Origin of the sequence: Burkholderia puraquae, assembly GCF_002099195.1 — a bacterium.
Lineage (GTDB): Bacteria > Pseudomonadota > Gammaproteobacteria > Burkholderiales > Burkholderiaceae > Burkholderia > Burkholderia puraquae.
This window is the reverse complement of sequence record NZ_NBYX01000025.1, coordinates 1-56328: the sequence shown is the minus strand read 5'-3', so window position 1 is coordinate 56328 and position 56328 is coordinate 1. Positions and strand designations below refer to the sequence as shown.

Below are 56328 nucleotides of genomic sequence, written 5' to 3'. Positions count from 1 at the left end.
GAGCCGCTTGCGAGCCGGACGTTCGCGCTGCATTACTCGCGCGCACAGGACGTGCAACGGCTGCTGGCCGGCGCGACCGGTCAGCGCCTGCTGTCGAAGCGCGGCGCCGCGGCGGCCGATCCGCGCACGAACCTGCTGTTCGTCACCGATCTCGCGCCGCGTCTCGACCAGATCGCGAGCCTGATCGATGCGATCGACCGGCCGTCGCGGCAGGTCCGGATCGAGGCCCGCATCGTCGAAGGCGAGCAGGGTTTTTCGCGTAATCTCGGTGCACGCGTTGCACTTCGGGCACAGGAGCGGCCACCGTCGGGCGAGAGCGCCACGTTCACGGCCGGCGCGCGCAACGCGCTCGACCTTGCTGCGCGGCCGCTCGGCGGCTTCGAAGCGGCGACCGCCGGCTTCACGCTGTTCGCCGCACCGCTCAGCCGTGTGCTCGACGTCGAACTGAGCGCGCTCGAGGCGCAGGGGCGGGGCCAGATCGTTTCGAGTCCGCGCGTGGTGACCGCCGATCGCGTCAAGGCCATCGTCGAACAGGGTTCGGAGCTGCCGTACCAGGCGAAGGTCGGCAACGGCGTGAGCGGCGTGCAGTTCCGCCGGGCGACGCTCAAGCTCGAGGTCGAGCCGCAGATCACGCCGGACGGGCGCGTGGTGCTCGACCTCGACGTGACGAAGGACAGCATCGGCGAGCCGACGGCGGCCGGCCCGGCGATCCATACGAAGCACGTACAGACACGCGTCGAGGTCGAGAACGGCGGGACGGTCGCGATCGGCGGGATCTATGAGCAACTGAAGCGGAACGATGTGACGCGCGTGCCGCTCTTGGGCAAAATACCAATTCTGGGCGCGCTTTTCCGGCACCGCGCGCAACGCGACCAGCGCAGCGAACTGGTCGTATTCATCACGCCGACCGTCGTCGATGCACGCTGCACGGGCAGCGCGGATGCCAAAAAAACGGGGCCGGAAGCCGCCGGCGCAGGCTCGACAAGGCAGCCGCTTTGCCAGTAAGCTGCGCCACACACCAGCAAGATTGAAGCAGAGGAAGCCGTTGCAAGCGCGGGACCCACATGCAAACGTATTTTTCGTCGGCCTTATGGGAGCGGGTAAGACCACCGTGGGCCGTGCGGTCGCGCGTCGTCTTGACAGGACGTTCTTCGACTCCGACCACGAAATCGAGGCCCGCACGGGCGCGCGCATTCCGGTGATCTTCGAGCTGGAGGGCGAGGCCGGGTTTCGCGATCGCGAAACGCAGGTGATCGCCGATCTCACGCAGCGCGAGAACATCGTGCTCGCAACGGGCGGCGGCGCGGTGCTGCGCCCGGAAAATCGCGACTGCCTGAAAAGCGGCGGCATCGTTGTCTACCTGCGTGCCAATCCGCACGATCTGTGGCTGCGCACGCGCAAGGACAAGAACCGCCCGCTGCTGCAGACCGAAGATCCGAAGGGGCGTCTCGAAGCGCTGTACGAAGTGCGCGACCCGCTGTACCGCGAATGCGCGGATTTCGTCATCGAGACCGGCCGCCCGTCGGTCAACGGTCTCGTCAACATGGTGCTGATGCAACTCGAACTGGCGGGCGTCGTCGCCAAGCCGCTACAAGCATGATTACTGTCAACGTCGACCTGGGCGACCGCGCCTATCCGATTCACATTGGCGCCGGCCTGATCGGCCGCGCCGAGCTGTTCGCGCCTCACATCAAGGGATCGTCCGTCACGATCGTCACGAACACCACCGTCGATCCGCTCTACGGCGACGCGCTGCGCGCGGCGCTTGCACCGCTCGGCAAGCGCGTGTCGACGGTCGTGCTGCCGGACGGCGAGGCGTACAAGAACTGGGAAACGCTGAACCTGATCTTCGATGGCCTGCTGACCGACCGCGCGGACCGCAAGACGACGCTCGTCGCGCTCGGCGGCGGCGTGATCGGCGACATGACCGGCTTCGCGGCCGCGTGCTACATGCGCGGCGTGCCGTTCATCCAGGTGCCGACGACGCTGCTGTCGCAGGTCGACTCGTCGGTCGGCGGCAAGACGGGCATCAACCATCCGCTCGGCAAGAACATGATCGGCGCGTTCTACCAGCCGCAGGCCGTGATCGCGGACATCGGCGCGCTGGCGACCCTGCCCGACCGCGAACTGGCAGCCGGTGTCGCCGAGATCATCAAGACCGGCGCGATCGCCGATGCGGAATTCTTCGACTGGATCGAGGCGAACGTCGACGCGCTGAACCGTCGCGACCCGGCTGCGCTCGCGCACGCGGTGAAGCGCTCGTGCGAGATCAAGGCGAGCGTGGTGGCGGCCGACGAACGCGAAGGCGGCCTGCGCGCGATCCTGAACTTCGGCCACACGTTCGGCCATGCGATCGAGGCCGGGCTCGGCTACGGCGAGTGGCTGCACGGCGAGGCGGTCGGCTGCGGGATGGTGATGGCGGGCGACCTGTCGGTGCGGCTCGGCCTGCTCGACGAAGCGTCGCGGCAGCGCCTCGACGCGGTGATCGCAGCCGCGCGCCTGCCGACCCGCGGGCCCGCGCTCGGCGACGCGCGCTATATGGACCTGATGCGCGTCGACAAGAAGGCCGAAGCCGGCGCGATCAAGTTCATCCTGCTGAAGCGATTCGGCGATACGTTGATCACGCAGGCGCCGGACGAAGCCGTGTTCGCTACACTGGCACAGACGACCCGCTAACGGCGGCCCGGATGCCCCGGCGCCCCTGACATGGAGGAGACGTGAGCGAGACATCCAGCAGCACCCTGCCCGAAGCCGGCCGCGCATCCGCTGCGCCGGTGGCCGAGCCGCCGACGCTGGCGGCGCTGGAAGCCCATCTCGCTCCGTATGCCGCACACGCGTCGCAGTCACGCGGCCGCCGCCATCCGGAAACACCGCCGGCGGCGCGCACCGAATTCCAGCGCGACCGCGACCGCATCGTCCATTCCACAGCGTTTCGCCGGCTCGAATACAAGACGCAAGTCTTCGTCAATCACGAAGGCGACCTGTTCCGCACGCGTCTCACGCACAGCCTCGAAGTCGCGCAGATCGCGCGCTCGGTCGCGCGCAACCTGCGCCTGAACGAGGATCTCGTCGAGGCGATCTCGCTCGCGCACGATCTCGGCCATACGCCGTTCGGCCATGCCGGGCAGGATGCGTTGAATGCCTGCATGCGCGAGCATGGCGGCTTCGAGCACAACCTGCAGAGCCTGGCGGTTGTCGACGAGCTCGAGGAGCACTACGGCGCGTTCAACGGGCTGAACCTGTGCTTCGAGACACGCGAAGGCATCCTGAAGCATTGCTCGCGCGAGAATGCGCGCAAGCTCGGCGCGCTCGGCGAGCGCTTCCTGCAGGGCCGCCAGCCGTCGCTCGAAGCGCAGCTTGCCAACATCGCGGACGAGATCGCCTACAACAACCACGACGTCGACGACGGCCTGCGTTCCGGCCTGATCACGATCGAACAGCTCGCGGAAGTCGAGCTGTGGCAGCGCCACTACGAGGCGGCGCTCGCCGAATTCCCGCATCTCGAAGGCCGCCGCCTCGTGCACGAGACGGTGCGCCGCATCATCAACACGCTGATCGTCGACCTGATCGACGAGACGACACGCAATCTCGCGCGCGTCGCGCCCGCGTCGCTCGACGACGTGCGCGCCGCACCGCCGCTCGTGTCGCACAGCGAATCTGTCGCCGCCCAGGCGGCCGCCCTCAAGCGTTTCCTCTTCAAGAACCTCTATCGCCACTACAAGGTGATGCGCATGGCGAGCAAGGCGCAGCGCGTCGTCACCGGGCTGTTCGATGCGTTCATCGACGATCCGCGCCTGCTGCCGCCGCCGTACCAGTCCGACGACACCGCGCAGCAGCCGCGCCTCGTCGCGCACTACATCGCCGGCATGACCGACCGCTTCGCGCTGAAGGAGTATCAGCGCCTGTTCGTCGTCAACGACAACTGACTGTCACAAACGATCACTAGACTTCGCCGGTTCAATGGCGGCGGGAATGTTGCATACGCTGTTGGTAACGTTTTCATAGGAGAGAGGTCGATGAAGAAGAAGCCTGCGGGGACACTGGTTCGTTCGATCGCGCTCGGCGGCGCGCTGATGTTCGGGGTGCAGCACGTGGCGCTCGCCGCGACGGAAATTCAGTTCTGGCATGCGATGGAGGCCGCGCTCGGCGAGCGGGTCAACGCAATCGCCGACCAGTTCAACGCGTCGCAAAGCGACTACAAGATCGTGCCGGTCTTCAAGGGCACCTACGACCAGGCGCTCGCGGCCGGCATCGCCGCCTATCGCAGCGGCAATGCGCCGGCGATCCTCCAGGTCTATGAAGTCGGCACGGCCACGATGATGCAGGCGAAGAAGGCCGTCGTGCCCGTCTACGACGTGTTCAAGCAGGCCGGCGTGCCGCTCGACGAAAAGGCGTTCGTGCCGACCATCGCGAGCTACTACAGCGACGCGAAGACGGGCCACCTCGTATCGATGCCGTTCAACAGCTCGACGCCGGTGCTGTACTACAACAAGGATGCGTTCAAGAAGGCCGGCCTCGATCCGAACCAGCCGCCGAAGACGTGGGCCGACGTGCAGGCCGATGCGGAGAAGCTGCGCAAGTCGGGGATGGCTTGCGGCTTCACGACCGGCTGGCAGGGCTGGATCCAGCTCGAGAACTACAGCGCCTGGCACGGGCTGCCGTTCGCGAGCCGCAACAACGGCTTCGACGGTACCGACGCGGTGCTCGAATTCAACAAGCCGCAGCAGATCGCGCACATCTCGTTCCTGCAGCAGATGGCGAAGGACGGCACGTTCACGTACGCGGGCCGCAAGGATGAAGCATCGGCGAAGTTCTACAGCGGCGACTGCGGGATCATGACGACGTCGTCGGGCGCGCTCGCGAACGTGCAGAAGTTCGCGAAGTTCAGCTACGGCACGGGCATGATGCCGTACGACGCGAACGTGAAGGGCGCACCGCAGAACGCGATCATCGGCGGCGCGAGCCTGTGGGTGCTGGCCGGCAAGGATCCGGCGACCTACAAGGGCGTCGCGAAATTCCTCGCGTACCTGGCCTCGCCGGCCGTCGCCGCGAAGTGGCACCAGGACACGGGCTACCTGCCGGTCACGACCGCTGCTTACGACCTCACGCGCCAGCAGGGCTTCTATGCGAAGAACCCGAGCGCCGAAACTGCGATCAAGCAGATGCTGAACAAGCCGCCGCTGCCATACACGAAGGGGCTGCGCCTGGGCAACATGCCGCAGATCCGCACGGTGGTCGACGAGGAGTTCGAACAGGTCTGGGCGCAGAAGAAATCGCCGAAGGACGCGCTCGATTCGGCCGCATCGCGCGGCGACGAACTGCTGCGCCGCTTCGAGAAGTCGGGCGGCTGAGCCCGCATCGCACCGTGCCGCCGGCCGCGTTGCATCCTGTCCGGATGCACGCGCCGGCCGGCGGCATGACCACCTTTCCGTTGCGCCTGACCGGATATCCGCGATGCAATCCCGTTCCCGTTTCGGTACGAGCCTGTTGCCGTACCTGTTGATCGCGCCGCAGCTCGCGATCACCGCCGTGTTCTTCCTGTGGCCGGCCGGCGTCGCGCTGTGGCAGTCGACGCAGATGCAGGACGCGTTCGGCACGTCGAGCGAATTCGTCGGCCTCGCGAATTTCACGCACCTGTTCGCCGATCCGCTGTATCTCGATTCGTTCCGCACGACACTCGTGTTCAGTTCGCTCGTCACGGTGAGCGGGCTTGTCGTGTCGCTGGTGCTCGCCGCGTGCGCCGATCGCGTGATGCGCGGCGCGCGTGTGTACCGCACGCTGCTGATCTGGCCGTACGCGGTCGCACCGACGATCGCCGCCGTGCTGTGGGCGTTCCTGTTCAACCCGAGCATCGGCCTGATCACCTATGCGCTCGCGAAGAGCGGCATCGTGTGGAACCACGCGCTGAACGGCGGCCAGGCGATGTTCCTCGTCGTGCTGGCGTCGGTGTGGAAGCAGGTGAGCTACAACTTCCTGTTCTTCTATGCGGGCCTGCAGGCGATCCCGCGCTCGCTGATCGAGGCGGCGGCGATCGACGGCGCCGGGCCGGTGCGGCGCTTCTTCAACATCGTGCTGCCGCTGCTGTCGCCCACCAGTTTCTTCCTGCTGGTCGTGAACCTCGTCTACGCGTTCTTCGACACGTTCCCGGTGATCGACGCGGCCACCGGCGGCGGCCCGGCGCAGAGCACGAAGACGCTGATCTACAAGATCTTCGCGGAGGGCTTCCAGGGGCTCGATATCGGCAGCTCGGGCGCGCAGTCGGTCGTGCTGATGATCATCGTCGTCGGGCTTACGGTGATCCAGTTCCGCTTCGTCGAACGCAGGGTGCAATACGCATGATCGAAAATCGCAAGGGCTTCGACCTGTTCTGCCACGCGGTGCTGATCGTGGGCGTCGTGCTGATCGTATTCCCCGTCTACGTCGCGTTTTGCGCGGCGACGATGAACGCGCAGGAAGTGTTCACGGTGCCGCTGTCGCTCGTGCCTAGCACGCACCTGTTCGAGAACGTCGCGTACATCTGGGGGCACGGCAGCGGCGGCACGACGGCGCCGTTCGGCCGCCTGCTCGTGAACAGTTTCGCGATGGCGCTCGGCATCGCGGTCGGCAAGATCGCGGTGTCGATCCTGTCCGCGTACGCGATCGTCTATTTCCGCTTCCCGTTCCGCAACACGGCGTTCTGGCTGATCTTCATCACGCTGATGCTGCCGGTGGAAGTACGGATCTTTCCGACCGTGCAGGTCGTGTCGACGCTGCACCTGACGAACACGTACGCCGGGCTCACGATGCCGCTGATCGCTTCGGCGACCGCGACCTTCCTGTTCCGCCAGTTCTTCATGACGCTGCCCGACGAGCTGATGGATGCCGCGCGCATCGATGGCGCCGGGGCGCTGCGTTTCTTCTGGGACGTCGTGCTGCCGCTGTCGAAAACGAGCATCGCGGCGCTGTTCGTGATCACGTTCATCTACGGCTGGAACCAGTATCTGTGGCCGATCCTGATCACGACGGAGGCGTCGCTGTCGACGGCGGTGGTGGGCATCAAGACGATGATCGCGAGCGGCGACGCCGCGACCGAATGGCAATACGTGATGGCGGCGACGCTGCTGGGGATGATCCCGCCGCTCGTCGTCGTGCTGGCGATGCAGCGCTGGTTCGTGCGCGGCCTCGTCGACTCCGAGAAATGAATGACGGACGGCAACCGGGAGAAAGACCAAGAATGGCTGCGCTGAGCTTGAAGGGCGTCAGGAAATCCTACGACGGCAAGCAGCACGTGCTGCATGGCATCGACGTGGAGATCGCCGATGGCGAATTCATCGTGCTGGTCGGCCCGTCGGGCTGCGGCAAGTCGACGTTGCTGCGGATGATCGCGGGGCTCGAATCCGTGACGGACGGCGAGATCGCGATCGGCGAGCGTGTCGTCAACACGCTGGAGCCGAAGGATCGCGACATCGCGATGGTGTTCCAGAACTATGCGCTGTACCCGCACATGACGGTCGCGCAGAACATGGGCTACGGGCTGAAGATCCGCGGGATCGAGCGCGCGACGATCGATTCGCGGGTGGCTGCGGCCGCGAAGATCCTCGAGCTCGAGCCGTTGCTCGCGCGGCGGCCGCGCGAGCTGTCGGGCGGCCAGCGGCAACGCGTCGCGATGGGGCGTGCGATCGTGCGCGAGCCGTCGGTGTTCCTGTTCGACGAGCCGTTGTCGAACCTCGACGCGAAATTGCGCGTGCAGATGCGGCTCGAGATCCAGCGGCTGCATGCGCGGCTCGCGACGACGAGCGTCTACGTGACGCACGACCAGATCGAGGCGATGACGCTCGCGCAGCGCGTGATCGTGATGAACCGCGGCTACGCGGAGCAGATCGGCGCGCCGGTCGACGTGTACGAGAAGCCGGCAACGGTATTCGTCGCGGGCTTCATTGGCTCGCCGGCGATGAACCTGATGCATGGCCGGCTGTCGGACGACGGCGCGACGTTTACGGTCGCGGGCGGCGGCCCCGCGCTGCCGGTCGCCGGCGCGCCCGGCATCGGCGCGGAGATCGCCACCGGGCGCGACTGGGTGCTCGGTGTGCGCCCCGAACACATGACGCCGCAGCCGGGCGTCGCGCAGGCGACGCTGCCGGTCGACTCGTGCGAACTGCTCGGCGCGGACAATCTTGCGCACGGCCGCTGGGGCAATCACGATGTCGCGGTGCGCCTGCCGCACGCAGACCGTCCCGCGCGCGGCACGGCGCTGGCGGCTGCGCTGCCTGCGCACCGGCTGCATTTCTTCGATCCCGAGACCGGCAAGCGTGCCGGCTGAACCCGCTGCACCTGCCGAGAGACCGACGATGACGACCCGTACCGACTGGCCCTATCCGCGCGTCGTCGCCCATCGCGGCGGCGGCACGCTCGCGCCGGAGAACACGCTCGCGGCGCTCGACGAGGGCGCGCGCCGAGGCCACCGGATGGTCGAGTTCGACGCGAAGCTGTCGGCCGACGACGTGACGTTCCTGCTGCACGACGACACGGTCGACCGGACATCGAACGGGCAGGGTGCGGCGGCGGGCATGCGTTATGCGGCGCTCGCCGCGCTCGACGCGGGCGCGTGGCTCAACGCACGCTTCGCGGGCGAGCGGATGCCGACGCTCGAGGGGGCGGCGGCGCGCTGCCTCGCCTACGGGCTGGCCGCCAATGTCGAGATCAAGCCGTGCCCGGGGCGCGAGCGCGAGACGGGGCAGCGCGTGGCGGCCGACGCAGCCGAGTACTGGCGTAATGCCGCAGTCCCGCCGCTTTTGTCCTCGTTCTCGTTCGATGCGCTGCAACAGGCGCGCGCGACGGCGCCTGCGCTGCCACGCGGGATGCTCTACGAGGCCGTGCCGGACGACTGGCATGCGCAAGTCGTCGGCGCGCTCGGCTGCGTTTCGTTGCATGCAGACCACAAACGGCTCGACGAACCGCTCGTGCGCGCGATCAAGGCGGCCGGGCTGCGCATCCTGGCTTATACGGTGAACGACCTCGAACGGGCTCGCGAACTCGCCCGCTGGGGCGTCGACGCAGTCTGCACCGACCGGATCGACCTGATCGGTCCCGCTGCGCTGGACGACATCGACATCGTCTGACGGCTGCGACCGCGTCCGGCGAATCCTTCGTCGGGAACGTGCCTGACGCGAAAAAACGACGCCCCGACGGGATTCCCGCCGGGGCGTTTTGCATCGTGGAGACGTTACGTCAGGAAAAATCCGCTACAAATTGCAGCAGGATTAACCATTCCCCAAATATTCGACTACGCTTAGAAGCGGTAGCCGACGTTCAGGTACGTGACGATCGGGTTCAGCGAGATCTTCGCTTTCGACGTTTCGGTCAGGGTGCCGACCGGTGTTCGGCGGGCCGTCGTGAAGGTTGCGGTCACGCTGACCGGGATGTACGAGATCGACAGGCCCCCGAACCAGTGTTTCGTGAAGTTGTACGTGAAGCCGGCGTTGAGCACGGGCGCCCACTGGTTGCTGGTCGTAGCGCTGGTCGGGCCGCCGAGCACGCCGTTCTCGAAGCTGCTGTTCGTGATCTTTGCGCCGGTGAACCAGACATACGTCGCGCCGACGCCGACATACGGACGGAACTTCGCGTTGGCGTCGTTGAAGTGGTAGCGAAGCAATACGGCGGGGCTCCACTGGTACGCACGGCCGAGTACGCCGAACTTTTCGAACTGACCCTTGCCGGTAATGTCGAACTTCGGCGGTATCCCCATGACGAGCTCGGTGGAGATGTGGTCGGTGACGAAGTAGCCAGCTGCGAGCCCAAGTGTATCGGCGTCGTTGATGCCGGCGCCCGTGTTGGGAATCGATTGGTTGATGGGCGTGCCGCCAACGCGGTAGAGGAACAGCGGGTCGCTGCTGTCCTGCGGCGCAAGGTGCAGCCAGCCGGTGCTGACGTAGAAATCACCTGCGGATTGTGCATGTGCCGTAGCGCCCGCCAACGAGAATGCGAGTGCCGCGGCCCCCGTAATGGCCAGTTTTCGTTTCATTGTGTCTCCTCCGATCAAAGGCGTGCTCATTATGACGACTGCGTTTAAAACCAAACAAGCTCGTAAGTTAGAGTTTTCTCCCTAGGTTGCGTACGACCGTACGCTTTCGCGCGCCGCTGGGACGGGCATTCCATGCAGGTGCGCACTTTCGGACCCCCGGGTATTTCCTAACGCGTTCAAACGGACATTCAGCATGGCACGGTTAGCACGACTCTACGTTCCCGACCAGCCGCAGCACGTGATATTGCGCGGCCTGGATCAGCAACCCGCGTTCGTCGACGACCAGGACTACGAACTCTTCATCGATTGCCTGAAGGCCGCCGCGCGCGATCATCACCTGTCGGTGCATGCCTACGTGCTGCTGCCGCGCCAGGTGCAACTGCTCGTGACGCCGAGCGACGAGGCGAGCCTGCCGAAAGCGATGCAGGCAGTCGGCCGTCGCTACGTCGCGCATTTCAACCGGCGCTATTCGCGCCGCGGCACCCTGTGGGAAGGCCGCTATCGCGCGACCGTGATCGAAGGCGAGCGCTACTTCCTGCTCGCGAGCCGCGTGGTCGAGATGAGCCCGGTGCGCGCGCAGCTCGTCGCGACGCCCGAGGCCTATCGCTGGTCGAGCTACCGGCACCACGTCGGGCTCACCGTCGACAGCCTGATCACCGACCATCCGCTCTACTGGGCGCTCGGCAATACGCCGTTCGACCGCCAGCGCGCGTACAAGGAGCTGTGCGAGCAGCCGCTCGACGAGCGTCAGGCCGACCAGCTGCAGCAAGCGACGTTGAAGGGCTGGGTGCTCGGCGGCGAGAATTATCGCGAGTGGGCGGCGCGCACCGCGAACCGGCGCGTATCGCCGCTGCCGCGCGGACGCCCCAGAAAGGTGCGTGAAAATACGCCGCCGATCCAGCAGTAATGCAGGAGCGGCGGTTCAGGAGGCGGCGCTGCGGGCGTCGCTTCTTTTTGCACCAAAATGATACGGCCCCAATAAAACGGCACCAGATCAAGGCATTCATTTAAATGGGGATCGATCAAACGGTTTTTGTTGCTATTCCTTTGATTCGTCGCGTATATTCCGAATTCCGGTGGCCCGGGCGAAGCATGCCCATCCACGGTCGGCCGCGCCGTCTCCCGTCGGGAGCGGGATCGACGGCAACAAGAAAATGGTTCAACGGCCTCCAGGCCCCCTTTACGACGGTGTCCCCATGAACGACCACCAGCAGCCGCTCGCCGCGGTGCCCGCCGCACAAGGTCTGTATGACCCGCAAAACGAACACGACGCCTGCGGCGTCGGCTTCGTCGCTCACATCAAGGGCAAGAAGAGCCACGAGATCATTCAGCAGGGTCTGAAGATCCTCGAGAACCTCGATCACCGTGGCGCGGTTGGCGCCGATCCGCTGATGGGCGACGGCGCGGGCATCCTGATCCAGATTCCGGACGCGTTCTATCGCGAGGAAATGGCGAAGCAGGGCGTGAATCTGCCGCCGGCCGGCGAATATGGGGTCGGCATGATCTTCCTGCCGAAGGAAAACGCATCGCGTCTCGCGTGCGAGCAGGAGCTCGAGCGGACGGTGAAGGCCGAGGGCCAGGTCGTGCTCGGCTGGCGCGACGTGCCGGTCGACCATGCCATGCCGATTTCGCCGACCGTGAAGGCGAGCGAGCCGCTGATCCGCCAGATCTTCATCGGCCGCGGCAAGGACATCATGGTGACGGACGCGCTCGAGCGGAAGCTGTATGTGATCCGCAAGACGGCGAGCCACCGCATCCAGGCGCTGAAGCTCAAGCACGGCAAGGAATACTTCGTGCCGTCGATGTCGGCGCGCACCATCGTCTACAAGGGGCTGCTGCTGGCCGGCCAGGTCGGCGTGTACTACCGCGACCTGCAGGACGCACGCGTCGTGTCGGCGCTCGCGCTCGTGCACCAGCGCTTCTCGACCAACACGTTCCCGGCGTGGGAGCTGGCTCACCCGTACCGGATGATCGCGCACAACGGCGAGATCAACACCGTGAAGGGCAACGTGAACTGGCTGAACGCCCGTACCGGCGCGATCGCGTCGCACGTGCTCGCCGATGATCTTCCGAAGCTGTGGCCGCTGATCTACCCGGGCCAGTCGGATACGGCTTCGTTCGACAACTGTCTCGAGCTGCTGGTGATGGCCGGCTACCCGCTCGTGCACGCGGTAATGATGATGATCCCGGAAGCGTGGGAACAGCACACGCTGATGGACGAGAACCGCCGCGCGTTCTACGAATACCACGCCGCGATGATGGAGCCGTGGGACGGCCCGGCCGCGATTGCGTTCACCGACGGCCGCCAGATCGGCGCGACGCTCGACCGGAACGGCCTGCGCCCCGCGCGCTACATCGTCACCGACGACGACCTCGTCATCATGGCGTCGGAAGCCGGCACGCTGCCGATCCCCGAATCGAAGATCGTCAAGAAGTGGCGCCTGCAGCCGGGCAAGATGTTCCTGATCGACATGGAACACGGCCGCATCATCGACGACAAGGAGCTGAAGGACAACCTCGCGAACGCGAAGCCGTACAAGAGCTGGATCGACGCCGTGCGCATCAAGCTCGACGAGATCGAGCCGAAGGCCGAGGACGTCGCGGCCGGCCGCACGCAGGGCGCCGCGCTGCTCGACCGCCAGCAGGCGTTCGGCTATACGCAGGAAGACCTGAAGTTCCTGATGGCGCCGATGGCGCAGCAGGGTGAGGAGGCCGTCGGCTCGATGGGCAACGACTCGCCGCTCGCGGTGATGTCGAACAAGAACAAGACGCTCTATCACTACTTCAAGCAGCTGTTCGCGCAGGTCACGAACCCGCCGATCGATCCGATCCGCGAGAACATGGTCATGTCGCTCGTGTCGTTCATCGGCCCGAAGCCGAACCTGCTCGACACGAACAACATCAACCCGCCGATGCGTCTCGAAGTGTCGCAGCCGGTGCTCGACTTCAAGGACATCGCGAAGATCCGCGCGATCGACCAGTACACGGGCGGCAAGTTCAGCGCATACGAGTTGAACATCTGCTACCCGGTCGCATGGGGCAAGGAAGGCATCGAGGCACGCCTCGCGTCGCTGTGCGCGGAAGCCGTCGACGCGGTCAAGTCGGGCTACAACATGCTGATCGTGTCGGACCGCAAGACGGACGCCGAGCATGTCGCGATTCCGGCGCTGCTCGCCACGTCGGCGATCCATACGCACCTCGTCCAGCAAGGGCTGCGCACGAGCACGGGCCTCGTCGTCGAGACGGGCTCCGCGCGTGAAACGCACCACTTCGCGCTGCTCGCGGGCTACGGCGCGGAAGCCGTGCACCCGTACCTCGCGATGGAAACGCTCGCGAAGATGGCCGAAGGGCTGCCGGGCGACCTGTCGCCGGAGAAGGCCGTCTACAACTTCACGAAGGCGGTCGGCAAGGGCCTGCAGAAGGTGATGTCGAAGATGGGCATCTCGACATACATGTCGTACACGGGCGCGCAGATCTTCGAAGCGCTCGGCCTGTCGAGCGACCTCGTCGAGAAGTATTTCAAGGGTACGGCGTCGAAGGTCGGCGGCATCGGCCTGTTCGAAGTGGCGGAAGAAGCGATCCGCCTGCACCGCGACGCGTTCGGCGACAACCCGGTGCTGCGCGACATGCTCGACGCGGGCGGCGAGTACGCGTACCGCGTGCGCGGCGAAGACCACATGTGGACGCCGGATTCGATCGCGAAGCTGCAGCACGCGACGCGCAGCAACTCGTACCAGACGTACAAGGAATACGCGCACCTGATCAACGACCAGACCAAGCGTCACATGACGTTCCGTGGCCTGTTCGAATTCAAGGTCGAGCCGACCAAGGCGATCCCGATCGACGACGTCGAATCGGCGAAGGACATCGTCAAGCGCTTTGCGACGGGCGCGATGTCGCTCGGTTCGATCAGCACCGAAGCGCATGCGACGCTCGCGGTCGCGATGAACCGGATCGGTGGCAAGTCGAACACCGGCGAAGGCGGCGAGGACGAGAAGCGTTATCGCAACGAACTGCGCGGCATTCCGATCAAGTCGGGTGAGACGCTGAAGTCGGTGATCGGCGACGAGATCGTCAGCGACATTCCGTTGAAGGACGGCGATTCGCTGCGCTCGAAGATCAAGCAGGTCGCGTCGGGCCGCTTCGGCGTCACCGCCGAGTACCTCGCGTCGGCCGACCAGATCCAGATCAAGATGGCGCAGGGCGCGAAGCCGGGCGAAGGCGGCCAGCTGCCGGGCCACAAGGTGTCCGAATACATCGGCAAGCTGCGTTACTCGGTGCCGGGCGTCGGCCTGATCTCGCCGCCGCCGCACCACGACATCTACTCGATCGAGGATCTGGCACAGCTGATCCACGACCTGAAGAACGTGAACCCGAGCGCGAGCATCTCCGTGAAGCTCGTGTCGGAAGTGGGCGTGGGCACGGTCGCGGCCGGTGTCGCGAAGGCGAAGGCCGATCACGTCGTGATCGCGGGCCACGACGGCGGCACGGGCGCATCGCCGCTGTCGTCGGTCAAGCACGCCGGCACGCCGTGGGAACTGGGTCTTGCCGAAACGCAGCAGACGCTGGTGCTGAACCGCCTGCGCGGCCGCATCCGCGTGCAGGCCGACGGCCAGATGAAGACGGGCCGCGACGTCGTGATCGGCGCGCTGCTCGGCGCGGACGAATTCGGCTTCGCGACGGCACCGCTCGTCGTCGAAGGCTGCATCATGATGCGCAAGTGCCACCTGAACACGTGCCCGGTCGGCGTCGCGACGCAGGATCCGGTGCTGCGTGCGAAGTTCAAGGGCCAGCCCGAGCATGTCGTGAACTACTTCTTCTTCGTCGCCGAGGAAGTGCGCGAGATCATGGCGCAGCTCGGCGTCGCGAAGTTCGACGACCTGATCGGCCGCGCCGACCTGCTCGACACCCGCAAGGGCATCGAGCACTGGAAGGCGAAGGGCCTCGACTTCTCGCGCGTGTTCTACCAGCCGGAAGAATGCGAAGAAGTCGCACCGCGTCACGTCGACGTGCAGGATCACGGCCTCGAGCGCGCGCTCGACCATGTGCTGATCGAGAAGGCGAAGGCCGCGATCGAGAACGGCGAGCATGTGTCGTTCATCCAGCCGGTGCGCAACGTGAACCGGACGGTCGGTGCGATGCTGTCGGGCGTGATCGCGAAGAAGCACGGCCATGACGGCCTCGCCGACGACGCGGTGCACATCCAGCTGAAGGGCACGGCGGGCCAGAGCTTCGGCGCGTTCCTCGCGAAGGGCGTGACGCTCGACCTCGTCGGCGACGGCAACGACTACGTCGGCAAGGGCCTGTCGGGCGGCCGGATCATCATCCGCCCGACCAACGACTTCCGCGGCAAGTCCGAGGAAAACATCATCTGCGGCAACACGGTGATGTACGGCGCGATCGAAGGCGAAGCCTTCTTCCGCGGCGTGGCGGGCGAGCGCTTCTGCGTGCGCAACTCGGGCGCGACGGCGGTCGTCGAAGGCACGGGCGACCACGGTTGCGAATACATGACGGGCGGCACGGTCGTCGTGCTCGGCGAGACCGGGCGCAACTTCGCGGCCGGCATGTCGGGCGGTCTCGCGTACATCTACGATCCGGAAGGCACGTTCGCGGCGAAGTGCAACAAGTCGATGGTCGCGCTCGAGCCGGTGCTGCAGCAGGCCGAGCAGGAGCGCACGGTCGACCGCGCGCTCTGGCACGCAGGCACGACGGACGAAGCGCTGCTCAAGGGGCTCGTCGAGCGTCATTTCCAGTTCACGGGTTCGCCGCGCGCGAAGTCGCTGCTGGAAAACTGGGACGCGGCGCGCCGCCAGTTCGTGAAGGTGTTCCCGCACGAATACAAGCGCGCGCTGGGCGAGATCGGTGCGAAGAAGGCGGCGAAGGAAGTGCTGGCCGCCTGAGCGACGAACGACATAGCGAGAATGCCGCGCGCGCAGGACTGCTGCGCGCGGCTCCCCCACCCGATACACCGAACAGAAGAGCACCTTATGGGCAAGGCAACCGGTTTTCTGGAGTTCGAACGCCGCCACGAGGCGTACGAAGCACCGCTCACGCGCGTGAAGCACTACAAGGAATTCGTCGCGGCACTGACCGACGCGGACGCGAAGGTCCAGGGCGCGCGCTGCATGGATTGCGGCATCCCGTTCTGCAACAACGGCTGCCCGGTCAACAACGTCATCCCGGACTTCAACGATCTCGTTTACCGCCAGGACTGGCAGCAGGCGATCGAAGTCCTGCATTCGACCAACAACTTCCCGGAATTCACGGGCCGTATCTGCCCGGCGCCGTGTGAAGCGGCGTGCACGCTCGGGATCAACGACGATCCGGTCGGCATCAAGTCGATCGAGCACGCGATCATCGACAAGGCCTGGGCGGAAGGCTGGGTGAAGCCGCTGCCGCCCGAGCACAAGACGGGCAAGAAGGTCGCAGTCGTCGGTTCGGGCCCTGCAGGCCTCGCCGCCGCGCAGCAACTTGCGCGCGCGGGCCACGACGTGACGGTGTTCGAGAAGAACGACCGCGTCGGCGGCCTGCTGCGTTACGGGATCCCCGACTTCAAGCTCGAGAAGTGGCTGATCGACCGCCGCATGCGCCAGATGGAAGCGGAAGGCGTGACGTTCCGCACCAGCGTGTTCATCGGCAAGGATCCGCTGCCCGAGTCGATCGGCAGCCTCGCGAAGGAAACCATTTCGCCGGAGCAGCTGAAGGAAGAATTCGACGCGGTCGTGATCGCGGGCGGTTCGGAAACGCCGCGCGACCTGCCGGTGCCGGGCCGCGAACTCGCGGGCGTTCATTACGCGATGGATTTCCTGCCGCAGCAAAACCGCGTGAACGCGGGCGACAAGCTCGTCGACCAGCTGCTCGCGAAGGGCAAGCACGTGATCGTGATCGGCGGCGGTGACACGGGTTCGGACTGCGTCGGCACGTCGAACCGTCACGGCGCGAAGCAGGTCACGCAGTTCGAGCTGCTGCCGCAGCCGCCGGAAGAAGAGAACAAGCCGCTCGTGTGGCCGTACTGGCCGATCAAGCTGCGCACGTCGTCGTCGCACGAGGAAGGCTGCGAGCGCGACTGGGCCGTGGCGACGAAGCGTCTCGAAGGCAAGAACGGCAAGGTCGAGAAGCTGATCGCGGTGCGCGTCGAGTGGAAGGACGGCAAGATGCAGGAAGTGCCGGGCTCCGAATTCGAGATGAAGGCCGACCTCGTGCTGCTCGCGATGGGCTTCACGCAGCCGGCAGCGCCCGTGCTCGACGCATTCGGCGTCGCGAAGGATGCGCGCGGCAATGCGCGCGCGGCGACCGAAGGCGATCGTTCGTACTACACGTCGGTCGACAAGGTGTTCGCGGCGGGCGACATGCGCCGCGGCCAGTCGCTCGTGGTGTGGGCGATCCGCGAAGGCCGCCAGTGCGCGCGCTCGGTCGATGCGTACCTGATGGGGCACTCGAACCTGCCGCGATAAGCGCGGTTCGCGGGCCACTGCTGTATCAGCCGGGCGTCCGAAAGGGCGCCCGGTTTTTTTTATGGCCGGCGCCCGCAGGTGCCGCCGGCGTCGGCCTCCAATATCGGCCGCGCGAGTTCGCGACGGCCTCCAACCCTCATCATCTCCCCGAAGCGTCGCCTAACCTGATCACATCGGACGTCGATTTTCCGCGATCCCGTTTCCTTTCATTTTGTAATGATGCTTGGAAAATGTCATATCATGTCGCTCCTCCAGCCGCGTCCGCGTGGCAGCCGAATATGACTTACCCCATTTACAAGGACTCTGGATGGAAGCACTCGTGCAAGGGCTGATCGACGCCGTCAACGGCGTGTTGTGGAACTACGTGCTGATCGCGCTGCTGCTCGGCGTGGGCGCGTGGTTCACGCTGCGGTTCCGGATGATCCAGCTGAAGGCGCTGTTCCTCAGCGTGAAGCTGGTCGGCAGCAAGGGCGAGCCGGGCAGCATCTCGTCGTTCCAGGCGTTCGCGACCGGGCTCGCGAGCCGCGTCGGCACCGGCAACATCGCTGGCGTCGCGGTCGCGCTGACGGTCGGTGGGCCGGGCGCGATCTTCTGGATGTGGATGACGGCGCTGGTCGGGATGTCGTCCGCGTTCGTCGAGGCGACGCTCGCGCAGATCTTCAAGGTGTCGCACCCGGACGGCAGCTATCGCGGCGGCCCCGCGTACTACATCCAGACGGGCCTGCGCTCGCGCGGCTTCGGCGTGCTGTTCTCGCTGTCGCTGATCCTCGCGTTCGGCTTCGTGTTCAATGCGGTGCAGGCCAACGCGATCGCGGATGCGTTCGACACGTCGTTCGGCTGGAGCCGAGCGAGCGTCGGTCTCGGGCTCGTGCTGCTGACCGCACCGATCATCTTCGGCGGGATCCGCCGGATCGCGGCGGTCGCGCAGGTGATCGTGCCGCTGATGGCAATCGGCTACCTCGCGCTCGCGGTCTATGCGGTCGCGACGCATATCGCGCTGGTGCCGGGTGTGATCGCGCTGATCGTGAAGAGCGCGTTCGGGCTGGAGCAGGCGGCGGGCGGCCTGACCGGCTATGCGGTCAGCCAGGCGGTCGCGATGGGCGTGAAGCGCGGGCTGTTCTCGAACGAGGCCGGCATGGGCAGCGCGCCGAATGCGGCGGCGACCGCCAGCACGCGGCATCCGGTCGTGCAGGGGCTGATCCAGATGCTCGGCGTGTTCGTCGACACGATCGTGATCTGCAGCGCGACCGCTTTCGTGATCCTGCTGTCGGGCCAGTACGAGCTGGGCACCGGCATGGAAGGCGCGGCACTCACGCAGCGCTCGATCGCGAGCCACGTCGGCGACTGGGGCGGCATCTACATGGCGTTCGCGATCTTCTTCTTCGCGTACTCGTCGGTGATCGGCAACTACGCGTATGCGGAAGGCAACGTCGAATTCATCACGAAGCGGCGCGGCGTGCTGCCGTTGTTTCGCGTCGCGGTGCTCGGGATGGTGATGTTCGGCAGCGTCGGGCAACTGCCGCTCGTGTGGGCGATGGCCGATACGAGCATGGGGCTGATGGCGATCATCAACCTGATCGCGATCCTCGCGCTCGGCAAGTACGCACACGCGGCATGGCGCGACTATCGCCGCCAGCGCGCGCAAGGCATTGCCGATCCGGTGTTCACGCGCAACACGATTCCGGCACTCGCGAACGTGCTGCCGACCGACGTGTGGGGCGAGCACGGCCCGCTGCCGCAGCGTCCGGCAGCGGCCGATGCCGCAAGCGTGCCGCGTGCGGTGGTGCGCGAGTCATGAACGGCGACCGGCTGCGAGTGTTCGTCGCGCTGATGCCCGATGCGGCATCGCGCGACGCGCTGCACGCGTTGCCGGTTACCCGGGGCGCGCGGCGTCCGCTGCCCGCGCAACTGCATGTGACGCTCGCGTTCGTCGGCGCGATCGAACGGGCGCGTTGCGATGCGCTGGCCGCGTGCCTGCCGGCGCTCGCGGCCGCGCATGCGCTGCCGTTGATGCCGGTCGAACGGATCGCGTGGTGGCCGAGCCTGCCGCGCGCGCGGCTGATCGTCGCGGAGCTGGCTGCCGAGCCGGCGTGTGCGGCGTTGAATGTCGCGCTGTCGGCGAAGCTGCGCGAACTCGGCGTGGCGGCTGACCGGCGGCCGTTCCGTCCGCACGTGACGCTCGCGCGGCTGCCGCACGATGCGGTCGGTCAACCGGCGCACGGCGGTGCGGTGAAGCGGCCGGTCGCGCTGCGGTTCGACGCGCTCACGCTGTTCGAAAGCCGGTTGTCGCACGAAGGCGTGTCGCACCGGCCGATCGTGTCCGCGCCAATCGCGCGGGCGGACGGTGAGGCGGCGGATTGAGCCGTTCCGGCGAGGCCTGGCGATTGCCCGCCGCCATCGTTGTCATGCCGCATGCGGGCGTGCCGCTGCATCGCTTCGGCGAAGTCGCCCGAGGTCCGGCCTGCTACCCGTAGCGCGCGAGCGTCAACCCCGACAGGTCGATCTCCGGTTCTCGCCCCGTGACGAGATCCGCCAGCACTTTCCCCGAACCCATCGACATCGCCCAGCCCGTCGAGCCGTGGCCGACGTTGAGCCAAAGCCCGCCGATGCCGCTCGCGCCGAGCAGCGGCGGCCCGTCGGGCGTCATCGGCCGGCGGCCGACCCAGAAGCGCGCCGATGCGCGATCGGCCGCGTGAGGGAACCAGTCGTCGAGCACCTTCATCAGCGTATCGAGCGCCTGCTGGCGCAGCGCTGCGTGCCGGTTGCCGAGTTCCGCGGTACCGGCGACGCGCAGTGTCGGGCCGAAACGCGTGATCGCCGTCTTCAGCGATTCGTCCATCAGCGCGGCGCGCGGCGCTTTTTCGTCGTCGCCGACGGCGAGCGTCGCCGAGTAGCCCTTCACCGGATACAGCGGCACGTCGATGCCGTGCGGCCGCAGCAGGCCGGCGCTGTCGACGCCGAGCGCGACGACGATCGCGTCGGCGGCGATCTGCGCGTCGCGGTGCTTGCCGCCGGCGTTCGATGCGAGCCGATTCGATCTCGCCCGATCCTGCGTATCGCCATCCTCATCGCCGTTCTCGGCGATCCGCACGCCGCGCACCTGGCCGGCTTCAACGTCGAGCCCCCGCACTTCCGTGCGAAAGCGGAACGTCACGCCGTTGGCTTCGCACAGCGCCCGCAGTTCGCGCGTGAAGCGTGCGCAGTCGCCGGCTTCGTCGTCGGGCAGGTAGATGCCGCCGACGGGTGCCTGCCGCGCCCAGCGCAAGCCCGGTTCGACCGCCGTGCAGCCGGCCGCGTCGAGTTCGCGAAACGCGATGCCGGCGTCGCGCAGCACCTTCAGCGCGGGCTGCACCATCTCGACGTCGAATGCGCCGCGCAGCAGTTGCAGATAGCCTCGGCTCGCGCCGTAGTCGAACGGATGACGGTCGCGAAACGCATGCAGGCATGCGCGGCTGTAATACGCGATGCGCTGCATCCGCTGCTTGTTCACGCGAAACCGCTCGAATTCGCATTCGCGCAGCCAGCGCGCGATCCAGCGCCACTGCGCGGTGTCGAGCGTCGGCCGGAAGATCAGCGGCGACGCGGGCTTGAACAGGTACTTGAGGATCTTGCCGGGCATCCCGGGCGCGGCCCACGGCGTCACATAGCCGGGCGCGATCACACCCGCGTTGCCGAGGCTCGTCGCCTGCGCGACATCGGCCTCGCGTTCGATCACGGTGACCTCGCAGCCTGCTTCGCGCAGGTGCCAGGCGGTGGTGACGCCGATTACGCCGGCGCCGAGAACGATCACGTGCATGCGGATTCCGGAACGAAGCGGTTGCTCAGGACGCGACAGCCGGATCGTCGACGAGCGACTTGCCGCGCGTTTCCGGCAGGACGAGCGCGGCGACGATCACGAGCAGGTAGCCGCCGCCCGCGACGAGGCCGATCGCCTTCACGAGCGACATCGACTGCGACAGCGAGCCGACGAGAATCGGGAAGAACGAGCCGAGCCCGCGGCCGAGGTTGTAGCAGAAGCCCTGGCCCGAGCCGCGGATCGCACCCGGATACAGTTCCGACAGGTACGCGCCGACGCCCGCGAAGATCCCCTGCACGACGATGCCGAGCGGGAAGCCGAGCAGCAGCATCGCGGTGTCGGTGATCGGCAGCATCGTGTACGCCATGCCGAGCGAGAACGAGCCGATCGCGAACAGGATGAACGACGCCCGGCGGCCGAGCCGGTCGGACAGGATCGCGCCGACCACATAGCCGACGAACGAGCCGACGATCAGCACGACGAGATAGCCGCTCGTGTTGAACACGGACAGGTGGCGGACGGTCTTCAGGTAGGTGGGCAGCCACGTCGTGATCGCATAGTAGCCGCCGAGCATCCCGGTGCACAGCGCGCTGCCGAACAGCGTCGCGCGCAGGTGCGGCGGCGAGAAGATCTCGAGGAAATGGCCCGACACGCGGCCTTCGTCGCGCGCGCGGCGAGTGGCGGTATAGATGTCGGGATCGCTGACGTTGCGGCGGATGTACAGGATCCACAGCGCGGGCACGATGCCGATCCAGAAGCACGCGCGCCATGCAACCTGCTCGGGCAGCAGCGCGAAGAACGCCCAGTAGAGGATCGCGGCCGCGCCCCAGCCGAACGACCAGCTGCTTTGCACGGTGCCGACCGCTTTCGCGCGATGTTCGGGCGAGCGGATTGTCTCGGCCATCATGATCGTCACGACCGACCATTCGCCGCCGAAGCCGAAGCCCTGCAGCGTGCGCGTCGCGAGCAACTGCCAGAACGAATGCGTGAAACCGGACAGGCACGTGAACAGCGCGAACGTCGCGATGGTCCACTGCAGCACGCGCACGCGGCCGTAGCGGTCGGCGAGGATGCCGGCGACCCAGCCGCCGAGTGCCGACGAGATCAGCGAGCTCGTCGCGATCATCCCGGCCTCGCTCTTCGTCATGCCCCAGGTGGCGATCAGCGTCGGAATCAGGAACGAATAGATCATGAAGTCGAACGCATCGACCGCGTAGCCGCCGAAGCCGGCGTACAGCGTCTTGCGCTCGCGCGTCGACAGTTCGTTGAACCACTGGAATGCCTGCATGCTTGCCGCCCCCTCTTGTCTTGTGCTGTCTCGCGCTGCCGCGTGGCGGTTATTTTACGGTCGCGCGGCGGCCAGCCAAAAAGGCGGGTGCAGGTTCGTGCGGGAAGGCGGGGGAAGCGGGAAGGAGGGGCCGGCGCCGCTTCAGAGCGTCAGGCCGCCGTCGACGTGAACGACCTGGCCGGTAATCTGCCGCGCGGCGTCCGACAGCAGGAACGCGATCAGCGCGGCGACGTCGTCGGGTTCGGCGATCCGGCCGAGCGGTGTCGCCTGTTCGGCCTGCGCCCACGCGGCGGCGTTGCCGGCGCTCGGCCCGTGGTCCTTGCGCGTGAAGCCAGGCGCGACCGCGTTGACGGTGATGCCGCGCGCGGCAAATTCGGCGGCGGCGGTGCGCACGAGCGATTCGAGCGCGGCCTTCGCAGCGGCGGTGGCCGCGAACGGCGCGTCAGCGCGGTAGCGGTGTGCGACGAACGAACTGACCGCGACGATCCGCGGTGCGGCCGACGCGTCGAGCAGCGGCCGCGCGCGGCTCGCGAGTGCGGAGAATGCGCCGGGCATCGCCGCGAATGCGGACGCGAGCACGTCCGCGGAAAGGCCGGAAAAGGATTGTCGGGCGGCGAAGCCCGCGTTGGCGACGAGATGATCGAGCCCGCCGAAGCGCGCGGCGGCTGCATCGACGAGCGAGGCGGCGACGCCCGGCTCACCGAGATCGCCGGTGAGCGTGACGCACGCCGCGCCGGCCGCCGTGCACGCGTGGGCGACATCGGCGAGCCGGGCGCGTGCCGCTTCGTCCGCGCCGCGCGCATGCAGCGCCAATGCCATGCCCGGCGCCGCGAGCCGCCGCGCGAGCGCCGCGCCGATCCCGGAACCCGCGCCGGTGATCAGCGCGATCCGTGCGCTGTGCGCGGCGCGTGCGCTCACGCCGCGACCTTGTCGCTGTCGTTCACGCGCTCGACGTTGATCGTGCCGACGTGGAACGCGGCCAGCGACTCGCGGTGCGCGATGCTGACGATCGCGGCCTTCGGCAACCGCTCGGCGAACAGGTGGTACAGGCGTGCTTCGTTGTCGGCGTCGAGCGCGCTCGTCGCTTCGTCGAGGAACAAGAAGTCGGGCTTGTGCAGCAGCACGCGTGCGCCGGCAAGACGCTGCTGCTCGCCCGGCGACAGCACGCGGGTCCAGTGCGCGGTCTCGTCGAGGCGTTCGACGTAATCCTCGAGGCGGCAGGCACGCAGCGCGTCGCGGCAGGCTTCGTCGCTGAACGTGTCGGGCGTCGCCGGATAGGTGAGCGCGGCCTTCAGCGTGCCGATCGGCAGGTAGCTCGTCTGCGGCACGAACATCATCCGCGCGCCGACCGGCGCATCGATCGCGCCGTCGCCGAACGGCCACAGGCCCGCGAGCGCGCGCATGAACGTGCTCTTGCCGGAACCCGACTTGCCGATCACGAGCCAGCGCGAGCCGGGCTCGATCGTGACGCTGCCGATGTTCGCGAGTGCGTTGCCGTTCGGCAGCGCAAGCTTGAGCGACGACGTCGACAGCCTGGCGGCGTCGACGTAGTGCAGGTTGATGCCGCCGTGCTCGGTCGCGGGCGACAGGCTTTCCTTCAGGTGCGACGTGCCCATCACGCGCTTGAATTCGCGCAGACGGTTGACGGTGGCGCGCCATTCGACGAGGGTCGAGTAACTGTTGATGAACCACGAGAACGAATCGCTGACGGTGCCGAACGCGGACGAGATCTGCATCAGCACGCCGAACGAGAATGCGCCCGCGAAATAGCGCGGCGCAGCGACGACGAGCGGGAAGATGATCGCGATCTGCCCGTAGAAGCTCAGCACGAACGTGAGCCGCTTCGTGTACTTCATCACGCGCCACCAGTTGTCGCGGATGCGCATGAAGAGGTTCTGCGCATTGCCGGTCTCGGTCTTCTCGCCTTCGTAGAACGCGATCTGCTCGGCGTTCTCGCGCACGCGGATCAGCCCGAAGCGGAAGTCGGCCTCGACGCGCTGCTGCTGGTAGTTGATCGACACGAGCGGATGGCCGACCTTCTGGATGATCAGCGAGCCGACCACCGCGTACAGCGCGGCCGCCCACACCATGTAGCCGGGAATCGAGATCGGCGTCGCGCCGAGCGTGAACGTCAGCGCGCCGGCGAGCGACCACAGGATCGTGATGAACGACACGAGCGTGACGACCGTCGACAGCAGGTCGAGCGACAGCGCGAGCGTGGTCGTCGCGAACGACTGGAGGTCGTCGGTGATCCGCTGGTCGGGGTTGTCGGCGAGACGGTCACGCTCGATCCGGTAGAACGCGCGATCGCCGAGCCACTGGCCGAGAAAGCGGTCGGTGAGCCACTGGCGCCAGCGGAAGCCGAGCATCTGCCGCAGGTAGCGGCCGTACACGGCAAGGATGATGAAGGCGAACGCGAGCGCGGAGAACTGCATCAGCAGGTTCGGGAAATCGTGGACGTCCTTCGACTGCAGCGCGTTGTAGAACTCCGCGTTCCACTTGTTCAGCCGGACATTGATCCAGACCACGCAGAGGTTGATCGCGATGATCGTGACCAGCAGGCCCCACGCGATTTTCCATTCGGACGACACCCAGTAGGGCTTGATGAGGCTCCATGCGGATACCGGGCGCTCGTCCTGCGGCGCGTCGGAGGCGGAGCGGACGGGATCGATCGATTGGGTCATGTGCTTCCTGATGAGTAGCCGGCGCGCGGGCCGGGCGAAGCCGGGCGCGCGCCGCGATACGGCATGCCGGGACGCGGCGCCGACTGACGGCGGGCGTCCGGATGGTCGCCCGCGCGTCTTAAACGGCACTTAAGGCCGGCGGTGACGCGGCAACCGGCCGCTCGCGCGGCCGGCCTGCGGGCATTGTGCCAGAGCGGCGCGGCACGACGGCGAATTTGCCGCAAGGGGACAGTTTGCGGCGCTTTCCGCTTTTATGGTCTAATGGCCGACGACGAAACAGGGGTGCTTCGTGGCGTGGCCGGCGGATGTTCCGGGCAGCGCGGCGAGGCTGAGAAAAACCCTTTGCACCCGATCCGGGTAATACCGGCGAGGGAAGTTTCTGAACCCGCCGGGCCGCGCTGGCTGCCATCCCACATGGTCAGCGCCCTTGTTCCGCCCGGCCGGCCTTTGCTGCCGGTTTCGTCCTTTTGGGTACGCGCGTTGCGCGTTACGGAAGGAATGATGACCGCACAATCTTCAGTCTTTTGCATGGTTCCCGGCTCGATGCCGCGTGTGTTCGCACGCGGCGGCGCGTGCGTGTCGACGTTCGTCGTGCGCGCTCGCGCGGAGGGCGCGCGATGAACGTCCGGGATTCCCGACCCGATTTCGCGGTGCTTGGCGGCGGCCTCGTCGGCCGCCTGATCGCGTGGCGGCTTGCAGGCGACGGGCATCGCGTCGCGCTCTACGAGCGTGGCGGCCCGGACGGCGAACAGTCGGCCGCGTGGATCGCGGCCGCGATGCTCGCGCCGCTCGCGGAAGCGGCGAGCGCGGAGCTGCTGATCACCGAGCTGGGCGCCGCGTCGCTCGCGCGCTGGCCGCAGTGGCTCGCCGAACTGCCCGAACCCGTCTTCTTCCAGCATCACGGCACGCTCGTCGTGTGGCATCACGCGGATCGCGCGGAGGCGCCGCTGTTCGAGCGGCGCGTGCGCGCGAACGCGCCGGCCGACCTGTTCGACGGCGGTTTCGTGACGCTCGCCGGCGCGCAGGTCGACGCGGCCGAGCCGGTGCTCGCGGGCCGTTTCGCGCGTGGGCTGCTGCTGCCGAACGAAGGGCAGCTCGACAATCGCCAGGCGCTGCGCGCGCTCGCGGCCGGCCTCGCCGAGCGCGGCGTCGACCTGCACTGGCACGTCACGATCGACGATGCGAACCTGCCGGCCGCCCGTTTCACCATCGATTGCCGCGGGCTCGGCGCGAAACCTGCGCTGCCCGCGTTGCGCGGCATCCGCGGCGAAGTCGCGCGTGTGCGCGCGCCCGGCATCGGGCTCACCCGGCCGGTGCGGCTGCTGCATCCGCGCTATCCGCTGTACATCGCGCCGAAGCAGGACGATCTCTACGTGATCGGCGCGACCGAGGTGGAGGGCGAGGACATGTCGCCTGTCAGCGTGCGCTCCGCGCTCGAACTGCTGAGCGCGGCGTTCTCCGTGCATCCGGCGTTCGGCGAGGCGCGCATCCTCGAACTCAATGCGCAGTGCCGGCCGACGCTGCCCGATCATCGCCCGGCGGTGATCTGGGACGGCGCGTCGACGCTCGCCGTCAACGGCCTGTACCGGCACGGCTTCATGATCGCGCCGGAAGTCGCGCACGCGGCGGTCGCGGTCGCCGAAGCCGCGCTCGGCGGCGCGTTCGGCGATGCCGACGCGTTCGCCGCGTGGCGCGACGCCGCGCGCTGGCCGACGCTCCTTCATCACCGCAACGACGCGCGCCAGCCGGCCTGACGCGCATTGCCGACCGAATTCGACGAAGCCTCATGGATATCCAGATCAACCAACAGCCCCTGACGTTGCCCGACGGCGCAACGGTGGCCGACGCGCTCGCCGCGTACGGCGCGCGTCCGCCGTATGCGGTCGCGCTGAACGGCAATTTCGTCGCGCGCACGCAGCACGCGGCGCGCGCACTCGCGGCGGGCGACAAGCTCGACGTCGTACACCCCGTCGCGGGCGGCTGAGCGCCGCCGGTTCGTCCCCGCTCTCCAGGAAAACGACATGACGTCCCTCACCTCCGCCGACGCGTTGACGCTGTACGGCGAAACCTTCGCAAGCCGCGTGCTGATCGGCACGTCGCGCTATCCGTCGCTGCAGTCGCTGTCCGATTCGATCGCCGCGTCGCGGCCGGGGATGGTGACGGTCGCGCTGCGCCGCCAGATGACGGGCGGTACGGCCGAAGCCGGCTTCTTCGACCTGCTCAAGCGCCACGCGGTACCGCTGCTGCCGAATACGGCCGGCTGCCAGACCGTCGCCGAAGCCGTGACGACCGCGCACATGGCGCGCGAGGTATTCGGCACCGACTGGATCAAGCTCGAACTGATCGGCGACGACTACACGCTGCAGCCCGACCCGGTCGGCCTGATCGAGGCGGCCGCGCAACTGGTCAAGGACGGTTTCAAGGTGCTGCCGTACTGCACCGAGGATCTGGTGATCGGCCGGCGCCTGCTCGACGCCGGCTGCGAGGCGCTGATGCCGTGGGGTGCGCCGATCGGCACCGGCAAGGGGGTCGTGAACCCGTACGGCCTGCGCGTGCTGCGCGAGCGGCTGCCCGACGTGCCGCTGATCGTCGACGCGGGGCTCGGCGTGCCGTCGCATGCGTGCCAGGTGATGGAGTGGGGCTTCGACGGCGTGCTGCTGAATACCGCCGTGTCGCAGGCCACGCACCCCGAGATCATGGCGCGTGCGTTTGCGCAGGGCGTCGAGGCCGGCCGTGCCGCGTATCTCGCCGGGCCGATGGACGCGCGCGAGACCGCGCACGCAAGCACCCCGGTAGTCGGGATGCCGTTCTGGCACCAGGACGGGGGCGGCGCATGAGCGCGCGTTTCGCCGAGGCATTCTGGCCGCCGGCCGACGAACTGGCCGAAGCGGCCGAACGGATTCGGGCGCGGCTCGGTGACTGGCCGGGCGGCGCGGCGCCGTGGCGGCTCTGCGTCGCGGTGCCCGATGTGCCAGCCGATGGCGACGTGCTGATCGTATCGGCCGGCGACCGCGTCGGGCAGGCGCGCGCGTCGGCTGCGTCGCGGCCCGCGGCGCCGGGCGCGGTCGCGATCGAATTCGACGAGCAGGGCGCGGTGCTGCACACGGCGGGCGCGCGCTACGCGCTCGACGCCGCGCATCCGCTCGGGGACGACTGGATCGCCGCGCTCGCCGCGTTCCTCGATTGCGGCTTCGCACCGGTCGACGCGCTGGTGCTGGCGCTGGCCTGGCGCGACGGCGACGAAACGCATGCCGCCGACGCGTGGCCGGTCGACGCCGCGCGGTTCCCGCGTGTCGCCGGGCTGTCGGCCGCGCCCGAACCAGCGTTCGCGCCGTGCCCCGCACAACTCGGTCTTTATCCGGTCGTGCCGGACGCCGAATGGGTCGAGCGCGTGCTCGATTGCGGTGTGCGGACCGTGCAACTGCGTGTGAAAGGCGCAACGCCGGACACAGTGCGGCGGGAAATCGTGCGCGCGGTCGCGGCCGGGCGTCGCTATCCGGATGCGCGCGTGTTCATCAACGATCACTGGAAGATCGCTGCAGAAGAGGGGGCGTACGGCGTTCATCTGGGCCAGGAAGACCTCGAAACGGCTGACCTGGCCGCGATCGCGCGCGCGGGCCTGCGGCTCGGACTTTCGAGCCACGGTTATTACGAAATGTTGCGGGCGCTGCACGAACGCCCGAGCTACCTCGCGCTCGGGCCCGTGTATGCGACCGCGACCAAGGCGGTTGCCGCGCCGCCGCAGGGCCTTGCGCGGATCACCCGCTATGCGCGCTTCGCGGGCGCGCGGGCGCCGCTCGTCGCGATCGGCGGAGTGGGGCTCGACGCGCTGCCGGCCGTGCTGGCGACGGGCGTCGGCAGTGTCGCGGTGGTCAGTGCGGTGACGGGCGCGGCCGACTATCGGGCTGCCATTGTTGCATTGCAGCAATGTTTTCCCGGACAATTTGACAATCATTGACCGCAGGGCCCGGAACGCCGTCACGACATCATTCCAATGCAGGCCCTATAATTCGGCGTTCTGCGTAAAAGGACTGTCCGCTCCGTGAGCCCCACTCCTACCGACACACTGCTGGAACTCCGCGACGTCGACTTTGGCTACGGCGACCGCCTCGTCCTGTCGAACCTGAACCTGCGCTTCGGGCGCGGGCAGGTGGTCGCGGTCATGGGCGGGTCGGGCTGCGGCAAGACGACCGTGCTGCGCCTGATCGGCGGCCTCGTGCGCGCGCGCCGCGGCCAGGTGCTGTTCGACGGCGCCGATGTCGGCGCGCAAACGCGCGACGGCCTGTACGCGCTGCGCCGCAAGATGGGCATGCTGTTCCAGTTCGGCGCGCTGTTCACCGACATGTCGGTGTTCGAGAACGTCGCGTTCGCGCTGCGCGAGCATACCGACCTGCCCGACGACCTGATCCGCGACCTCGTGCTGATGAAGCTCAACGCGGTCGGGCTGCGCGGCGCGCGCGACCTGATGCCGTCCGAGGTGTCGGGCGGGATGGCGCGCCGCATCGCACTGGCACGCGCGATCGCGCTCGATCCGCAGCTCATCATGTACGACGAGCCGTTCGCGGGCCTCGATCCGATCTCGCTCGGCATCACCGCGAACCTGATCCGCACGCTGAACCAGGCGCTGGGCGCCACGTCGATCCTCGTCACGCACGACGTGCCGGAATCGTTCGCGATCGCCGACTACGTGTATTTCCTGGCCAACGGCGGCGTGCTCGCGCAGGGCACGCCCGACGAACTGCGCGCATCGACCGATCCGAGCGTGCGGCAGTTCATCGACGGTGCGCCGGACGGCCCGTTCAAATTTCATTACACGAGCCCGCCGCTCGCAGCGGATTTCGGGCTCGGCGGAGGGCGCGCATGATCAGCGCGATCGGACGTTACGTCATCGGTGGCCTCGTGCGCGCGGGCTACGGCACGCGGCTGTTCGTGCGCCTCGTGCTGGAATTCTTCCCGCTGCTGCGCCGGCCGCGGCTCGTCACGAAGCAGATCCACTTCCTCGGCAACTATTCGTTCGTGATCATTGCCGTGTCGGGGCTGTTCGTCGGCTTCGTGCTCGGCCTGCAGGGGTATTACACGCTGAACCGCTATGGTTCCGAGCAGGCGCTCGGCCTCTTGGTCGCGCTGTCGCTCGTGCGTGAACTCGGGCCGGTCGTCACCGCGCTGCTGTTCGCAGGCCGCGCGGGCACGTCGCTGACGGCCGAGATCGGTCTGATGAAAGCCGGCGAGCAGCTCACCGCGCTCGAGATGATGGCGGTGGATCCGATCAAGAACGTGATCGCGCCGCGCATGTGGGCGGGCATCATCGCGATGCCGCTGCTGGCCGCGATCTTCAATGCGGTCGGCGTGCTCGGCGGCTACGTCGTCGGCGTCGTGCTGATCGGCGTCGATCCGGGCGCGTTCTGGTCGCAGATGCAGGGCGGCGTGCAGGTCTGGGCCGACGTCGGCAACGGCGTGCTGAAGAGCATCGTGTTCGGGTTCGCCGTGACCTTCATTGCGCTGTTTCAAGGGTATGAAGCGAAGCCCACGCCCGAGGGCGTGTCGCGCGCGACCACCAAGACGGTCGTGTTCGCGTCGCTCGCCGTACTCGGCCTCGATTTCCTGCTGACCGCGCTGATGTTCAGCTAAGCCTCAGCCAAGCCAAATTTTGGGATGACGATGAAAAAGACTGCTCTCGACTTCTGGGTCGGCCTGTTCGTGGTGGTGGGCTTCCTTGCGGTGCTGTTCCTGGCGCTGAAGGTCGGCAACATGAGCTCGCTGTCGTTTCAGCCGACCTATACGGTGAAGATGAAATTCGACAATATCGGCGGGCTGAAGCCGCGCGCGGCCGTGAAGAGCGCCGGCGTCGTGGTCGGCCGTGTGAAGGCGATCGGTTTCGACACGAACACGTACCAGGCACTTGTCACGATCGATGTCGACGGCCAGTATCAGTTCCCGAAGGATTCGTCGGCGAAGATCCTGACGTCGGGCCTGCTCGGCGAGCAATATATCGGCCTCGATCCGGGCGGTGACACGGAAATGCTGAAGGCGGGCGATACGATCACGATGACGCAATCGGCGATCGTGCTCGAGAACCTGATCGGCCAGTTCCTGTACAGCAAGGCCGCCGATGCGGGCGGTGCGAAGCCGGCAGTCGGCGCGCCGGCTGCGCCTGCACCGGTGGCGGTGCCTGCGTCGGCGGTGTCCGCCGCGTCGGGTTCGGCGGCCCAATAACCACGCGAGAGAAAACAAGAGGGTAATGACCATGCAGACGATCCGCATCAGGCACGCCGCGCTGGCGGTAGCGGCAGTCGCCGCGTTGAGCGGCTGCGCGACCGTGCAGACGCCGACCAAGGGCGATCCGCTCGAAGGCTTCAACCGGACGATGTACAAGTTCAACGACACGGTCGACACGTATGCGTTGAAGCCGGTCGCGAAGGGCTACCAGTACGTGGTGCCGCAGCCGGTGCGCGACAGCGTGACGAACTTCTTCTCGAACATCGGCGACGTCTACATCGCGGCGAACAATATCGTGCAGCTGCGGATCGCGGACGGCGTCGGCGACATCATGCGCGTCGTGATCAACACGGTGTTCGGCGTCGGTGGCCTGTTCGACGTCGCGACGATCGCGAAGCTGCCGAAGCACACGGCCGACTTCGGGATCACGATGGGCCGCTACGGCATGCCGTCGGGCCCGTATCTGGTGTTGCCGCTGCTCGGCCCGAGCACGCTGCGCGACACGGCCGGCCTCGGTGTCGACTACGTCGGCAACCCGCTCACCTACGTGAAGCCGGATGGCCTGAGCTGGGGCCTGTTCGGCGTCAACCTCGTCAACACGCGTTCGAACCTGCTCGGCGCGGGCGACGTGCTGGATGCCGCGGCACTCGACAAGTATTCGTTCGTACGTAACGCGTACCTGCAACGCCGCCAGATGCTGATCAGCAACGCGCGCGGCGAGGCGGCCGCGACGTCGAGCAACGACGCGCTGCCGAAGTACGATTTGCCGGACGACGGCGCCGCACCGGCGGCAGCCGGCGCGGCCGGTACGGCGGGCGCGGCAGCGGTGGGTGGTGCGACGGCGCCGGCAGGCGCATCGGGCGCAGCGGTGACCGCACCGGCTTCGGGCACGGCCGAATCGCCGAATCCGGCCAGCGAAACGAACGTGCCGCCGATGCAGGTGGCGCCGCCGTCGCCGGGCGGGTTCCGCTTCCCGAGCATCCGGCTGCACTGACGGATTTACATTCGTTACAGCCGGAAACGATTCAGTCGGTAGCGTGCGCGAACTTGCGCGTAAGCTACCTGCTCCAACCTACGCATCGACTCATATGCAGGTCACCATGATGAAAAAACTGTTCCTGATCCCCGTTTTCGCGGCGCTGTTCTCGTTCGGCAGCGCAGCCCACGCGCAAGTCGACCAGTCGAACCCGCAGGCGCTGATCAAGACCGCGACGCAGCAGGTGCTCGACGAAGTCAAGCAACAGACGATCAAGCAGGGCGACACCAACCGCATCATTACGATCGTCAACAAGGACATCCTGCCGTACACCGATTTCCGTCGTACCACGCAGCTCGCGATGGGCCGCAACTGGCGCGCGGCGTCGGCCGAGCAGCAGCAGCAGGTTCAGGAGCAGTTCAAGCTGCTGCTGATCCGCACGTATTCGGGTGCGCTGGCGCAACTGAAGCCGGACCAGCAGATCCAGTACCCGCCGTTCCGCGCCGATCCGGCCGACACCGATGTCGTCGTGAAGACGGTCGCGATGAACAACGGCCAGCCGGTCCAGATCGATTACCGCCTGTACAAGACGGCGAACGGCTGGAGGGTGTATGACCTGAACGTGCTCGGCGCATGGCTGATCCAGACGTACCAGCAGCAGTTCAACGAGAAGATCCAGCAAAGCGGCGTGGACGGCCTGATCCAGTTCCTCACGCAGCGCAACCAGCAACTTGCCGCCGGCAAGCAAGCGTCGTGAGCGGCTTCGAAGCCGGCTCCTCGCTGACCGTCGCGAGCGCGAAGTCCGCGCTCGCGGACGGTCTTGCGCGCATCGGCGCGGGCGCGACCGCCGTCGATTGCGCGGCGCTGACGCAGTTCGACTCGTCCGCGCTCGCCGTGCTGCTCGCATGGCAACGTGCCGCCAAAACGCGCGGCGCGACCCTCGACATCCTCAATCTCCCCCCGAAGCTCGCCAGCCTCGCGCGCGCTTATGGCGTCGACGCGCTCATCGAAGGCACCGGGCGACATTGACCCTGTCCGACCGGAGCCTGCCGCGCCAGCCGGCGCGCGCAAGCTTCGGGCCGCGTGCCTCCGGCACCGGCTCCCCCAGCCGGTTTGCCCTATAATCAAGCGTTTTGCGGGGCAGCCAATCGGCGTCCGGCCCCCATTTTCATTCGCAGCAAGCACAGAATAGGCGTCGCGGCCCTGGCGTCGCGCACAGTCATGTCAGCCATAGAAATCCGTCACGTCAAGAAGCGCTACAAGTCGCTTCAGGCGCTCAAGGGCGTCAGCCTGTCGGTCGAGGAGGGCGAGTTTTTCGGTCTGCTCGGCCCCAACGGCGCAGGCAAGACCACGCTCATCAGTATCCTCGCCGGGCTCGCACGGGCCGACGAAGGCAGTATCTCGGTGCGCGGTCACGACGTCGTCAAGGACTTCCGTGGCGCGCGTCGCGCACTCGGCGTCGTGCCGCAGGAACTCGTGTTCGATCCGTTCTTCACCGTCCGCGAGACGCTGCGGATCCAGTCCGGCTATTTCGGGTTGCGCCGCAACGACGACTGGATCGACGAAGTGATGGCCAATCTCGACCTCACCGAGAAAGCCGACGCGAACATGCGCGCGCTGTCGGGCGGGATGAAGCGCCGCGTGCTGGTCGCGCAGGCGCTCGTGCACCGGCCACCCGTGATCGTGCTCGACGAACCGACCGCCGGCGTCGACGTCGAATTGCGCCAGACGCTGTGGAAATTCATCTCGCGCCTGAACCGCGAGGGCCACACGATCGTGCTGACCACTCACTACCTCGAGGAAGCCGAGTCGCTGTGCGACCGCATCGCGATGCTGCGCCGTGGCGAAGTGGTCGCGCTCGACCGCACCGACGCGCTGCTGCGCCGCTTCGCCGGGCTGCAGCTTTACCTGCGCTTCGCGACCGGCGCGCTGCCGGCCGAGCTGCGCGGGCTGGAGTCCGACCCGGCCGCCCGCGCGCCGGGCGAGCACCTGCTGCGCCTGACGAGCTACGACGATGTCGAGCGCATCCTCGCGCAATGCCGCGCGGCGGGCTGCACGTTCGACGAGATCGAGGTCCGCAAGGCGGACCTCGAGGATGTGTTCGTCCAGGTGATGAACGGGGCCGAGGTGATCGAGGGATTGGCATGAATCAACAACCCCCACGCGAACTGCGTTCGCTGCCCCCCGAGGGGGCGCCCGCCACTCTTGGGGCGGCCCGGCGAGTGTCGGGAAGCGGGTTTCAAACGCTGTTCTACAAGGAACTGCTGCGCTTCTGGAAAGTGTCGTTCCAGACGGTGTGCGCGCCGATCGTGACGGCGCTGCTGTATCTGACGATCTTCGGCCATGCGTTGTCGGGCCGCGTCGAGGTGTATCCGGGCGTCGAGTACGTAAGCTTTCTCGTGCCGGGCCTCGTGATGATGAGCGTGCTTCAGAACGCGTTCGCGAACAGCTCGTCGTCGCTGATCCAGTCGAAGATCACCGGCAACCTCGTGTTCATGCTGCTGCCGCCGCTGTCGTACCGCGACATCTTCGGCGCGTACGTGCTTGCGTCCGTCGTGCGCGGCCTCGCGGTCGGCGCGGGCGTGTTCGTCGTGACGATCTGGTTTATCCCGATGCATTTTGCGGCGCCGCTGTTCATCATTGCGTTCGCGCTGCTCGGCTCGGCGATCCTCGGCACGCTCGGCCTGATCGCCGGGATCTGGGCCGAGAAGTTCGACCAGCTCGCCGCGTTCCAGAACTTCCTGATCATGCCGCTGACGTTCCTGTCCGGCGTGTTCTATTCGACGCACTCGCTGCCGCCCGTGTGGCGCGAGATCTCGCGTCTCAATCCGTTTTTCTACATGATCGACGGTTTCCGTTTCGGGTTCTTCGGCGCGTCCGACATCAACCCGTTCGCGAGCCTCGCGATCGTCACCGGTTTCTTCGTGCTGCTCGCGCTGATCGCGATGCGGCTGCTCGCGACCGGCTACAAACTGCGTCATTGATATCGACAGGCAGCGGCCGCCATCCGGGCGGCGCGCGCCGACAGGAGCCTTACACCATGTTGCCGACTCCCGAACAGGTCAAGCAATACATCGCCGGCGGTCTCGCCTGCACGCATCTGGAAGTCGAAGGCGACGGCCAGCATTTTTTCGCGACGATCGTGTCGGCGGCCTTCGAGGGCAAGCGGCCGATCCAGCGGCACCAGCTCGTCTACGCGGCGCTCGGCGATCGCATGAAGCAGGAAATTCACGCGCTCAGCATGAAGACGCTGACGCCCGCCGAATGGCAGAACGCATAAACGGAAATTACTGAGTGCAAGTCACCGTCAACGAGCGCGACGCCGTCCAGAGCGTCGCCACGGCACACCCGGCCGCCAACGGGGAATCGCATGGCCATGGGATGGACAAGCTCGTGATCGAAGGCGGCCGCCGCCTGTCGGGCGAGATCGTCGTGTCGGGCGCGAAGAATGCCGCGCTGCCGATCCTGTGCGCGGGGCTGCTCACCGCCGATCCGGTCGATCTCGACAACGTGCCGAATCTCAAGGATGTGCGCACCACGCTGAAGGTGCTGAACCAGATGGGCGTGAAGAGCGAGACCGACGGCTGCCGCGTGCAGCTCGACGCGTCGCGCGTCGACAACCTCGTCGCGCCGTACGAGCTCGTGAAGACGATGCGCGCCTCGATCCTCGTGCTTGGGCCGCTGCTCGCGCGTTTCGGCGAGGCGAAGGTGTCGCTGCCGGGCGGCTGCGCGATCGGCGCGCGTCCGGTGGACCAGCACATCAAGGGCCTGCAGGCGATGGGCGCCGAGATCAGCATCGAGCACGGTTTCATCGAAGCCCGCGCGAAGCGCCTGAAAGGCGCGCGCATCGTGACCGACATGATCACGGTAACGGGCACGGAAAACCTGCTGATGGCCGCGACGCTCGCCGACGGCGAGACGGTGATCGAAAACGCCGCACGCGAGCCGGAAGTGAGCGATCTCGCACACCTGCTGGTCGAGATGGGCGCGAAAATCGACGGCATCGGCACCGATCGCCTCGTGATCCAGGGCGTCGAGCGGCTGCACGGCGCGCGCCACTCGGTGATCCCCGACCGCATCGAGGCCGGCACGTTCCTGTGCGCGGTCGCGGCGGCGGGCGGCGACGTGATGCTGACGGGCGTGCGCCCGCACATCCTCGACGCGGTGATCGACAAGCTGCGCGAAGCCGGCGTGTCGATCGAGGAAGGCGACAGCTGGCTGCGCGTGAAGATGGACCGCCGGCCGTCGGCGGTGACGATCCGCACGTCGGAATACCCGGCGTTCCCGACCGACATGCAGGCGCAGTTCATGGCCCTCAATACGGTCGCGACGGGCACCGCGCAGGTTGTCGAAACCATTTTCGAGAACCGCTTCATGCACGTGCAGGAGCTGAACCGGCTCGGTGCGAACATCACGATCGACGGCAACACCGCGCTCGTGACGGGTGTCGAGAAACTGTCGGGCGCGAACGTGATGGCGACCGACCTGCGTGCGTCGGCGAGCCTCGTGATCGCCGGGCTGCGTGCCGACGGCGAAACGCTCGTCGACCGCATCTATCACCTGGACCGCGGCTACGACCGCATGGAAGCCAAACTGACCGCCGTCGGCGCGAACGTGCGCCGCCTTTCCGGGAGCCAAGCATGACTGCGCCGCTGACCCTCGCCCTGTCGAAGGGCCGGATTTTCGAGGAAACCCTGCCGCTGCTGGCCGCGGCCGGCGTGCAGGTGACCGAGGATCCCGAAACGTCGCGCAAGCTGATCCTGCCGACGACGAACCCGGACCTGCGCGTGATCATCGTGCGTGCGAGCGACGTGCCGACCTATGTCGAATACGGCGCGGCCGATTTCGGCGTAGCTGGCAAGGACGTGCTGGTCGAGCACGGCGGCTCGGGCCTGTACCAGCCGATCGATCTGAACATTGCGCGCTGCCGGATGTCGGTGGCCGTGTCGGCCGGTTTCGACTATGCGAACGCGGTGCGCCAGGGCGCGCGCCTGCGCGTCGCCACCAAGTACGTCGAAACGGCACGCGAACACTTCGCCGCGAAGGGCGTGCACGTCGACCTGATCAAGCTGTACGGCTCGATGGAGCTCGCGCCGCTGGTCGGGCTGGCCGACGCGATCGTCGACCTCGTCAGCTCGGGCGGCACGCTGAAGGCGAACAATCTGGTCGAGGTCGAGGAGATCATGGCGATCTCGTCGCGCCTCGTCGTGAACCAGGCTGCGCTGAAGTTGAAGCGCACGGCACTCAAGCCGATCCTCGACGCGTTCGAACGCGCGTCGCAGAATGGCGGTTGAGCGCATCACCGTAACGGAACTCCCATGTCCATCACCATCCGCAAGCTCGATTCGACGAGCGAAGGCTTCGGCGCCGAGCTGCGCGCGCTGCTCGCATTCGAGGCGGGCGAAGACGCGGCGATCGAGCAATCGGTCGCGCAGATCCTCGCCGACGTGAAGTCGCGCGGCGACGCCGCGGTGCTCGAGTACACGAACCGCTTCGACCGGCTGAGCGCGAACAGCGTCGCTGCGCTCGAACTGCCGCAGGACGCGCTGCAGACGGCGCTCGACGGCCTCGCGCCGAAGGCGCGCGCGGCGCTGGAAGCGGCTGCTGCACGGGTGCGCGCGTACCACGAGAAGCAGAAGATCGAGTGCGGCACGCATAGCTGGCAATACACGGAAGCGGATGGCACGGTGCTCGGCCAGAAGATCACGCCGCTCGACCGCGTCGGCCTGTACGTGCCGGGCGGCAAGGCCGCGTATCCGTCGTCGGTGCTGATGAACGCGATTCCCGCGCGCGTCGCGGGCGTCGGCGAGATCGTGATGGTCGTGCCGACGCCGGATGGCGTGAAGAACGACCTCGTGCTCGCTGCGGCGCTGCTCGGCGGCGTCGATCGCGTGTTCACGATCGGCGGTGCGCAGGCGGTCGGTGCGCTCGCCTACGGCACGGCGACCGTGCCGGCCGTCGACAAGATCTGCGGCCCCGGCAATGCGTACGTCGCGTCGGCGAAGCGCCGCGTGTTCGGCACGGTCGGCATCGACATGATCGCCGGGCCGTCGGAAATCCTCGTGCTGTGCGACGGCACGACCGATCCGAACTGGGTCGCGATGGACCTGTTCTCGCAGGCCGAGCACGACGAGCTCGCGCAATCGATCCTGCTGTGCCCGGACGGGGCGTTCCTCGAGCGCGTCGAAAAGGCGATCGACGAGTTGCTGCCGTCGATGCCGCGCCGGGACGTGATTCGCGCGTCGCTCGAAGGCCGCGGCGCGCTGATCAAGGTGCGCGACATGGCCGAGGCGTGCCGGATCGCGAACGACATCGCGCCCGAGCACCTGGAAATTTCCGCGCTGGAGCCGCAGCAATGGGGCCAGCAGATCCGCCATGCGGGCGCGATCTTCCTCGGCCGCTACACGAGCGAGAGCCTCGGCGACTACTGCGCGGGCCCGAACCACGTGCTGCCGACGTCGCGCACCGCGCGCTTCTCGTCGCCACTGGGCGTATACGACTTCATCAAGCGCTCGAGCCTGATCGAGGTCAGCGCCGAAGGCGCGCAGACGCTCGGCGAGATCGCCTCCGAGCTCGCGTACGGCGAGGGGCTGCAGGCGCACGCGAAGAGCGCCGAGTTCCGGATGAGGAGCTGACCGCGCGCTGCGCGGGGCCGGCGCGGATGTGCCGGCCCGGCCTGCACCCCGATGGCCGGGGCTGGAGACACCTGTGCAGGGCGGCGGCCGCCGCCTTGCCGATCATTTGACGCCGGCGCGACGCACGCCGGCTTGAGACCATGACGACGCCACAAGACATCATCCGCCGCGACGTGCTCGCGATGACGAGCTACCCGGTGCCGGACGCAAGCGGGTTCGTGAAGCTCGACGCGATGGAGAACCCGTACCCGCTGCCCGAGCCGCTCGCCGCGGCGCTTGGCGAGCGGCTCGCGCAGGTCGCGCTGAACCGCTACCCGGCGCCGCGCCCGGCCGCGCTGCTCGACAAGCTGCGCCACGCGATGGGCGTGCCGGCAGGGTGCGACGTACTGCTCGGCAACGGCTCCGACGAAATCATCAGCATGATGTCGGTGGCCTGCGCGAAGCCGGGCGCGAAGGTGCTCGCGCCGGTGCCGGGCTTCGTGATGTACGAACTGTCCGCGAAGCTCGCGCAGCTCGAATTCGTCGGCGTACCGCTGAAGGCCGACCTGACGCTCGACGTCGACGCGATGCTCGCGGCGATCGCCGAGCATCGTCCGGCGATCGTCTATCTCGCGTACCCGAACAACCCGACCGGCACGCTGTACGACGATGCCGGCATCGAACGGATCGTTGCGGCCGCGCGGCACAGCCTGATCGTGATCGACGAGGCGTACCAGCCGTTCGCCGTTCGCTCGTGGCTGCCGCGCGCCGCCGAATTCGACAACGTCGTCGTGATGCGCACGGTGTCGAAGCTCGGCCTCGCGGGCATCCGCCTCGGCTATCTCGTCGGTTCGCCCGCGTGGCTGACCGAATTCGACAAGGTGCGCCCGCCGTACAACATCAACGTGCTGACCCAGGCGACCGCCGATTTCCTGCTCGACCACCTCGACGTGCTCGACGCGCAGGCGGCGGATCTGCGTGCGGAACGCACGCGTCTCGCACGGGAAGTGGCCGCGCTGCCGGGCACGACGGTGTTCCCGAGCGCCGGCAATTTCCTGCTGGTGCGCGTGCCGGACGCGGCCGCCGTGTTCGACGCGCTGCTCACCGAGCGGGTTTTGGTCAAAAACGTGAGTAAAATGCATCCGTTGCTGGCTGAATGCGTGCGGCTGACCGTCGGTTCTCCCGACGAAAACGCGCGCCTGCTGGCCGCTTTGAAACTCGCGCTGCCCGGTTGAGCCCGCGGGCGCCGCAGCGCGAAACGATCAATCCCCATTTACATCGACTCAGTCAAGGAATTGCCATGCGTGTGGCGGAAGTCGTTCGCAATACCAGCGAAACGCAGATCCGTGTGAAGCTCAATCTCGACGGCACGGGCCAGCAGAAGCTGGCCACCGGCGTGCCGTTCCTCGACCATATGCTCGACCAGATCGCTCGGCACGGTCTGGTCGATCTCGAGGTTGAAGCGCATGGCGATACGCATATCGACGACCACCACACGGTCGAGGATGTCGGCATCACGCTCGGGCAGGCCGTCGCGAAGGCGATCGGCGACCGCAAGGGCATCCGCCGCTATGGCCATTCGTACGTGCCGCTCGACGAGGCGCTGTCGCGCGTCGTGATCGACTTCTCGGGCCGGCCGGGCCTCGAATTCCACGTGCCGTTCACGCGGGCGCGGATCGGCACGTTCGACGTCGACCTGTCGATCGAATTCTTCCGCGGTTTCGTGAACCACGCGGGCGTCACGCTGCACATCGACAACCTGCGCGGGATCAACGCGCACCATCAGCTCGAGACCGTGTTCAAGGCCTTCGGCCGTGCACTGCGCGCGGCGGTGGAGCTGGACGAGCGTGCGGCGGGGCAGATCCCGTCGACGAAGGGCAGCCTCTGAACCTGAACTGACCGGACGGAGCGCCAAGGACAACCTCACGGCTTCGGCGCGCGGCGCCGGCTTGCGATGGATCTGCTCAAATCGTTCATTTCGCTGCTGGCGCTGATCAATCCGGTCGGCGCGGTGCCGTTCTTCCTGAGCCTGACGGCGCAGCAGACGGATGCCGAGCGGCGGCGCACGATCCGGATCGCATCGGTGTCGGTGTTCTGCGTGATCACGGTGACGACGCTGCTCGGGCAGCAGATCATCGACTTCTTCGGCATTTCGGTCGGCTCGCTCGAAGTGGGCGGCGGGATCATCATGCTGCTGATGGCGATCAACATGCTGAACGCGCAGATCGGCAACACGCGATCGACGCCGGAGGAGCGCTACGAAGCCGAGTCGAAGGACAACATCGCGGTCGTGCCGCTGGCGATTCCGCTGCTCACGGGCCCCGGCTCGATCAGCACGGTGATCATCTATGCGGCGAACTCGCATCACTGGTATGAGCGGGCCGGGCTGGTCGCGATCGGCGCGGCCCTGGCTTTTCTGTGTTTCGTCGCGATGCGGCTCGCCGAGCCGATCGCGAACTGGATCGGCCGCACGGGCATCAACATCGCCACGCGGCTGATGGGTCTGATGCTGTCGGCGCTGGCGGTGGAATTCATCGTCAACGGACTGAGGGCGCTACTGCCTGCACTGAGATGAAAACTTCGATTGCGATTGTGGATTATGGGATGGGCAACCTGCGCTCGGTTGCGCAGGCGCTCAAGAAGGCCGAACCGGCTGCCGACGTGGCGATCGTCGACACGCCGGCCGCGATCCGCGCGGCTGACCGTGTCGTGCTGCCCGGCCAGGGCGCGATGCCCGACTGCATGCGCTGCCTCGGCGAATCGGGCCTGCAGGAGGCCGTGATCGAGGCCTCGCGCACGAAGCCGCTGCTCGGCGTGTGCGTCGGCGAGCAGATGCTGTTCGACTGGAGCGCGGAAGGTGACACGAAGGGCCTCGGCCTGTTGCCCGGCAAGGTCGTGCGTTTCGAGCTCGAAGGCCGCCTGCAGGACGACGGCTCGCGCTTCAAGGTGCCGCAGATGGGCTGGAACCGCGTGCGCCAGTCGCAGCCGCACCCGCTGTGGGACGGCGTGCCCGACGACGCGTATTTCTACTTCGTGCACAGCTATTACGTGACGCCGGACAACCCGGCGCATACGGTTGGCGAAACGGCCTACGGCGCGCCGTTTACGTCCGCAGTCGCGCGGGACAACCTCTTCGCGACCCAATTCCACCCCGAGAAAAGCGCGGAGGTCGGGTTGCGTCTGTATCGCAACTTCGTACACTGGAAACCGTGAACGTCGCGTGCGTGCTACAGTCGGCGGGCCGGAAAGGCCTGTCGCACGGGGCTCGCTCGCCGAAGCGCCGAAAGAGTTGTACTAAACTAGCGAGACGGCGCGGTACCGGATTGGCCGGTACGCGCCGGATTCTTTTCATTTTCCACGACGACACCCGATTGCTATGTTGCTGATTCCGGCCATCGATCTCAAAGACGGTCAGTGTGTGCGCCTCAAACAGGGCGATATGGACCAGGCCACGATTTTCTCCGAGGACCCGGCGGCGATGGCCCGCAAGTGGGTCGATCTCGGCGCCCGGCGGCTTCATCTGGTCGACCTGAACGGCGCATTCGCCGGCAAGCCGAAAAACCTCGAGGCCATCGAGGCGATCCTCGACGAAGTCGGCGATGAAATCCCCGTACAGCTCGGCGGCGGCATCCGCAGCCTCGAGACGATCGAGAAGTATCTCGACGCCGGCCTGTCCTACGTGATCATCGGCACGGCGGCCGTGAAGGATCCGGGCTTCCTGCGGGATGCGTGCACCGCGTTCGCGGGCAACATCATCGTCGGGCTGGACGCGAAGGACGGCAAGGTCGCGACCGACGGCTGGAGCAAGCTGACGGGCCACGAAGTGATCGATCTCGCGCTGAAGTTCGAGGACTACGGCGTCGAATCGATCGTCTACACCGACATCGGCCGCGACGGGATGCTGCAAGGCATCAACATCGAGGCGACCGTGAAGCTCGCGCAGGCGGTCGGCATTCCGGTGATCGCCAGCGGCGGCCTGTCGAACCTCTCGGACATCGATAGCCTGTGCGAAGTGGAAGAGCACGGCGTCGAAGGCGTGATCTGCGGCCGTGCGATCTACTCCGGCGATCTCGATTTCGCGGCCGCGCAAAAGCGCGCGGACGAACTGAACGGCGAACTCGACAACGCGTAAGCGCGGTTGTCCCGCTCGCCGGGGCTGCCTGCGGGCAGCCCCGACCGGAAGCCTCGCGCGAGGCTTTCGTAACCGGCCGTCCCATCGCGGCCTTTGGCGCAACATCATGGCTCTAGCTAAACGCATCATCCCCTGCCTGGACGTGACTGCCGGGCGTGTCGTCAAGGGCGTCAATTTCGTCGAGCTGCGCGACGCCGGCGACCCCGTCGAGATTGCCCGCCGCTATGACGACCAGGGTGCCGACGAACTGACGTTCCTCGACATCACCGCGACCTCCGACCAGCGCGACCTGATCCTGCCGATCATCGAAGCCGTCGCGTCGCAGGTGTTTATTCCGCTGACCGTCGGCGGCGGCGTGCGCGCCGTCGAGGACGTGCGGCGCCTGCTGAACGCGGGCGCGGACAAGGTCAGCATGAATTCGTCGGCGGTCGCGAACCCGCAGCTCGTGCGCGACGCGGCCGACAAGTACGGCTCGCAGTGCATCGTCGTCGCGATCGACGCGAAGCGCGTGTCGGCCGATGGCGAGGCGCCGCGCTGGGAAGTCTTCACGCACGGCGGCCGCAAGAACACGGGCCTCGACGCGATCGAATGGGCACGCAAGATGGCCGAGCTCGGCGCGGGCGAGATCCTGCTCACGAGCATGGACCGCGACGGCACCAAGTCGGGCTTCGACCTCGCGCTCACGCGCGGCGTGTCGGACGCGGTGCCGGTGCCGGTGATCGCATCGGGCGGCGTCGGCTGCCTGCAGGATCTCGCGGACGGCATCAAGGACGGCCGCGCCGACGCGGTGCTGGCCGCGAGCATCTTCCACTACGGCGAGCACACGGTCGGCGAGGCGAAGCGCTTCATGGCCGACCAGGGCATCCCGGTGAGGCTGTGATGAATACGGAAACGAATGCATTGCCCGCGTGGCTCGACAAGGTCCGCTGGGACGACAACGGCCTCGTGCCGGTGATCGCGCAGGAAGCGTCGACGAACGACGTGCTGATGTTCGCGTGGATGAACCGCGAGGCGCTGGCGAAGACGATCGAGACGCAGCGTGCGGTCTATTATTCGCGCTCGCGCAAGCGCCTGTGGTTCAAGGGCGAGGAGTCGGGCCACGTGCAGCACGTGCATGAGGTGCGGCTCGACTGCGACGAGGACGTCGTGCTGCTGAAGGTCGAGCAGGTGTCGGGCATCGCGTGCCACACCGGCCGGCATTCGTGCTTCTTCCAGAAATTCGAGGGCACCGTCGACAGCGGCGACTGGGTCGCGGTCGAACCGGTGCTGAAAGATCCCGAACACATCTACAAATGACGCAATCGACCGAAGACACGCTGCTGCGCCTCGCGGCCGTGATCGATAGCCGCAAGGGCGGCGACCCCGATCAATCGTACGTATCGCGCCTGTTCCACAAGGGCGACGACGCCGTGCTGAAGAAGATCGGCGAAGAGGCGACGGAAGTCGTGCTGGCTGCGAAGGACGTGCGCCAGGGCGGCGCGCCGACCGCGCTCGTCGGCGAGGTGGCCGATCTGTGGTTCCACTGCCTCGTGATGCTGTCGCATTTCGACCTGAGCCCGGCCGACGTGATCGCCGAGCTCGAGCGCCGCGAAGGACAGTCGGGCATCGAAGAGAAGGCCCTGCGCAAGGTTCGCGAGCGCGAGGAAAACGGCGGGTGACAGGCCCTTGTCGCGAGATGGCCACAGTGCGGTAAGCTGTAAGAATTGTCATCTAACGGGGGTAGCATCATGACCGATACGCCAAGCCAGTTTCCGCCGCCGTCGGTGCCGGGGGGCGCGGACGCCGAACGCCTGAACGGGCTGCGCACGCTGACTCACGTGCTCTACGGCCTCTATGCGTTTCATTGGCTGACGGGCGGCGTCACGGGCATCATCGCGATCATCATCAACTACGTGAAGCGCGACGATGTGGCTGGCACGCCGTATGCCGCCCACTTCGAGTGGCAGATCCGCACGTTCTGGCGCGCGCTGATCGCGTACGTGATCGGGTTCGCGCTGATGTTCGTGGTGATCGGATTTGCAGTGATGTTTGTCACATGGATCTGGACGCTGTACCGTATCATCAAGGGTTGGCTGTACCTGAACGACAACAAGCCGCTCGATCCGCAGGCCTGGTTCTGACCGGCCGCGCGCGGGCGTCTGCAGGAGCAACATGAGTCACGATCCGAATTGCCTGTTCTGCAAGATCGCGGCAGGCGAGATCCCGAGCACGAAGGTGCACGAGGACGACGAATTCGTCGCGTTCCGCGACATCCGCCCGGCGGCCGAGACGCACGTGCTCGTGATTCCGCGCCAGCATCTGCCGACGCTGTCGGCGGCGAGCGAGGCCGATGCGCCGATGCTCGGCCGGCTGATGCTCCTCGTCTCGCGTCTCGCCGGCCAGCTCGGCGTCGCGTATACGGGTGGCGAAACCGGTTTCCGTACTGTAATCAACACAGGTCCGGGAGGCGGGCAGGAGGTCTACCACCTGCACGCGCATATCCTGGCCGGCCCGCGCCCCTGGCAGCGGATGGGTTGACGGCGCGGGGCGTTATCCCCGCATCGATAGTCGAAGCCGGCGCGTTGCCGGCGATTTGCGCCGCGTCGCGGTGTGGTTGAGGAGAGGTTTCATCATGGGTGGATTGAGCATTTGGCACTGGCTGATCGTGCTGCTGATCGTCGCGCTGGTTTTCGGTACGAAGAAGCTGCGCAACATCGGCAACGATCTCGGCAGCGCGGTGAAGGGTTTCAAGGACGGCATGAAGGAAGGTGAAACGCCGGCTGACGCGCAGCAACTGCCGCGCTCGGGCTCGGTCGACGTCAACGCGAAGGAAACGACGCGTTCCGACTCGAACAAGGCGTAACGCCGGCACGCTGACAGGCATTCGCGATGCTGGATCTTGGTCTTTCGAAGATGGCGCTGATCGGCGTCGTCGCGCTCGTGGTGCTCGGCCCCGAGCGCCTGCCGCGCGTCGCGCGTACGGCAGGCGCACTGTTCGGCCGTGCGCAGCGGTACATCAACGACGTGAAGGCCGAGGTCTCGCGCGAAATCGAGCTCGACGCGCTGCGGACGATGAAAACCGATTTCGAATCGGCCGCGCGCAATGTCGAGACGACGATTCACGACAACCTGCGTGAGCACGAGAAGGAACTGAACGACACATGGCATTCCGCAGTCGGTGGTCTTGACGAAGCGGCGGGCGGTGCCGGTTCGTACGGTTCCGACACGTCTGCCGCGCCGTCGTGGCGCGGCGGTGCGGCTGCGCTCGCGCCGAAGCGCCGCAACTGGCGCGTCAAGCAGGCGGCTGCGCCTGTCTGGTACAAGCGCGCGACCACCCGCCGCACACACGTGCAGTCGGGCGCCGCGCGTGTCGCGCGCCACCAGCCGGCCAGCCTGCGCCGGCCGACGCGCTTCTTCTGAGTCGAGCGCATGCTCGCTCGTCAATCCTACCGAGGGCCGGCGTGAGCGACCCCCAGCAGACCCCGGGCGACGCCCCGGAAGAAACCTTCATTTCCCATCTCGTCGAGCTTCGCGATCGCATCATTCGCGCGGGGGCGGCCGTGATCGTCGTGTTCCTCGGGCTCGTCTACTGGGCGCCCGACATCTTCCGGCTGCTCGCGCGGCCGCTGATGGAGAACCTGCCGAAGGACGGCAAGATGATCGTCACCGACGTCACCGGCTCGTTCTTCGTGCCGATGAAGGTCACGATGCTCGTCGCGCTCGTGATTGCGCTGCCGATCGTGCTGTACCAGATCTGGGCGTTCGTTGCGCCGGGGCTGTACCAGCACGAGAAGAAGCTCGTCGCACCGCTCGTCGGCAGCAGCTACCTCCTGTTCCTGTGCGGGATGGCGTTCGCGTACTTCCTCGTGTTCCCGACGATCTTCCGCGTGATGGCGCACTACAACGCGCCACTCGGAGCGGAAATGACGACCGACATCGACAACTACCTGAGCTTCGTGCTCGGGATGTTCATCGCGTTCGGGGTCACGTTCGAGGTGCCGATCGTCGTCGTGCTGCTCGTCCGGATGGGCGTGCTGTCGCTGAAGAAGCTGAAGGAGATGCGGCCGTACGTGATCGTCGGCGCGTTCGTCGTCGCGGCGGTCGTCACGCCGCCGGACGTGTTCTCGCAACTGATGCTCGCGCTGCCGCTGGTCGTGCTGTTCGAGATCGGGCTGCTGGCCGCGCGGTTCTTCGTGCCGAAGAAGCCGGCCGAAGAGGGCGAGGCGGAGAACGGCGAAGCCGCCAGTTGACGGCAGCGCGCCGGGGCGGTGCGCGGCGGCCGGCGCTCCGGCCGGATCTGAGCGGCGCGGTGGCGTAGCCGGTCGGAAAGCGGGTGGTGAGCCGCCTTCCCGGCAACGAAGGGCTTCGATGCATAGCAAAAGGGCAGCCAACCGGCTGCCCTTTTTCGTTCCCGACGGTATTCGGCATGCGGCGGGGCGCCGCCGGACGTCATTCGGTATCGCTGTCCTGTTCGTCGAGCGTCTGCTTCGGCGGCGGCGGGCGCTTGCCGATCACGACGTTCATGTCGAACTCCTTGCCCTTGCGCACGACGTGCACCTTGGTCGGCGTGCCCGGCTTGATCTGCGCGACGGTGTTCAGCAGCTTCGTCGTGTCGGTGATCTCGTCGCCGTTGACCGAGACGAGGATGTCGCCCGGCTTGATGCCGGCCTTGTCGGCCGGGCCGCCCTGCAGCACGCCGGCGACGATCGCCCCCGATTTCTGCGACAGCCCGAACGACTCGGCGATCTCCGGCGTGACGTCCTGCGGCTCGACGCCGATCCAGCCGCGCGTGACCGAGCCCGTCGTGATGATGCTTTCGAGCACCGTGCGCGCGGTCGACACGGGAATCGCGAAGCCGATACCGAGCGAGCCACCCGAGCGCGAGTAGATCGCCGTATTGATGCCGAGCAGGTTGCCGTTCACGTCGACCAGCGCGCCGCCCGAGTTGCCGGGGTTGATCGGTGCGTCGGTCTGGATGAAGTTCTCGAACGTGTTGATGCCGAGGTGGTTGCGGCCGAGCGCGCTGATGATCCCCATCGTGACGGTCTGGCCGACGCCGAACGGGTTGCCGATCGCGAGCACGACGTCGCCGACCCGCGACTGGTCGGAGCGGCCGAGCGTGATCGTCGGCAGGTTCGTCATGTTGATCTTCAGCACGGCGAGATCGGTTTCGGGATCGCTGCCGATTACTTTCGCGGTGGCCGTGCGGCCGTCGGCGAGCGCGACTTCGATCTGGTCGGCGCCGTCCACGACGTGCTGGTTCGTTAGAATGTAACCTTCAGGGCTCACGATAACGCCCGAGCCAAGGTTGGCGGCCGGTTCGTCCTGCTGCTTGCGGGCGTTGCGGTCGCCGAAGAAGTAGCGGAACAGCGGATCTTTCGCGCGCGGGTCGGGCGGCAGCGAGCCGTCCTTGCTGGAGAACACGTTGACGACGGCCGGCATCGCCTTCTGCGCGGCTTCGGCGTACGACGTGGTCGCCGGCGCGCCGCCGATGCCCGGCGCGACTTCCCGCAGTGCAACGATCGGCGTGGCGAGCTGCTTGCCGAGCTGTCCTTGCCGTTGCAGCCATTGCGGCTTGAGCGTCACGACGATGAACATCAGCGCGAGCAGTACGGTAACCGCCTGCGCGAAGAACAGCCAGAAGCGTCTAAGCATCTGAATGGATTAGAGGTTTATATGGATCGGATCGAACTTGAATTGTACTTGAACAATACCCTTGAAACCGCGCGCTTCAAGGACTATTGCCCGAACGGCCTCCAGGTCGAGGGGCGCCGCAAGATCGTGAAGATCGCCACCGGCGTGACGGCGTCGGTCGCGTTTCTCGAAGCCGCGCTCGAATGGGGGGCGGATGCCGTGCTCGTCCATCACGGCTATTTCTGGCGCAACGAGCCGCCACAGATCACGGGCCGCAAGTACCAGCGTCTGAAGCTGCTGCTCGCGAACGACCTGAACCTGTTCGCGTTCCACCTGCCGCTCGACGCGCATCCCGAGTTCGGCAACAACGCGCAGCTCGGCGAGCGGCTCGGGCTGATCGGCGAGCAGCGTTTCGGCGAAGGCGACCTCGGCTGGATGGCGACGCTGCCGATGCCCGTCACGCTCGAGCACTTCGTGGCGAAGGTCGAGCGCACGCTCGGCCGCACGCCGCTCGTGCTCGGCGATTCGGACATGCAGCTGCGCCGCATCGCGTGGTGCACGGGCGCCGCGCAGAGCTATTTCGACGCGGCGATCGACGCCGGCGCGGACGTGTTCCTGACCGGCGAGGTGTCCGAATACGTGACGCACACGGCCGCCGAGAGCGGCGTCGCGTTCGTTGCGGCAGGGCACCATGCGACCGAACGTTACGGAATTCAGGCACTTGGCGCCCACTTGTCCGAAGAATTCGATATCGAACACCTTTTTATCGATATCCATAACCCGGTCTGAATGCCGGATTTGCGGCATCGCATCGAAATTTATCAATGTAGCAAACGCTTAAAAGTGAAATGATTTAATCGCTCCGATAGTGGGGGAAAACCCTTAACTATCAATCACTTCGAAGGGATTTTCATCTCCGGGCCTTGTAAATGACGACTCCATTCGAGCAAACTAGCGGCGGAATGGAAAGTCGTGACGGAAAATCCAACTCAGAAGTGGGGCGTGTGATGCGAGACAAGGAAGAGAAACGCGTCGACAGCGGCCGCCGTACCTGGCTGATTGCGACATCCGTAGCAGGTGGCGTAGGAGGCGTAGCCACCGTCATACCTTTCGCGGCGTCGCTTGCGCCGTCGGCGAAAGCGAAAGCGGCCGGTGCACCGGTCGAAGTCGACATCAGCGGCCTGAAGCCCGGTGAGATGGTCACCGTGCCGTGGCGCGGCAAGCCGGTGTGGATCCTGAACCGTACCGACGCGATGCTGGCCGATGTGGTCAAGGCCGACAAGGAAGTGGCCGATCCGACCACCGAAAAGCCCTATACGATGCCGTTGCCCGCATATTGCGCGAACGAATATCGTGCGCGGGCCGATCGCAAGAACATTCTCGTCGTGATGGCCGTCTGTACGCACCTCGGCTGCACGCCAAGCCAACGCTTCACGCCGGGTCCGCAGCCGAACCTGCCGGACGACTGGCCGGGCGGTTTCCTCTGCCCGTGCCATGGTTCGACCTACGACCTCGCCGGCCGTGTGTTCAAGAACAAACCGGCGCCTCAGAATCTCGACATCCCGCCCTACATGTTCACGTCGGCAACGACCCTCGTGATCGGCAAGGACGAGAAAGGAGAAGCGTGATGGCCGACAACAAGGAAGTCTCCACGACAGGTCTCACCGGCTGGATCGATCAGCGCTTCCCGCTCACGTCCACCTGGAAGAAGCACGTTTCCGAGTACTACGCGCCGAAGAACTTCAACTTCTGGTACTTCTTCGGCTCCCTCGCGCTGCTGGTGCTCGTCAACCAGATCGTCACGGGCATCTTCCTGACGATGAACTACAAGCCCGATTCGACGCTCGCGTTCGCGTCGGTCGAGTACATCATGCGCGAGGTGCCGTGGGGCTGGCTGATCCGCTACATGCACTCGACGGGCGCGTCGATGTTCTTCGTGGTCGTCTACCTGCACATGTTCCGCGGGCTGCTCTACGGGTCGTACCGCAAGCCGCGCGAACTCGTGTGGATCTTCGGCTGCGCGATCTTCCTGTGCCTGATGGCCGAGGCGTTCTTCGGCTACCTGCTGCCGTGGGGCCAGATGTCGTTCTGGGGCGCGCAGGTGATCGTGAACCTGTTCTCGGCGATCCCGTTCGTCGGCCCCGACCTGTCGCTGTGGATTCGCGGCGACTATGTCGTGTCGGACGTCACGCTGAACCGCTTCTTCGCCTTCCACGTGATCGCGATTCCGCTCGTGCTGGTCGGCCTCGTGATCGCGCACCTCGTCGCGCTGCACGAAGTGGGGTCGAACAACCCGGACGGCATCGAGATCAAGGCGAAGAAGGACGAGAACGGCATTCCGCTCGACGGCATCCCGTTCCACCCGTACTACTCGGTGCACGATTTCCTCGGCGTGTGCGGGTTCCTGATGGTGTTCGCGCTGATCGTGTTCTTCTCGCCGGAGATGGGCGGCTACTTCCTCGAGGCGAACAACTTCGTCCCGGCGAACCCGCTGCAGACCCCGCCCGAGATCGCGCCGGTCTGGTACTTCACCGCGTTCTACGCGATGCTGCGCGCGACCACCGACCCGTTCAAGATCGTGTTGATGATCGTGATCGTGCTGCTTGGCGTGCTCGCGCTGGTCCGTGCGCGCGGCAAGTGGAAGATCGGCCTGCCGGTGCTGGCCGCGGCGATCGTCGTGTTCATGTACCTGACGGAGTCGAAGTTCTGGGGCGTCGTCGTGATGGGCTCGGCGGTGATTACGCTGTTCTTCCTGCCGTGGCTCGACCGCAGCCCGGTGAAGTCGATCCGCTACCGGCCGCTGTTCCACAAGGTGTTCCTCGGGATCTTCGTCTTGGCGTTCCTGACCCTGGCGTTCCTCGGCACGCGGCCGCCGTCGCCTGTTGCGACGCTGATTGCGCAGGGCTGCGCGCTGATCTACTTCGCGTTCTTCCTCGGCATGCCCGTCTGGACGCCGCTTGGCACGTTCAAGCAGCCGCCGGAGCGGGTGCGCTTCAAGCCCCATTAACGTGAGCGAGGAGAGAACGACATGAAGAAACTGCTTTCGACACTCGCGCTGATCGGGGCGACCGCGTGTGCGCTGCTGGTGGCGCCGGCGGTTCGGGCGGAAGGTAATTTTCCGCTCGACCGGGCGCCCGATAACACGGAAAATCTCGTTTCGCTTCAGCACGGCGCGCAATTGTTTGTAAACTATTGCCTGAACTGCCACAGCGCGAACCTGATGCGCTACAACCGTCTGACGGATCTGGGCATATCCCAGAAGGAGATCGAAACGAATCTCCTGTTCACGACCGACAAGGTCGGGAACACGATGTCCGTCGCGATGCGGCCCGAAGACGCGAAGAACTGGCTCGGCACCTCGCCGCCCGACCTGTCGGTCGAGGAGCGTGCGCGCGGCCGCGACTGGCTGTATACATATCTGCGGAGCTTCTACCGCGACGATACGCGGCCGAGCGGCTGGAACAACGCGGTGTTCGAGAACGTCGGGATGCCCCATGTCCTGTGGCAGCTGCAGGGGCAGCGCACCGCCAAATTCGAAGACAAGACGGACGAGGAGACGGGCGAGAAGGTCCATACGCTCGTCGGCTTCCAGCAGGTCACGCCGGGGACACTGTCCGCGGTGGATTATGATGCTGCGGTTGCCGACCTGGTGGCGTACATGACCTGGATGTCCGAGCCGGCTCAGCAGACCCGCAAACGCCTCGGCGTATGGGTGCTGATCTTTCTCGGTGTCCTGACTTTCCTGGCCTGGCGGCTGAATGCCGCATACTGGAAAGATATCAAGTAATCACGCCTGACCGGCGTGGGGCCGGCGCAAGGTGGAACCCAGGAAGGGGGACGCCGCGTGCCGGCCCTCGGCTTTTTTGAGGAAACGCAAACATGATGGTTCTGTATTCCGGCACAACTTGCCCGTTCTCCCAGCGTTGCCGGCTGGTGCTGTTCGAGAAGGGCATGGACTTCGAAATCCGTGACGTCGATCTGTTCAACAAGCCGGAAGACATTTCGGTGATGAACCCGTACGGTCAGGTGCCGATCCTGGTCGAGCGCGACCTGATCCTGTACGAATCGAACATCATCAACGAGTACATCGACGAGCGCTTCCCGCATCCGCAACTGATGCCGGCCGACCCCGTCCAGCGCGCACGTGCACGCCTGTTCCTGCTCAACTTCGAGAAGGAGCTGTTCGTCCACGTCAGCACGCTCGAGAACGAGAAGGGCAAGGCAGCGGAGAAGAATCACGAGAAGGCACGCCTCGCGATTCGCGATCGCCTGACGCAGCTCGCGCCGATCTTCGTGAAGAACAAGTACATGCTCGGCGAGGAATTCTCGATGCTCGACGTGGCGATCGCGCCGCTGCTGTGGCGTCTGGATCACTACGGCATCGAGCTGTCGAAGAACGCGGCGCCGCTGATGAAGTACGCCGAGCGGATCTTCAGCCGTCCGGCCTATATCGAAGCACTGACGCCGTCCGAAAAGGTCATGCGTCGTTGATGATGCAATGAGGGCATGACGGAGAGGGCGGCGCGGCGTGCCGCGCCCCCGCTCCGGGTTCGAGGATTGTGATGCAAGAGATTTCAACGAAGCCTTATCTGCTGCGCGCGCTGTACGAGTGGTGCACCGATAACGGTTACACGCCGCATATCGCGGTGAGGGTCGACAACTCGACGCGCGTGCCGCGTCAGTTCGTGCGTGACGGCGAGATCGTGCTCAACATCAGCTTCGAGGCGACGAGCCAGTTGCAGATGGGCAACGAGTGGATCGAGTTCACGGCCCGGTTCTCCGGGAAGGCGCACAAGATCGAGATTCCGGTGGCCAACGTGCTCGCGATCTATGCGCGCGAGAACGGGCAGGGCATGGCGTTCCAGGTCGATGCGGTTGCGGGTGAAGGCGCGGATTCGGGTGCGTTCGACGAGGATGCAGTGCAGGCCGATGATGCGCAGCGCGACGAGTCGCCGGCTGCGTTGACGCCGGTTGCCGACAGCGGCGCGAACGAGGAGCCTTCCGAAGGCGCCGACGAACCGCCGAAAACCGACGGCGATGGCGACGGTTCAAAAGGTGGCAGCAGACCTCGCCTCAAGATCGTGAAATGAGGTAGAATCTCGCGCTACGCCGGCTTAGCTCATCTGGTAGAGCAGTTGATTTGTAATCATCAGGTGGCGGGTTCGAGTCCTGCAGCCGGCACCATATTGAACGAAGGGCCGGGAGATTTTGTCTCCCGGCCCTTTGTCATTTCGGCGTTCACTTTCCCGGCTCGCGGGTTGTCGCTTGTTCCGTGCGGCGACATGTAGCCCGGTCTATCGTTTCGGCATCGATCGATCCGCCGAGCGAATCTCCGTAGCAAGAACATGCAAGCTCCGCTTCGGCGCACTGGCGACAGTAGATCGCTCACGATCAATGCCCGCCCGAACCAGGAAGCCATCATCAGCGAAGTGTTCGATTCCTCCGCCGCCGCCATCGGTGCGACGCCCCTCGTTCGTCTCGACCGGCTGACGAAAGCGCACGGCCTCTAAGACACCATTCTCGCGAAGCACGATTACCTGAATCCCGGATTCTCGAAAAAGGATCGTGCGGCGCACGGCATCATCGATGAAGCCGAACGTAGCGGCGCACTGCAGACCGTGCAGACCGTGGTCGCGCTGAGGTCGGGCAACATGGGCACCGGCCTCGCGATCATCAGTGGCGTGACGGGCTATCCGTTCGTCGCGGTGAAGTCGAAGGGCAACTCCGACGAGCGCGCCGGGATGATGCGTGCGTTGGGCGCGGAAGTCGTGCCGGTCGATCAGTTGCCGGACTCTGTTTCCGGACAGGTGTCGGGCGGCGATCTAGAACTCGTCGACCGCGAAGCGCAGCTCATCGTTGCCGAACGCGGCGTGTTTCGCGCCGATCAGTTTCACCGCGATGGCAACTGGCTCGAATTCTACCGGACGACCGGGCCGGAAATCTGGGCGGCGAGCGACGGCTGCATCGATGGGGGCGTCGATTTCACCGGATCGGCCGGCACCTTTGCCGGTGTCATCAAGGTGCTCAAGGAACGGAATTCCGCGATTCGTTGTTGTGTCGTCGAGCCGGTCGGTGCGGCGCCGCTCGCCGGGCAACCGGTTACGCGACCCGAGCATCCGATCCAGGGTGGCGGCAATTCGGTCGGTGATCTTCCGTTTCTGACCGGTGTGTATGTCGGGCTGTCTGCAAGTCGCGGGGTGACGAAGCGCTGTGGGTCACACGCGAACTCGCGCGGGAGGAAGGGATCTTCGGCGGTCTATCGTTAGGCGAACGTGGCTGCGGCACTGCAGTTGCTGGCCGGTCAGCTGCGCGGCAAGACGATCGCCGCGGTGATCTGCGATTCAGGATTGACGTTTCTGTCGACGGATCTTGGGGAACGGTTGATTGCGTGCAGAGGGGGCTACCGGCCTCGCGAGCGTCAGCTGCTGTACCTGGACGTCACATTTCGAAACAAAGGGCGACGCGATGTTCGCGTCTCCCTTTGTTTTATTCAGGTTGTCGTTGCTTGCGACGCGTCCGACAACTTGCATTGATTGTGTGGGCACCGGTGTTTTCTGATGCTCGTTTTCGAATTCTTTGTTTGGCGTCAGTGAGATTTTTCTAATGACCGAGCAGGGACATTCCGGCTGATCTCGATCTCGCTCCGTAGATTGATTGTCACGATGGGTATCATGTGCGGATCATGTGTTATTGCTGGCCATGAATTTCGTGACGAATTGAGTGCGGGAGATTGGGTGAATCGATTGTCTATAGAGTCATTCCTGGGCACGCTTCTGGCGTTTGTTGCTTTCACCATCATGATGGTGACGCCTGGGCAGGCGGCTACCGTGACGCAGAAAGATGCCGCCACGTTGAATGCGAGCGAAAGTACACCGCCGTTCCTCGCGCAAGTTGTCGGGCTGGAGTGGTTGAATCCGTTGCAGCGGCGCGACTATCCAACGCAATGGCAGGTTCTCTGGACAATGGGGCTTGCCAAACCCAACAAGAACGATGACATGGTCCGTACAGATCCGAAGTCGTTCACGACACTTCAGTCAGTTGCTGGGGTAGCTTATGGCAATCAAGGAACTGAAACGTTCAAAGGCTTCTATCAGAAATACGTCAGTAAGCTGCTTGGGTTGTTCGGCGATCGCTATGTGATGAACGCCAAGTATTTCTACACGGTCAAGTCCAGGAATAAAGATGACTGGCGTGAGTTGGCAGGCATGCGTGTCGAGTTTGCCATCCCGCAGCGACTCGATCCGGTGGAGGCAAAGACATTCCTCCAAAGCGAATTCGTCGACAACTACGAGATTGGAAATCCGTCAGCCAAAGATCTCTGGAGTCGTGATACCCCGCCCGACGTCCACGTTAACCAGGGCGGCGCAAACGCCGGCTTCACGTCGCTGAACCGCGCGCTGGATTACCTGCAAGCGAACCCCGACAAAAGCGCCTGGGTGATGAACTGGGACGCGCCGAGCTTTCCGCCGAAGGACGCGCAGATCAACGAGAACATGGTGGTGCTGTTTCTCGTCGGGCCGAACTTCAAGACGGAGCGTGAACCGTTGGCGTGGAT

Annotated in this window: 58 protein-coding genes, 1 tRNA gene, 1 pseudogene and 1 riboswitch (1 of these 61 only partly in view); of the genes and pseudogenes, 54 read left to right on the top strand and 6 right to left on the bottom strand. The window is 66.1% G+C overall.

Annotated elements, in window-relative coordinates; genetic code table 11:
- The 9 genes from B7G54_RS32220 to ugpQ form a co-directional block, all read left to right on the top strand.
- Positions 1–1005 carry the 3' portion of a type IV pilus secretin PilQ gene (locus B7G54_RS32220; RefSeq protein WP_085042812.1) on the top strand. The gene continues 615 nt to the left of window position 1, outside the view, so 1005 of the gene's 1620 nt are visible here — the last part of the coding sequence; its start codon lies beyond the left edge, outside the window; its stop codon occupies positions 1003–1005.
- A 40-nt stretch (positions 1006–1045) separates the two neighbouring features.
- Positions 1046–1600, top strand: a complete 555-nt coding sequence (locus B7G54_RS32215; protein WP_085042811.1) for a shikimate kinase — start codon at positions 1046–1048, stop codon at positions 1598–1600.
- Positions 1597–2676 (top strand): 3-dehydroquinate synthase, encoded by a 1080-nt coding sequence (gene aroB, locus B7G54_RS32210; protein WP_085042810.1) that lies wholly within the window; start codon positions 1597–1599, stop codon positions 2674–2676. Before B7G54_RS32215 ends, aroB begins: the two co-directional genes overlap by 4 nt.
- 41 nt (positions 2677–2717) lie before the next feature.
- Positions 2718–3926 carry a deoxyguanosinetriphosphate triphosphohydrolase gene (locus B7G54_RS32205; RefSeq protein WP_085042809.1) on the top strand — a complete coding sequence of 403 codons (1209 nt, stop codon included), beginning with the start codon at positions 2718–2720 and terminating at the stop codon, positions 3924–3926.
- A 90-nt stretch (positions 3927–4016) separates the two neighbouring features.
- Positions 4017–5351: a sn-glycerol-3-phosphate ABC transporter substrate-binding protein UgpB gene (ugpB, locus tag B7G54_RS32200; RefSeq protein WP_085042808.1), complete on the top strand. Its 1335-nt coding sequence runs from the start codon at positions 4017–4019 to the stop codon at positions 5349–5351.
- 103 nt (positions 5352–5454) lie between these two features.
- Positions 5455–6339 (top strand): sn-glycerol-3-phosphate ABC transporter permease UgpA, encoded by an 885-nt coding sequence (gene ugpA / locus B7G54_RS32195; protein WP_085042807.1) that lies wholly within the window; start codon positions 5455–5457, stop codon positions 6337–6339.
- Complete coding sequence (gene ugpE / locus B7G54_RS32190) at positions 6336–7181, top strand: sn-glycerol-3-phosphate ABC transporter permease UgpE (RefSeq protein ID WP_085042806.1); 846 nt, start codon at positions 6336–6338, stop codon at positions 7179–7181. The genes ugpA and ugpE overlap by 4 nt, the downstream gene beginning before the upstream one ends.
- A 32-nt stretch (positions 7182–7213) precedes the next feature.
- On the top strand, positions 7214–8299 hold the full coding sequence (locus tag B7G54_RS32185; protein WP_085042805.1) for a sn-glycerol-3-phosphate import ATP-binding protein UgpC: 1086 nt from the start codon (positions 7214–7216) through the stop codon (positions 8297–8299).
- Positions 8300–8327: 28 nt separating this feature from the next.
- On the top strand, positions 8328–9098 hold the full coding sequence (gene ugpQ / locus B7G54_RS32180; RefSeq protein WP_085042804.1) for a glycerophosphodiester phosphodiesterase: 771 nt from the start codon (positions 8328–8330) through the stop codon (positions 9096–9098).
- Positions 9099–9268: 170 nt separating this feature from the next.
- Here ugpQ and B7G54_RS32175 read toward each other — a convergent pair whose 3' ends face one another.
- A complete protein-coding gene (locus B7G54_RS32175) occupies positions 9269–10000 on the bottom strand; it encodes an OmpW/AlkL family protein (protein ID WP_085042803.1) in 732 nt (243 codons plus the stop codon).
- 193 nt (positions 10001–10193) lie between these two features.
- Between B7G54_RS32175 and B7G54_RS32170 the strand changes: the two genes are divergently transcribed.
- The 5 genes from B7G54_RS32170 to thpR all read left to right on the top strand — a co-directional run bounded on the left by B7G54_RS32170 (position 10194) and on the right by thpR (position 19815).
- Positions 10194–10907, top strand: coding sequence for a transposase (locus B7G54_RS32170; protein WP_006477151.1), 714 nt, complete (start codon positions 10194–10196; stop codon positions 10905–10907).
- A 289-nt stretch (positions 10908–11196) separates the two neighbouring features.
- Positions 11197–15900, top strand: a complete 4704-nt coding sequence (locus tag B7G54_RS32160) for a glutamate synthase-related protein (protein WP_085042802.1) — start codon at positions 11197–11199, stop codon at positions 15898–15900.
- A gap of 87 nt (positions 15901–15987) precedes the next feature.
- Positions 15988–17454 (top strand): glutamate synthase subunit beta, encoded by a 1467-nt coding sequence (locus tag B7G54_RS32155; RefSeq protein ID WP_085042801.1) that lies wholly within the window; start codon positions 15988–15990, stop codon positions 17452–17454.
- Positions 17455–17761: 307 nt separating this feature from the next.
- Positions 17762–19252, top strand: a complete 1491-nt coding sequence (locus B7G54_RS32150; RefSeq protein ID WP_085042800.1) for an alanine/glycine:cation symporter family protein — start codon at positions 17762–17764, stop codon at positions 19250–19252.
- Positions 19249–19815: an RNA 2',3'-cyclic phosphodiesterase gene (gene thpR / locus B7G54_RS32145; RefSeq protein ID WP_085042799.1), complete on the top strand. Its 567-nt coding sequence runs from the start codon at positions 19249–19251 to the stop codon at positions 19813–19815. The genes B7G54_RS32150 and thpR overlap by 4 nt, the downstream gene beginning before the upstream one ends.
- Positions 19816–19918: 103 nt before the next feature.
- Here the strand turns inward: thpR and B7G54_RS32140 are convergent, their stop codons facing one another.
- The 4 genes from B7G54_RS32140 to B7G54_RS32125 form a co-directional block, all read right to left on the bottom strand.
- The gene (locus tag B7G54_RS32140) at positions 19919–21250 is read right to left on the bottom strand and encodes a D-amino acid dehydrogenase (RefSeq protein ID WP_085042798.1); all 1332 of its coding nucleotides are present in this window, start codon (positions 21248–21250) and stop codon (positions 19919–19921) included.
- 25 nt (positions 21251–21275) lie between these two features.
- A complete protein-coding gene (locus tag B7G54_RS32135; RefSeq protein ID WP_085042797.1) occupies positions 21276–22538 on the bottom strand; it encodes an MFS transporter in 1263 nt (420 codons plus the stop codon).
- Positions 22539–22679: 141 nt separating this feature from the next.
- Complete coding sequence (locus B7G54_RS32130) at positions 22680–23456, bottom strand: SDR family NAD(P)-dependent oxidoreductase (protein ID WP_085042796.1); 777 nt, start codon at positions 23454–23456, stop codon at positions 22680–22682.
- A complete protein-coding gene (locus B7G54_RS32125; RefSeq protein WP_085042795.1) occupies positions 23453–25222 on the bottom strand; it encodes an ABC transporter ATP-binding protein/permease in 1770 nt (589 codons plus the stop codon). Before B7G54_RS32125 ends, B7G54_RS32130 begins: the two co-directional genes overlap by 4 nt.
- Positions 25223–25490: 268 nt before the next feature.
- A riboswitch (TPP riboswitch) is annotated at positions 25491–25614 on the top strand.
- 225 nt (positions 25615–25839) lie between these two features.
- Between B7G54_RS32125 and B7G54_RS32115 the strand changes: the two genes are divergently transcribed.
- The 29 genes from B7G54_RS32115 (at position 25840) to tatC (ending at position 47389) form a co-directional block, all read left to right on the top strand.
- Positions 25840–26976 (top strand): FAD-dependent oxidoreductase, encoded by a 1137-nt coding sequence (locus B7G54_RS32115; RefSeq protein WP_085042794.1) that lies wholly within the window; start codon positions 25840–25842, stop codon positions 26974–26976.
- Positions 26977–27008: 32 nt separating this feature from the next.
- Positions 27009–27206 (top strand): sulfur carrier protein ThiS, encoded by a 198-nt coding sequence (gene thiS, locus B7G54_RS32110; protein ID WP_085042793.1) that lies wholly within the window; start codon positions 27009–27011, stop codon positions 27204–27206.
- 37 nt (positions 27207–27243) lie between these two features.
- Positions 27244–28059 (top strand): thiazole synthase, encoded by an 816-nt coding sequence (locus B7G54_RS32105; RefSeq protein ID WP_021163925.1) that lies wholly within the window; start codon positions 27244–27246, stop codon positions 28057–28059.
- Complete coding sequence (gene thiE, locus B7G54_RS32100) at positions 28056–29180, top strand: thiamine phosphate synthase (protein ID WP_085042792.1); 1125 nt, start codon at positions 28056–28058, stop codon at positions 29178–29180. The genes B7G54_RS32105 and thiE overlap by 4 nt, the downstream gene beginning before the upstream one ends.
- Positions 29181–29264: 84 nt before the next feature.
- Positions 29265–30086, top strand: a complete 822-nt coding sequence (locus tag B7G54_RS32095; RefSeq protein ID WP_085042791.1) for an ABC transporter ATP-binding protein — start codon at positions 29265–29267, stop codon at positions 30084–30086.
- Positions 30083–30850, top strand: a complete 768-nt coding sequence (gene mlaE, locus B7G54_RS32090; RefSeq protein WP_085042790.1) for a lipid asymmetry maintenance ABC transporter permease subunit MlaE — start codon at positions 30083–30085, stop codon at positions 30848–30850. Before B7G54_RS32095 ends, mlaE begins: the two co-directional genes overlap by 4 nt.
- A 24-nt stretch (positions 30851–30874) precedes the next feature.
- Positions 30875–31435, top strand: a complete 561-nt coding sequence (gene mlaD, locus B7G54_RS32085; protein ID WP_085042789.1) for an outer membrane lipid asymmetry maintenance protein MlaD — start codon at positions 30875–30877, stop codon at positions 31433–31435.
- 31 nt (positions 31436–31466) lie between these two features.
- A complete protein-coding gene (locus B7G54_RS32080; RefSeq protein ID WP_085042788.1) occupies positions 31467–32432 on the top strand; it encodes an MlaA family lipoprotein in 966 nt (321 codons plus the stop codon).
- A 109-nt stretch (positions 32433–32541) separates the two neighbouring features.
- Positions 32542–33171: an MlaC/ttg2D family ABC transporter substrate-binding protein gene (locus tag B7G54_RS32075; RefSeq protein WP_085042829.1), complete on the top strand. Its 630-nt coding sequence runs from the start codon at positions 32542–32544 to the stop codon at positions 33169–33171.
- On the top strand, positions 33168–33443 hold the full coding sequence (locus B7G54_RS32070; protein ID WP_085042787.1) for an STAS domain-containing protein: 276 nt from the start codon (positions 33168–33170) through the stop codon (positions 33441–33443). The genes B7G54_RS32075 and B7G54_RS32070 overlap by 4 nt, the downstream gene beginning before the upstream one ends.
- Before the next feature lie 192 nt (positions 33444–33635).
- Positions 33636–34562 carry an ABC transporter ATP-binding protein gene (locus tag B7G54_RS32065; RefSeq protein ID WP_085042786.1) on the top strand — a complete coding sequence of 309 codons (927 nt, stop codon included), beginning with the start codon at positions 33636–33638 and terminating at the stop codon, positions 34560–34562.
- Positions 34559–35398 (top strand): ABC transporter permease, encoded by an 840-nt coding sequence (locus B7G54_RS32060; protein ID WP_226207856.1) that lies wholly within the window; start codon positions 34559–34561, stop codon positions 35396–35398. The genes B7G54_RS32065 and B7G54_RS32060 overlap by 4 nt, the downstream gene beginning before the upstream one ends.
- Positions 35399–35454: 56 nt before the next feature.
- Positions 35455–35694, top strand: a complete 240-nt coding sequence (locus B7G54_RS32055) for a BolA family protein (RefSeq protein WP_006477131.1) — start codon at positions 35455–35457, stop codon at positions 35692–35694.
- 14 nt (positions 35695–35708) lie between these two features.
- A complete protein-coding gene (gene murA / locus B7G54_RS32050) occupies positions 35709–37058 on the top strand; it encodes a UDP-N-acetylglucosamine 1-carboxyvinyltransferase (RefSeq protein ID WP_085042784.1) in 1350 nt (449 codons plus the stop codon).
- Complete coding sequence (hisG, locus tag B7G54_RS32045; RefSeq protein WP_069255576.1) at positions 37055–37708, top strand: ATP phosphoribosyltransferase; 654 nt, start codon at positions 37055–37057, stop codon at positions 37706–37708. Before murA ends, hisG begins: the two co-directional genes overlap by 4 nt.
- A gap of 24 nt (positions 37709–37732) precedes the next feature.
- Positions 37733–39049: a histidinol dehydrogenase gene (gene hisD, locus B7G54_RS32040; protein WP_085042783.1), complete on the top strand. Its 1317-nt coding sequence runs from the start codon at positions 37733–37735 to the stop codon at positions 39047–39049.
- Positions 39050–39189: 140 nt separating this feature from the next.
- Positions 39190–40263 (top strand): histidinol-phosphate transaminase, encoded by a 1074-nt coding sequence (hisC, locus tag B7G54_RS32035; protein ID WP_085042782.1) that lies wholly within the window; start codon positions 39190–39192, stop codon positions 40261–40263.
- A gap of 65 nt (positions 40264–40328) precedes the next feature.
- Positions 40329–40916 (top strand): imidazoleglycerol-phosphate dehydratase HisB, encoded by a 588-nt coding sequence (gene hisB / locus B7G54_RS32030; protein ID WP_011350728.1) that lies wholly within the window; start codon positions 40329–40331, stop codon positions 40914–40916.
- A gap of 66 nt (positions 40917–40982) precedes the next feature.
- Positions 40983–41603 (top strand): YchE family NAAT transporter, encoded by a 621-nt coding sequence (locus B7G54_RS32025; RefSeq protein WP_085042781.1) that lies wholly within the window; start codon positions 40983–40985, stop codon positions 41601–41603.
- Positions 41600–42241, top strand: coding sequence for an imidazole glycerol phosphate synthase subunit HisH (hisH, locus tag B7G54_RS32020; RefSeq protein WP_085042780.1), 642 nt, complete (start codon positions 41600–41602; stop codon positions 42239–42241). Before B7G54_RS32025 ends, hisH begins: the two co-directional genes overlap by 4 nt.
- 163 nt (positions 42242–42404) lie before the next feature.
- Positions 42405–43160, top strand: coding sequence for a 1-(5-phosphoribosyl)-5-[(5-phosphoribosylamino)methylideneamino]imidazole-4-carboxamide isomerase (gene hisA, locus B7G54_RS32015; protein ID WP_085042779.1), 756 nt, complete (start codon positions 42405–42407; stop codon positions 43158–43160).
- 106 nt (positions 43161–43266) lie between these two features.
- Positions 43267–44040 (top strand): imidazole glycerol phosphate synthase subunit HisF, encoded by a 774-nt coding sequence (gene hisF, locus B7G54_RS32010; protein WP_085042778.1) that lies wholly within the window; start codon positions 43267–43269, stop codon positions 44038–44040.
- Positions 44040–44456, top strand: a complete 417-nt coding sequence (gene hisI, locus B7G54_RS32005; RefSeq protein ID WP_039366640.1) for a phosphoribosyl-AMP cyclohydrolase — start codon at positions 44040–44042, stop codon at positions 44454–44456. The genes hisF and hisI overlap by 1 nt, the downstream gene beginning before the upstream one ends.
- Positions 44453–44818, top strand: a complete 366-nt coding sequence (locus B7G54_RS32000; RefSeq protein ID WP_085042777.1) for a phosphoribosyl-ATP diphosphatase — start codon at positions 44453–44455, stop codon at positions 44816–44818. Before hisI ends, B7G54_RS32000 begins: the two co-directional genes overlap by 4 nt.
- 69 nt (positions 44819–44887) lie before the next feature.
- Positions 44888–45280: a DUF4870 family protein gene (locus B7G54_RS31995; RefSeq protein WP_085042776.1), complete on the top strand. Its 393-nt coding sequence runs from the start codon at positions 44888–44890 to the stop codon at positions 45278–45280.
- 31 nt (positions 45281–45311) lie between these two features.
- A complete protein-coding gene (locus B7G54_RS31990; RefSeq protein ID WP_021161851.1) occupies positions 45312–45677 on the top strand; it encodes a histidine triad nucleotide-binding protein in 366 nt (121 codons plus the stop codon).
- 94 nt (positions 45678–45771) lie between these two features.
- On the top strand, positions 45772–46002 hold the full coding sequence (gene tatA, locus B7G54_RS31985) for a Sec-independent protein translocase subunit TatA (RefSeq protein WP_034183658.1): 231 nt from the start codon (positions 45772–45774) through the stop codon (positions 46000–46002).
- A 26-nt stretch (positions 46003–46028) separates the two neighbouring features.
- Complete coding sequence (gene tatB, locus B7G54_RS31980; protein WP_085042775.1) at positions 46029–46559, top strand: Sec-independent protein translocase protein TatB; 531 nt, start codon at positions 46029–46031, stop codon at positions 46557–46559.
- 41 nt (positions 46560–46600) lie between these two features.
- Positions 46601–47389 (top strand): twin-arginine translocase subunit TatC, encoded by a 789-nt coding sequence (gene tatC, locus B7G54_RS31975; protein ID WP_085042774.1) that lies wholly within the window; start codon positions 46601–46603, stop codon positions 47387–47389.
- Positions 47390–47588: 199 nt separating this feature from the next.
- On the opposite strand, the gene B7G54_RS31970 is transcribed toward tatC, so the two are convergent.
- Positions 47589–48794, bottom strand: coding sequence for a Do family serine endopeptidase (locus B7G54_RS31970; protein WP_085042773.1), 1206 nt, complete (start codon positions 48792–48794; stop codon positions 47589–47591).
- Between the two features lie 21 nt (positions 48795–48815).
- Here B7G54_RS31970 and B7G54_RS31965 point away from each other — a divergent pair, with 21 nt between their 5' ends.
- From B7G54_RS31965 to B7G54_RS31925, 11 genes and pseudogenes are all read left to right on the top strand, one after another.
- The gene (locus B7G54_RS31965; RefSeq protein ID WP_085042772.1) at positions 48816–49562 is read left to right on the top strand and encodes a Nif3-like dinuclear metal center hexameric protein; all 747 of its coding nucleotides are present in this window, start codon (positions 48816–48818) and stop codon (positions 49560–49562) included.
- 218 nt (positions 49563–49780) lie between these two features.
- Positions 49781–50401 (top strand): ubiquinol-cytochrome c reductase iron-sulfur subunit, encoded by a 621-nt coding sequence (gene petA, locus B7G54_RS31960; RefSeq protein WP_039366620.1) that lies wholly within the window; start codon positions 49781–49783, stop codon positions 50399–50401.
- Positions 50398–51780, top strand: a complete 1383-nt coding sequence (locus B7G54_RS31955) for a cytochrome b (RefSeq protein ID WP_106409049.1) — start codon at positions 50398–50400, stop codon at positions 51778–51780. The genes petA and B7G54_RS31955 overlap by 4 nt, the downstream gene beginning before the upstream one ends.
- 21 nt (positions 51781–51801) lie before the next feature.
- Complete coding sequence (locus tag B7G54_RS31950; RefSeq protein ID WP_085042770.1) at positions 51802–52560, top strand: cytochrome c1; 759 nt, start codon at positions 51802–51804, stop codon at positions 52558–52560.
- Positions 52561–52652: 92 nt separating this feature from the next.
- Positions 52653–53264: a glutathione S-transferase N-terminal domain-containing protein gene (locus tag B7G54_RS31945; protein WP_006400565.1), complete on the top strand. Its 612-nt coding sequence runs from the start codon at positions 52653–52655 to the stop codon at positions 53262–53264.
- 71 nt (positions 53265–53335) lie between these two features.
- A complete protein-coding gene (locus B7G54_RS31940) occupies positions 53336–53863 on the top strand; it encodes a ClpXP protease specificity-enhancing factor (protein ID WP_085042769.1) in 528 nt (175 codons plus the stop codon).
- 18 nt (positions 53864–53881) lie between these two features.
- A tRNA-Thr gene (locus B7G54_RS31935) sits at positions 53882–53957 on the top strand.
- A gap of 161 nt (positions 53958–54118) precedes the next feature.
- Positions 54119–54283, top strand: a complete 165-nt coding sequence (locus B7G54_RS39410; protein WP_208864974.1) for a hypothetical protein — start codon at positions 54119–54121, stop codon at positions 54281–54283.
- A 6-nt stretch (positions 54284–54289) separates the two neighbouring features.
- Positions 54290–55039: a pyridoxal-phosphate dependent enzyme gene (locus B7G54_RS39405; RefSeq protein WP_208864975.1), complete on the top strand. Its 750-nt coding sequence runs from the start codon at positions 54290–54292 to the stop codon at positions 55037–55039.
- Between the two features lie 6 nt (positions 55040–55045).
- Positions 55046–55306 carry a hypothetical protein gene (locus tag B7G54_RS39400; protein ID WP_208864973.1) on the top strand — a complete coding sequence of 87 codons (261 nt, stop codon included), beginning with the start codon at positions 55046–55048 and terminating at the stop codon, positions 55304–55306.
- Positions 55307–55507: 201 nt separating this feature from the next.
- Positions 55508–56328, top strand: a pseudogene (locus B7G54_RS31925) (virulence factor); the annotation flags it as partial.

Coding starts and splice junctions, on each gene's coding strand:
- hisI (WP_039366640.1), top strand. CDS start 44,040: ATGAATACGGAAACGAATGCATTGCCCGCGTGGCTCGACAAGGTCCGC.
- thiE (WP_085042792.1), top strand. CDS start 28,056: ATGAGCGCGCGTTTCGCCGAGGCATTCTGGCCGCCGGCCGACGAACTG.
- B7G54_RS31990 (WP_021161851.1), top strand. CDS start 45,312: ATGAGTCACGATCCGAATTGCCTGTTCTGCAAGATCGCGGCAGGCGAG.
- hisH (WP_085042780.1), top strand. CDS start 41,600: ATGAAAACTTCGATTGCGATTGTGGATTATGGGATGGGCAACCTGCGC.
- tatA (WP_034183658.1), top strand. CDS start 45,772: ATGGGTGGATTGAGCATTTGGCACTGGCTGATCGTGCTGCTGATCGTC.
- B7G54_RS32135 (WP_085042797.1), bottom strand. CDS start 22,538: ATGCAGGCATTCCAGTGGTTCAACGAACTGTCGACGCGCGAGCGCAAG.
- hisD (WP_085042783.1), top strand. CDS start 37,733: ATGTCCATCACCATCCGCAAGCTCGATTCGACGAGCGAAGGCTTCGGC.
- B7G54_RS32170 (WP_006477151.1), top strand. CDS start 10,194: ATGGCACGGTTAGCACGACTCTACGTTCCCGACCAGCCGCAGCACGTG.
- ugpE (WP_085042806.1), top strand. CDS start 6,336: ATGATCGAAAATCGCAAGGGCTTCGACCTGTTCTGCCACGCGGTGCTG.
- B7G54_RS31940 (WP_085042769.1), top strand. CDS start 53,336: ATGCAAGAGATTTCAACGAAGCCTTATCTGCTGCGCGCGCTGTACGAG.
- hisB (WP_011350728.1), top strand. CDS start 40,329: ATGCGTGTGGCGGAAGTCGTTCGCAATACCAGCGAAACGCAGATCCGT.
- B7G54_RS32175 (WP_085042803.1), bottom strand. CDS start 10,000: ATGAAACGAAAACTGGCCATTACGGGGGCCGCGGCACTCGCATTCTCG.
- ugpA (WP_085042807.1), top strand. CDS start 5,455: ATGCAATCCCGTTCCCGTTTCGGTACGAGCCTGTTGCCGTACCTGTTG.
- mlaD (WP_085042789.1), top strand. CDS start 30,875: ATGACGATGAAAAAGACTGCTCTCGACTTCTGGGTCGGCCTGTTCGTG.
- B7G54_RS32155 (WP_085042801.1), top strand. CDS start 15,988: ATGGGCAAGGCAACCGGTTTTCTGGAGTTCGAACGCCGCCACGAGGCG.
- B7G54_RS39410 (WP_208864974.1), top strand. CDS start 54,119: ATGCAAGCTCCGCTTCGGCGCACTGGCGACAGTAGATCGCTCACGATC.
- B7G54_RS32060 (WP_226207856.1), top strand. CDS start 34,559: ATGAATCAACAACCCCCACGCGAACTGCGTTCGCTGCCCCCCGAGGGG.
- B7G54_RS32075 (WP_085042829.1), top strand. CDS start 32,542: ATGAAAAAACTGTTCCTGATCCCCGTTTTCGCGGCGCTGTTCTCGTTC.
- B7G54_RS32025 (WP_085042781.1), top strand. CDS start 40,983: ATGGATCTGCTCAAATCGTTCATTTCGCTGCTGGCGCTGATCAATCCG.
- B7G54_RS32115 (WP_085042794.1), top strand. CDS start 25,840: ATGAACGTCCGGGATTCCCGACCCGATTTCGCGGTGCTTGGCGGCGGC.
- tatB (WP_085042775.1), top strand. CDS start 46,029: ATGCTGGATCTTGGTCTTTCGAAGATGGCGCTGATCGGCGTCGTCGCG.
- B7G54_RS32000 (WP_085042777.1), top strand. CDS start 44,453: ATGACGCAATCGACCGAAGACACGCTGCTGCGCCTCGCGGCCGTGATC.
- B7G54_RS32150 (WP_085042800.1), top strand. CDS start 17,762: ATGGAAGCACTCGTGCAAGGGCTGATCGACGCCGTCAACGGCGTGTTG.
- B7G54_RS32160 (WP_085042802.1), top strand. CDS start 11,197: ATGAACGACCACCAGCAGCCGCTCGCCGCGGTGCCCGCCGCACAAGGT.
- B7G54_RS31965 (WP_085042772.1), top strand. CDS start 48,816: ATGGATCGGATCGAACTTGAATTGTACTTGAACAATACCCTTGAAACC.
- hisA (WP_085042779.1), top strand. CDS start 42,405: ATGTTGCTGATTCCGGCCATCGATCTCAAAGACGGTCAGTGTGTGCGC.
- mlaE (WP_085042790.1), top strand. CDS start 30,083: ATGATCAGCGCGATCGGACGTTACGTCATCGGTGGCCTCGTGCGCGCG.
- ugpQ (WP_085042804.1), top strand. CDS start 8,328: ATGACGACCCGTACCGACTGGCCCTATCCGCGCGTCGTCGCCCATCGC.
- B7G54_RS32125 (WP_085042795.1), bottom strand. CDS start 25,222: ATGACCCAATCGATCGATCCCGTCCGCTCCGCCTCCGACGCGCCGCAG.
- aroB (WP_085042810.1), top strand. CDS start 1,597: ATGATTACTGTCAACGTCGACCTGGGCGACCGCGCCTATCCGATTCAC.
- hisF (WP_085042778.1), top strand. CDS start 43,267: ATGGCTCTAGCTAAACGCATCATCCCCTGCCTGGACGTGACTGCCGGG.
- B7G54_RS31945 (WP_006400565.1), top strand. CDS start 52,653: ATGATGGTTCTGTATTCCGGCACAACTTGCCCGTTCTCCCAGCGTTGC.
- B7G54_RS32080 (WP_085042788.1), top strand. CDS start 31,467: ATGCAGACGATCCGCATCAGGCACGCCGCGCTGGCGGTAGCGGCAGTC.
- B7G54_RS32140 (WP_085042798.1), bottom strand. CDS start 21,250: ATGCACGTGATCGTTCTCGGCGCCGGCGTAATCGGCGTCACCACCGCC.
- B7G54_RS31995 (WP_085042776.1), top strand. CDS start 44,888: ATGACCGATACGCCAAGCCAGTTTCCGCCGCCGTCGGTGCCGGGGGGC.
- B7G54_RS32185 (WP_085042805.1), top strand. CDS start 7,214: ATGGCTGCGCTGAGCTTGAAGGGCGTCAGGAAATCCTACGACGGCAAG.
- B7G54_RS32065 (WP_085042786.1), top strand. CDS start 33,636: ATGTCAGCCATAGAAATCCGTCACGTCAAGAAGCGCTACAAGTCGCTT.
- B7G54_RS32055 (WP_006477131.1), top strand. CDS start 35,455: ATGTTGCCGACTCCCGAACAGGTCAAGCAATACATCGCCGGCGGTCTC.
- B7G54_RS32105 (WP_021163925.1), top strand. CDS start 27,244: ATGACGTCCCTCACCTCCGCCGACGCGTTGACGCTGTACGGCGAAACC.
- B7G54_RS31950 (WP_085042770.1), top strand. CDS start 51,802: ATGAAGAAACTGCTTTCGACACTCGCGCTGATCGGGGCGACCGCGTGT.
- ugpB (WP_085042808.1), top strand. CDS start 4,017: ATGAAGAAGAAGCCTGCGGGGACACTGGTTCGTTCGATCGCGCTCGGC.
- B7G54_RS31970 (WP_085042773.1), bottom strand. CDS start 48,794: ATGCTTAGACGCTTCTGGCTGTTCTTCGCGCAGGCGGTTACCGTACTG.
- thiS (WP_085042793.1), top strand. CDS start 27,009: ATGGATATCCAGATCAACCAACAGCCCCTGACGTTGCCCGACGGCGCA.
- hisG (WP_069255576.1), top strand. CDS start 37,055: ATGACTGCGCCGCTGACCCTCGCCCTGTCGAAGGGCCGGATTTTCGAG.
- hisC (WP_085042782.1), top strand. CDS start 39,190: ATGACGACGCCACAAGACATCATCCGCCGCGACGTGCTCGCGATGACG.
- thpR (WP_085042799.1), top strand. CDS start 19,249: ATGAACGGCGACCGGCTGCGAGTGTTCGTCGCGCTGATGCCCGATGCG.
- petA (WP_039366620.1), top strand. CDS start 49,781: ATGCGAGACAAGGAAGAGAAACGCGTCGACAGCGGCCGCCGTACCTGG.